Raw genomic sequence first — 43,099 nt, 5'->3', positions numbered from 1 at the left:
CGGGAGGAGCGCGCGGGCCGCGGCCGCTTCGCCGGCGGCGAGGCGGTTGGCGAAGCGGGCGGCGGTGACGAGGTCGGCGGCCATGGCGTCCGGGAGGCCGAGGCGGTCGGCGATCGCCGAGAGTTCGTCGATCGCGCGGTCGGCGGCGGGCACGTCGCCCGCGCGGCGATGCCATTCGGCGAGCACGAAGAGGGTCTCGGCGGCGGCACGACGGTGACCGCGCGCGGTGGCCTGTCGTCGCATCACCTCGATATCGCGGAGCGCGCCGTCCAGATCGCCCGCGCGCATGCGTTCGGCGGTGAGCCGGTCCCGGCAGTCGAACAGATCGTCCTGGCCGCCGAGTTCGCTGCTGACCGCCACGCCCTTTTCGAACACCGCGATGGCGTGGTCGTGCTCGCCGCGCAGCGAGTGGTCGCGGCCGACGGCGAGCAGTGCCATACCGATCCCCCAGCGATCACCGACCTCCTCGAAGCCGCGTAGCGCCGCGGCGCGGTCCTCGGCCCCGGCGCGCCGATCGCCCTGTTCGGTCCACACGTAATCCCGCGCCCAGTGCGCGCAGGCCCGCACCCACGGGTCCGGCGCGGCCAGTGCCCGATCCAGTACGCGGTCGCCGAGGTCGTCGGCGTCCGCCGACGCGGCGAGCAGCGGAACCCAGAGCAGCAGCGCCGGGTGGAAGTCGAGCGCGCCCGCCGCCTCGGCCTCCTCGATCAACGTCCGCACCGGAACGCTTTCCGCGATCGGCACGCCCGCGAGCAACTGGATCAGCCGCAGCGCCGCCCGTTCCCGCTCGGGCAGCGCGTCGTCGAGGCGCAGCACGGCGGCGAGGAAGGTCTCGAACTGGGTGCTCATGCCGCGGATGCCCCAGTACCAGAACAGCGCCCCGACGAAACGCGACGCGCGCACGCCGTCGCCGCCATCGAGCGTGGATCGCAGTGCGGTTACCAGGTTTTCGTGTTCGGCATCGAGAACGGCCATGGCGCGCAGCTGGTCTCGTGAGCGCAACAGCGGCTCGTGCCGCTCCGCCAGCGCCAGGTAGTGCTCGGCGAAACGCTCGGCCAGATCGTCACCGGTCTCCTCCAGCCGGTCGGCCGCGTACGCGCGGATGGTCGCCAGCATGCGATAGCGCGGCTCGGGATCGCCGGAGACCGTGAGGACGGACTTCTCCACCAGCGCGTCGGCCACGTACAGCACGTCCGAGACGGGCAGCGCCTCGTCGGAGCAGATCGCCTCCAGCACATCGAGAGTCGCGCCGCCGGGAAACAGCGAGAGCCTGCGGGCCAGCACCCGTTCCGGCTCGGTGAGCAGGTCCCAGCTCCACGCCACCAGCGCGAGCAGCGTGCGCTGGCGCGGCTGCGCGGTGCGGCTGCCCGAGGTCAGCAGCCGGAAGCGATCGTCGAGCCTGCGCGCGATCTGCTCGACGCTCATCGAACGGAGCTTGGCCGCCGCCAACTCCAGCGCCAGCGGCAGGCCGTCGAGCTGACGGCAGATGTCCACCACCGGCCCGGCTGTTTCGGCATCCAAGGCGAAATCCGGCCGTGCCGCGACGGCTCGATCCAGGAAGAGCCGTACCGCGGCGGAATCGGCGGCAGTGGCGAGTTCGACTGCCTCGCCCGGTAATTCGAGCGGACCGAGCTGGTACAACGTCTCGCCCGCAATGGCGAGCGGCTCCCGGCTGGTCGCGAGCACACGCAGCTGCGGAAGCCTTTCGAGGAGACCGTCGGCCAGTTCCGCGGCGGATTCGATCAGATGCTCGCAGTTGTCGAGCACCAGCACCGCCGGGCCGACATCGAGCAGCTCGGCGATGCGGTCGGAGCCGGTGAGCGGCTGAGTCGGCCGGTTGTCGGACACCCGCAGATCCCAGGAGCCGATCGCGCCGAGCACGGTGTCGGTCAGCTGTTCGGCGGTGCTCACGCCTGCCAGCGGCACGAACCAGACCCGGCCGCGTTCGTAAGCCCGGTGCCGGGTGACGGTTTCGACCGCCAACCGGGTCTTGCCCGCCCCACCGGGGCCGACCAGCGTGACGAGACGTCCCGCCGCGAGCAGCTCCGAGACGCGGGCGAGCTCGCCTTCCCGTCCGACGAAGTTGGTGAGCGGCAACGGAATTCGGCTCACCGTCGGCTCGGGTCGCGCTTCGGGCCGAGCCAGTTCGCCGCGCAGCAGGGCCAGATGGATCTCCCGCAGCTCGGCGGACGGGTCGACGCCGAGTTCGTCGCCCAGCCGCTCGCGAATCTGTTCGTAGACGCCCAGCGCGTCGGATTGGCGGCCCGCGGCGGACAGCGCGCGCATGCGCAGCCCGGCCAGCCGCTCGGCGAGCGGGCGTTCGGCGGCGGCCGCCTCCAGATCGGCGAGCACCTCCGCGTGCCTGCCGAGCCGCAGCTCGACGTCGTAATTGTCCTCGGCGACAGCGGCTTTCAGCTCCTCGAGCCGCGCGACCGCGAGATCCGCGAACGGCGCGTCCCGCACATCGGTGAGCGCGGGGCCCCGCCACAACGCGAGCGCGTCCGCCAGCGTGGCTCCCGCCGCCGCAACCTTGCCCGCCGCCAGGTCGCGCCGCCCCTCGGCGACGGCGGACTCGAAGCGGTGCGCGTCCACGTCCTCGGGGCGCACCGACAGCCGGTAGCCGCCGGGGCCGAGTTCGAGTGTGCCCGCGCCGCGCAACGCCTTGCGCAGCCGGGAAACCAGCGCTTGCAACGCACCGGCCGCCTCGGCGGGGGGCTGCTCGCCCCACAGTCCGTCGACGAGCGCGTCCACCGAGACCGGCCGTCCCGCCTCCAGCGCCAGCCTGGCCAGCAGCATTCGCAGCCGCACACCACCGAGATCGAGAGGCGACCCGTCGTCGGCGAAGGCGGCGATCGGACCGAGCAGAGCAACACGCACGGCGTCCAGCCTGTCAGAAGTGTTTTGCTCGGCGTGTGTGGGGAGTGGGCTCGCGGATGCCGCTGGGGTCCTGGATACGACGAAACCCGGTCCCGCGCAATGCGGAACCGGGTTTCGGGTCGGGGTGTCAGGCGACGATCAGGGCGATGAAGACCAGGATCGAGCCGGTGAAGACGATCACGTGGCGGGCGTTCTGCAGCCACGGCATCACCCAGCGGGGGAAGGCGCCCTCGGCGGCGGCGAGGAAGCGCCGCACGTCGATGCGGGCGAGTTCCGGGTCGCCGGTCTTGGCGAAGGCGTGCTCGACGCCCTTGGCGGCGGTCAGGTTGCTGTAGAGGATGAAGACGTTGGCGAGCAGCACGAGCACCTGGAAGATCCAGTTCAGCGTGTGGCCCCAGGGGGCGCCCGCCAGGTTGAGCCCGGCCATCGCGGTCATCATCAGCGCGAAGGACAGCGGCGCCCAGGTCTCGTGGCCGCCCGCGTCGAACCGCATGCCGTGTTCGGCGAGCACGCTGGGCCGGACACCCTGGCGGTTCAGTTCCGCCTCGGCGGCGGCCGTCGCGGCGGCGCCGTAGCGGTGGCGCACCAGCGGGATGCTCACGAAGGCGGCGGCGATCAGCAGTTGGGCGATGGCGGCGATGGTCAGCATGGCGTTCTCCTCATCCGATTCTTCGGTCCTGCGGGGCGGGGCCCGTGTGGCCCGCGCTCTCGATGAACCAAAGATGTCCTGCCCGCCTGATGGGCCGCCGACATCGCGCTGACAGTCTCTGTCAGTGCAGGTAGCGAGGCATTGACGCGCGATCGGCCATCACTGATGGCAGCCGCCTTCAGTCCGAATCGGCGGGTTTCGTATGCTCGGACTCACCTGCCGCCGAACGAATGGTGACCAAAGATGATCGACTTTTCGATTCCCGCCGAGCTCGCCGCCGAACGCGACCGCGTCCGTCAGTTCGTGATCGACAAGATCGTCCCGTTCGAGCGCGACCCGCGCCTGACCGCGCACGGGCCCACCGACGAACTGCGCCAAGAGCTGGTGGAACTCGCCCGCGCGGAGAAGCTGCTGACCGTGCAGGCCCCCGAGGCGCTCGGCGGGCGCGGCCTCAGCCACGTCGAACAGGCCGTCATCTACGAGGCGGCGGGGTGGTCCACCCTCGGCCCGATCGCGATGAACTGCGCCGCGCCCGACGAGGGCAACATGTTTCTGCTGTCCAAGGTCGCGAACCAGGAGCAGATCGAGCACTACTTGATGCCGGTGATCAACGGACACCAGCGCTCGGTCTTCGCGATGACCGAGCCGGAGGGCGCGGGCTCGGACCCGGCGCAGCTGGCCACCGAGGCCGTCTTCGACGGCGAGAACTTCACGATCAACGGCCGCAAATGGCTGATCACCGGCGCCAACGGCGCCAAGACCTGGATCATCATGGCCCGCCTCGCCGCCAACCCGCACCTGCCCGAGGGCCCCACGCTGTTCCTCACCGACGGCGACCAGCCGGGCATCGTCATCGAGCGCACCATGAACACGATGGACCGCAACTACGTCGCGGGCCACGGCGTCGTCCGCTTCGACAACCTGGTGCTGCCCAAGTCGGCAGTGCTCGGCGAGGCCGGGCAGGCGCTGCGCTACGCCCAGCTGCGGCTGGCTCCGGCCCGGCTCACGCACTGCATGCGCTGGCTCGGCGCGGCCGAAAGGGCCCAGAGCATCGCAATCCAGCACGCCAAGACCCGCACCGCCTTCGGCAAGCCGATCGGCGAACACGAAGGCGTGTCGTTCATGTTGGCGGACAACGAGATCGCGCTGCACCAGTGCCGCCTGACCATCTGGCACGCCTGCTGGCTGATGGACCAGGGCGAGAAGGCACGGCACGAGAGCTCGATCGCGAAGTCCTACGTCTCCGAGGAACTGTTCAAGGTCGCCGACCGCTGCGTGCAAGTGCTCGGCGGCATCGGTATCAGCGACGAGACGGTCGTCGAAATGATCTTCCGCGACATGCGCGCCTTCCGCCTCTACGACGGCCCCACCGAAGTCCACAAGTACGCGATCGGCCGCAAGATCCTGCGCTGACGGTCTCGACCGCTGGGAAGCGAGACAGAAAGGGCAATGAACCCTGCGCGTGCCAGCGCGCCGTCTACACAACTACTAACATCCTGAGACATGAGTTCGGAATTGCTCGTCGATGTCTCCGCGGGCATCGCCGTGCTCACGCTCAACCGGCCCGCCCAGCAGAACGCCTTCACCCCGGCGATGGCAGCGGAGCTCGGTGCAGCATTGCAACGCTGTGACAGCGAGGATGCCATCCGGGCGGTCGTGATCACCGGGACGCCGCCCGCGTTCTGCGCGGGCGCGGATCTGTCGAACCGGATCGGCGAGGTCAGCGCCACCATCGAGCCTGCGCCGTGGCGCGTGCGTAAGCCGGTGATCGCCGCGGTCAACGGGCACGCGGTCGGTATCGGGCTGGCTCTGGCGCTGCAGTGCGATCTGCGGTACATGGCGCACGACGCGGTCTACGGCCTGAACCAGGTGCGCCGCGGTGTGCTCGCCGACGGTTACGTGCACTGGACGCTGCCCCGGTTGGCCGGCATGGCCAATGCCGCCGACATCATGCTGACGGGCCGCACCTTCGACGGCGACGAGGCCAAGGCGATGGGCCTGGCCAACGCGTGCCTGGCGGGCGGCGAGGTGTTGCCGACCGCGCTGTCGGTGGCGCACGACCTGGCCAACGGTTCGGCGCCGCTGCCGGTGGCGCTGTCCAAGCGCCTGCTCTGGGAGGGTCTCGGGATGAGCCCGGCCATGGTCGGTCAGCTGGAGTCGGAGCTCAATGCCCACGTGGGCAAGAGTGTCGACGGCGGTGAGGCGATGGCGGCGTTCCGCGATCGCAGGCAGCCGAACTGGACCGGGAGCATCAGCTCCGAGTGGCCCGCGTGGGACACCAACGCCGACGCCGAGCGACCGATCCTCGACTGAATCAACAGGCGTGGCAACAGTGCTACGCGTTGCCGCCCAGCGTGATCAAGAGGAACGCGGTCGCCATCAGGACCATCAGCACGGTTCCGACGACGCCGAGGATGTAACCGATCAGGACCTGGGCCCGGCCGCCGAGTGCGCCGCCGGACTCCTCGATCTGGTCGAGGGCGCGCTTGCCCAACGCCCACGCCACCGGGCCGAGCGCCCCGCAGCAGAAGATGCTTGCCGCGCCGAGAAACAACACGGCCGTGGCATTCGGATGCTCGACCGTCGCACCGATGGGCTGGTTGGGTATCACCACTCACCGAATTCTACGGGGCTCCGGGGTATCTCCGCGTATTTTGCGGATCGCGCGAGGCACGGGGCGTTTCGCGCCGACCGGGGTACAGCGCGCTCGGCGGTTCGCCAGGCCACCGCTGAATCAGTTGTCGCGTACGGACTTTCGGTCCCGCGGGCGAGCGTCCGCCGTCAGGCGCGCCGCTGACGGGCGATCTCGGCGAGCACCACGCCCGCCGCCACCGACGCGTTCAGCGACTCGACCGGCCCGGCCATCGGGATGCTCAGGATGCTGTCGCAGTTCTCCCTGACCAGGCGCGAAAGTCCCTTGCCCTCGGAGCCGACCACGATGACCGTCGGCGCGGTGCCGTCGAATTCGTCGAGCGTGGTGTCGCCGCCCATGTCCAGGCCGACGATCTGCATGCCCTGGCTGGCCCAATCCTTCAGCGTGCGAGTCAGATTCGTGGCCCGCGCGACCGGGAGCCGGGCCGCGGCGCCCGCGCTGGTCCGCCACGCGACGGCGGTGACGCTGGCGCTGCGCCGCTGCGGGATGAGGACGCCCTGGCCGCCGAACGCCGCGACGGAGCGGACCACCGCGCCGAGGTTGCGTGGATCGGAGATGTTGTCCAGCGCGACGAGCAATGCGGGCTCGGCTGTGCCGCGCACCTGATCGAGCAGATCGTCCGGGTGGGCGTAGCGGTACGGCGGGACCTGCAGCGCGAGGCCCTGGTGCAGCCCGTTGTTGCTCATCCGGTCCAGATCGGTGCGCGGCACCTCGAGGATGGAGATGCCCGCGTCGGCCGCGGTCTGCACGCTCTCGGTGAGCCGGTCGTCGTTCTCGGTGCCGACCGCGACGTACAGCGCGGTGGCCGGGACGCCTGCGCGCAGACATTCGACCACCGGGTTGCGGCCGAGCACCAACTCGGGACCGTCTTCGGTCTTGCGGCCCGCGGGGCGTCCGCCGGCGGCGCGGCCGGTCGGGCGGCCCTTCGCCTCCGCCTTGGCCTTGGCCGCGGCGCGCTTGGCCGCGGGGTGCTTGGTCCGCGCCTCGGCGGGCGGGGTCGCGCCACGCCCCTCGAGTGAGCGCCTGCGCTTGCCGCCGGAACCGACGACCGCGCCCTTCTTGCTACCCGTCTTGCGCACAGCGCCACGGCGCTGCGAATTCCCTGCCATCAGTTCGCCTTTCCGCGCGCGCCGCCCAGCGACCACTCGGGTCCTTGGGGAGTATCGGTCACCTCGACGCCCGCGGCGGCCAAGCGGTCGCGCACGGCGTCGGCGGTGCCCCAGTCCTTGTCGGCGCGGGCCTGCTGGCGGCGATCGAGTTCGGCGCGCACCAGCACGTCGAGCGCCTCCGTCGCCGCGGAGGTGTCCTCCGGGGCGTACCACTTCGGGTCGTACGGGCAGACGCCGAGGATGTTCAGCATGGCCCGCACCTGCCCTGCCAGCTCCCGCGCGGTGTCGACCGCGCCGCCCTCCAGCGCCTTGTTGCCCTCGTGCACCACGCGGTGCACCTCGGCAAGTGCGCGCGGCACGGCCAGGTTGTCGTCCATCGCCTCGGCGAACGCGTCGGTCCATTTGCCGACCGGGATCTCGCCTGCCCGCTCGGCGACCCGGTGGATGAACGCCTCGATGCGCTGGTAGGAGGCCGCGGCGTCGTACAACGCCTTGTCCGAGTACTCCAGCATCGATCCGTAGTGCGCGCTGCCCAGGTAGAACCGAAGTTCCACGGCGCGAACCTTTTTCAGCACGTTCGGCACCGAAAGCACGTTGCCGAGCGACTTGGACATCTTCTCGCCGCCCATGGTCACCCAGCCGTTGTGCAACCAATACTGCGCGAATCCGTCACCGGCGGCCTTGGACTGGGCGATCTCGTTCTCGTGGTGCGGGAACACCAGATCCATACCGCCGCAATGGATGTCGAATTCCGAACCGAGGTAGAACTCGGCCATCGCCGAGCACTCCAGGTGCCAGCCGGGGCGGCCGGGCCCCCACGGCGACGGCCAGCTCGGCTCGCCGGGCTTGGCCGCCTTCCACAGCGTGAAATCGCGCGGGTCGCGCTTGCCCGCGCCCGCGCTCTCGCCCTGGTGCACGTCGTCGAGCTTGTGGCCGGACAGCTTGCCGTAGTCCGGGTAGCTCTGCACGTCGAAGTAGACGTTGCCCTCGGAGGCGTAGGCGTGCCCGCGGTCGATGAGCCGCCGCATCAGGTCGGCCATCTGGGTGATGTGGCCGGTGGCCCGCGGCTCCGCGGACGGCGGCTGCACGCCGAGCGCCTCGTAGGCGCGGTCGAAGGCGCGCTCGTAGGTGGCCGCCCACTCCCACCACGGGCGGCCCGCCTCGGCGGCCTTGTTCAGAATCTTGTCGTCGATGTCGGTGACGTTGCGGATGAAGTACACGTCGTAGTCGTGCGCCTGCAACCAGCGGCGCAGCACGTCGAACGCGACGCCGCTGCGCACGTGACCGATATGGGGTTCCCCCTGGACGGTGGCGCCACAGAGGTACACCGAAGCGCGGCCGGGAACCAGCGGCGCGAAATCGCGCATGGTTCGGCGTTCGGTGTCAAAGAGGCGCAGGGTCACGGCAGTCGATCCTAGTCGGCGCCGTCGGACGACGTCCGTCCAGGCCACGGTGAAGGCGGAGGTATGCCCGGCCGGTCGGAGCAGGGCGTTCGCGCCCCGGCTCGACCGATGGCCGCTTCGATGCTAAGCGCCCGAGCGGTTGTGCGCTATCCGCGAGCTTGCAGCAACGCGGTGGCGATCGACGCCACCCCTTCCCCGCGACCCGTGAGACCGAGTCCGTCGGTGGTGGTTCCCGATACCGAAACCGGCGCGCCCAGCAGCTCGCCGAGCACCTTCTGCGCCTCCGCACGGCGCGGCCCGATCTTCGGACGATTGCCGATGACCTGCACCGCGGCGTTGACGATGTCGAATCCGGCCTCGTCGAGCAACCTGCGGACCTCGGTCAGCATCGCGGCGCCGGAGACGTCCTTCCACTCGGGGCGACCGGTGCCGAACACCGCGCCCACGTCGCCGAGCCCAGCCGCGGAGAGCAGCGCGTCGCAGAGGGCGTGCGCGGCGACGTCGCCGTCGGAGTGGCCCGCGCAGCCGTCGTCGCCATCGAACAGCAGACCCGCCATCCAGCACGGACGACCGGGTTCGATGGGGTGCACGTCGCTGCCGATACCAACTCGCATGGTCACGACGGTCTCACACGCTCCGCGCCGCGTTGCACACCGTATTGGCGAGCATGAGATCCAGCGGGGTGGTGATCTTGAAGGCCATCGGATCGCCGGGAACGGTGCGCACCTCGGCGCCGAAACGCTCGACCAGTCCCGCGTCGTCGGTGGCGAGCACGTCGGTCTCGTAGGCGGCTTCGAGGAGATCGGCGGCGAAACCCTGCGGGGTCTGGATCGCCCGCAGCGCGGCGCGATCGGGGGTGCCCGTCACCACGCCATCCGAGTCGACGGACTTGACGGTGTCGACGACCGGAAGGGCGGGCACCACCGCTCGATGACCCGCCCGCAACTCGGCGGCGACCCGTGCGATCAACTCCGGCGGAGTGAGCGCGCGGGCGGCGTCGTGCACCAGGAAATAGCCCGCGTCCGGCGCGGCGGCGATCCCCGCGCGCACCGAATCGGTGCGCTCGGCGCCGCCGACGACCACCCGCACCGCGTCGGAGGGCGGCAGCAGGGCGACTGCGCTCTCGACCAGTTCGGCGGGGACCATCACGATGATGCGGTCGACCGCCCCGGAGGCCAGCAGGCCGTCCACGGCCAGCCGGACCATGGGTGTACCGCCGACCGTGACGAACGCCTTGGGCATGTTCTCACCCAAACGGACGCCGCGGCCGGCGGCAGGAACCAAGGCAACGACAGGACTGTCGCTGTCAGAGTTGTTCACGGTCAGGAAGCCGCTGCAAGAACCTCATCGAGCAGCGTCTCGGCCTTGCCGTCATCGGTTCCCTCGGCCAGCGCGAGTTCACCGACCAGGATCTGGCGGGCCTTGGCCAGCATCCGCTTCTCACCGGCGGACAGCCCACGATCCTGTTCCCGACGCCACAGGTCGCGAACGACCTCGGCCACCTTGTTCACATCGCCGGAGGCGAGCTTCTCCAGGTTGGCCTTGTAGCGACGGGACCAGTTGGTCGGCTCCTCGGTGTGCGGCGCGCGCAGCACCTGAAAGACCCGGTCGAGACCTTCCTGGCCCACGACATCGCGCACGCCGACATATTCGGCGTTTTCCGCGGGTACGCGAACAGTCAGATCGCCTTGGGCGACCTTCAGGACCAGATACTCTTTTTGCTCACCCTTGATGGTGCGAGTCTCGATTGCTTCGATCAGCGCCGCTCCGTGGTGGGGGTAAACGACGGTGTCTCCGACCTTAAAAATCATGTGTCCCGTGCCCCTTTCGATGTTCACAGTTTAACATGCGACTCGGTAACGGCGCGATCAACTGTGCAGGTCAGGGCCACAACGAGCAGACCGAGGGGGTTGACAGAACCCGGGCGGTGTGCATTACGTTGTGCCAGAACGAGTTATCCGTCGGCGCTATCTCGGCCGTGTCCCGCCGAGCGCCCCGGCACTCGGCCCGCAACCGCACCCCCGGGCCACCGAACCGTTATGCAACGGATGCCGACCGTCGGCGGTGTCGCGAACCCGAGATCCGGCCCCATCGACAAGTCCCCTGGGTCGACTACTACGCTGCCTAGTTACTACTCTCCGTAGCGGAGTGATCCCGGTCGACATGGAGGACAACCCGTGACTGCCCTGAAAGCTGTGACCGCCTCGTCGGTGGCGCGGAAGCCCCGTCTCGTGGTGACTGTTGCCGCACTCGCCGCGGGCGCCGCGCTCGCGCTGTCCGGCTGCAGCGCGGGTCAGGTCTCCCAGACCGCGAACCAGGCGCCTGCCATCAACGGCAACAACGCCGACGTCGAGGACATCTCGCTGCGCAACGTGCACATCGTCTACCCGGGCGAGGGCTACACCAACGTCAAGGGCGGCAAGGCGCTGATCGCGCTGTCCATCGTGAACAACAGCGAGACCGTCGCCGACGAGCTCACCAGCGTCACCACCGACCTCGGCCAGGTGAAGATCACCCCGCCGTCGGGCGCGTCCGCGGTGAAGCTGGCGCCGCAGCAGACCGTCGTCGCGGCGGCCGCCGAGCCGAGCGCCAAGACCTCGACCGACTCGCACGGCAACGACAGCCACGGCTCGGACTCCCACGGCACGCAGTCGACCGAGCAGAAGACCGCCGATCCGGCGGCCAAGCCCGCCACCATCGAGATCACCGGTCTGACCAAGGACATCACCCCCGGCCTGACCTACACCGTCTCGTTCAACTTCAAGGAGAACGGCACCGTCCAGGTCCAGGTGCCGGTGGACGCGGGCACCGAGGCCGAGCGCCACGAGTCCGACAAGTCGGGCCCGGCCGCAGGCGGCGGCCACGGCGGCGGCCACTGAGCCGTCCGCCCGTCGCGGACCGAGAACGAAGGCTGTCGCACCCGGTGCGGCAGCCTTTTCCTTACCCCGCCACGTCCGGCGGGTTCTGTCGGGCCCGGTACGTAAGGTGCGCCTGTGGCAAAGATTAAGCCGATCTTCCGGTGCTCCGCCTGCTCGCACGAGGTGGCGAAGTGGGTGGGCAAGTGCCCGGACTGCGGAGCGTGGGGCACGGTGGACGAGGCGGCCGTTTCGCCCGCGTCGGCCGCGGCGCCCGGTAGGCGCGCGATGCTGCCGAGCACCGCGGCGGCTCCGATCTCCACGATCGATTCGAAGGTCACCAAGGCCAGGCCGACCGGTGTCGGCGAGCTGGACCGGGTGCTCGGCGACGGCGTGGTCGCGGGCTCTGTGGTGCTGCTGTCCGGCGAGCCCGGCGTCGGCAAGTCGACGCTGCTGCTCGAGGTCGCGCACCGATGGGCGAAGCAGCGCGACGAGAAGGCGCTCTATGTGACCGCCGAGGAGTCCGCGGGGCAGGTACGGCTGCGCGCGGACCGCACCGGCGCGGTGCACGAGCGGGTCTACCTCGCCGCGGAGTCGGATCTGTCGATCGTGCTCGGACACGTCGAGCAGGTACGGCCGACGCTGCTCGTGGTCGACTCGGTGCAGACCATGCTCGCGCCGGATGTGGACGGCGTGATCGGGGGCGTCACCCAGGTGCGCGCGGTGACGGCGGCGCTCACCTCGCTGGCCAAGGCGACCGGGATCGCCGTGCTGCTGGTCGGCCATGTCACCAAGGACGGCAATGTGGCGGGCCCGCGCACCCTCGAACACCTGGTGGACGTGGTGCTGCAGTTCGAGGGCGACAAGAACTCCACGCTGCGCATGGTGCGCGGCATCAAGAACCGCTTCGGCAGCGCCGACGAGGTGGGCTGTTTCGAGTTGCACGAGGACGGCATCGCGGGCGTCGACGACCCGTCCGGGCTGTTCCTGCACCATCGCACCGATTCGGTGCCGGGCACCGCGGTCACCGTCGCGATGGACGGCAAGCGGCCGCTGGTCGGCGAGGTGCAGGGTCTGACGGTGAAGACCGAGATTCCCGCGCCGCGCCGCGCCGTCAGCGGGCTGGACTACAACCGGGTCGCCATGGTGCTCGCGGTGCTGCAAAGCAGGGGCCGGGTCTTCCTCGGCAAGCACGACGTCTACGCGGCGACCGTCGGCGGCATGCGGCTCGTCGAGCCCGCCGCCGATCTGGCCATCGCGCTGGCCATCGCCAGCGCCGAATCCGACACGGCGCTGCCGCCGGGCTGGGTGATACTCGGCGAGGTCGGCCTGGCAGGCGAGGTACGCAAGGTGACCGGCCTGGCACGTAGGCTGGCCGAGGCGCAGCGGCTCGGCTTCACCACCGCGCTGGTGCCGCCGGGGCTGGATCGAGTGAAGGGTGGGGGCATGAAGATTCACGAGGTGACCGACGTCGGCTCGGCGCTGCGGATCAGCGGCCTACGTGCGCGGCGGACGGCGCGGGCCGAGGCGGCCGAGTGATTCCAGGGCGGTGGGCGGCGTATCTGCTCGGCAGACCGGCCCCCTCCGCGCCCCGTACTCCGATCGCGGCTCCCGCGAACCGGCTCCCCGAGGTCGTCACGCGGCTGGCTCCAGGAACTCCGCTGCGGGACGGACTGGAACGCATCCAGCGCGGCCGCACCGGCGGCCTGATCGTGCTCGGCTACGACGAAGGCGTCGAGCGCCTCTGCGACGGCGGATTCGAGCTGGACGTCGAATTCGCGCCGACCCGGTTGCGCGAGCTGTCGAAGATGGACGGCGCGGTGGTGCTCTCCACCGACGGCTCCCGCATCCTGCGCGCCAACGTGCACCTGGTGCCCGATCCGAATCTGCCGAGCGCGGAATCCGGCACCCGGCACCGAGCCGCGGAGCGGACCGCCGCCCAGACCGGTCACCCGGTGGTGGCGGTGAGCAAGTCGATGCGCACCATGACGTTGTACGTCGACGACATCCGTCACCTGGTCGAGCCCTCGGCCACGATCCTGGCCAGGGCGAATCAGGCGCTCGGCACGCTGGAGCGCTACAAGGCCCGGTTGGATCAGGTGTGCGAGCAGCTCTCCGAGAGCGAGATCGAGGACGTCGTCACCCTGCGCGACGCGTTGACGGCGGCCCAGCGCTTGGAAATGGTGCGCCGCCTCGCCGAGGAGATCGAACAGAACGTGCTGGAACTCGGCGCCGACGGTCGCCAGCTCGCGCTGCAACTGGAGGATCTGGTCGGCGACAACGCCTGGCTGCGCGAGCTGCTCATCCGCGATTACCTGGCGGACGAGCCGGTCGCTTCGGCCGGGGTGGACCGCGCGCTGGCGGGCCTGGACCTGCTCACCGACGCCGAACTGCTCGACCTCACCAATCTGGCCGCGCCGCTTGGCTATCCGAGCACCATCGAAGCGCTGGACCTGCCGATGCGTCCGCGCGGGTACCGGGTGCTCACCCGAATTCCCCGGCTGCGCTTCACCCACATCGAATCGCTGGTCGACTCGTTCGGCTCGCTACAAGGGCTGCTCGTGGCGACCGCGAGCGATCTGGAGTCCATCGACGGGATCGGGGTGCCGAGGGCACGCCAGATCCGCGAGGGGCTGACCCGTCTCGCCGAAGCGGACATGGACGATTCGTTTGCCAGGGACCGGTGAAGCCGCTCAGGCGATGTTGAACGGCTCGGCCGCGCTGCGCACCGAACCCAGTTGCGCGACAACCGAATACGCCCCCGGCGGAACCGGGACGCGCTCGCCCGCGCAATTCGGCTGCGAGGTGGAGCCGGACCAGGTGACCTGGAACGCGGCCTGTTCACCGCGATTCATGTTGCGCACGTCGGCCTGACCGTCCGGGTAGCAGTCGGTGCTCGACCACAGCCTGCGGCTGCCGTCGAGGGTGTAGACCGAGATCTGCTGCAGCCCGGATCCGACGTCGCGGGAACAGGTCACCGAGGAGATGTTGGTGATCACGATGCCGAACACCGGCTGCTCGCCCGCCTTGTAGGTGGGCTGCTCGACGGTCACCTTCACCGCGAGCGACTGATCGGGGCACTGCCCCGCCGCCGGAGTCGCACCCGCGCTCGGCGCCGGACCAGCCGAAGATTTCAGCGCGTCCGCGCTCGTGGAGGACTTGGCCGGATCGGCCGGCTTCTTCACCGACGAGGTCGAACTCGACGCGGCCGCCTTGGCCTCACCGGGCGAGTCGCCACCGCGGACGGCCATCACCACGAGCCAGATCACCAGCGCGAGCGCCACGACCAGGATACCGATGGCGAAAACGCGACGACGCCAGTAGATCTCCGGAGGCAGCGGTCCAGTCGGTTCCAGCACGATTCAAACTTACGGGCAGCACCGGGCGCGGTGTCTCAGGACCTCGGCGTGTCGGAAGGGACGACACCGGGGTGCCGGGTGTATCGCACCCGGCACGCTGGGAAAACCTCGCGCGAAACCGGTTCAGACGACCTCGCCGATGTTGCCGACGACACGATGCAACTGGACCTTACCTTCGGCCAGTTTGTAAGTGACGCTGGCGATGGCGAGCTCACCGGTCGCGACCCGCTGGGAAATGATCATCGACCGCTGCATCAGCAGCCTGCTCGTCTCGACGACGTGCCTTGCCTCGATCTCGTCCACTTCCGAGAGACCCTCGCGGCGGCCGATCAGGACGGAGGGCGTCACCTTCTCCACGACGCTGCGGATGAACCCGCCGGGGACCTCGCCGCCGTCGAGCGCGTCGATGGTGGCCTTCACCGCGCCGCAGCTGTCGTGTCCGAGCACCACGATCAGCGGAACGTTCAGCACGTGCACGCCGTACTCGATCGAGCCGAGCACCGAGCTGTCGACCACGTGGCCCGCGGTGCGCACCACGAACATGTCGCCGAGACCCTGATCGAAGATCAACTCCGCAGCCACGCGCGAATCGCCGCAGCCGAACAAGATCGCCGAGGGATGCTGACCGCCGACGAGCTTCGCCCGGTCGGCGGCTCCTTGACTAGGATGCAACAGCGTGCCGTTGACGAAACGCTCGTTGCCCTCGCGGAGGGACTTCCAGGCGCTGATCGGGTTTGAATCAGACATACCGACCATTGTGCACAACGCTTTCGCTACCAGCGAGTCAGTTTCGTTACGGGTCGGCAAATATCGACTGTCCGCCGAGCGGCGGAGACGGTGAGGGCAATGCGTATCGGCACAGGTCGGGCCACACCGGACCGGCAACAATTCGGCAATCGCGGCATCGACCCCGATGCGCTGTTGGACTGGTACGCCGAGACCGCCCGCGACCTGCCGTGGCGACGTCCCGGCGTCACCGCGTGGCAGATCCTGATGAGTGAGATCATGCTGCAGCAGACGCCGGTGGTGCGGGTCGAGCCGATCTGGCTGGAGTGGGTGGCGCGCTGGCCGGTGCCCTCGGCGATGGCCGCGTCCTCCCAGGCCGAGGTGCTGCGTGCCTGGGGCAAGCTCGGCTATCCGCGGCGCGCGCTGCGGCTGCACGAGTGCGCACGGGTGCTCGCCGCCGAACACGGCGACGCGGTCCCCGCCGACGTGGACGTGCTGCTCGGGCTGCCCGGCATCGGCGCCTACACCGCGCGGGCGGTCGCCTGCTTCGCCTACGGCCAGCGCGTACCGGTGGTGGACACCAACGTGCGCCGGGTGGTCGCGCGCGCCGTGCACGGCCGCGCCGAGGCCGGTAACCCCGCCGCCCGCGACCTGGCCGAGACCGAGGCCCTGCTGCCCGCGAAAATCGACCGCGCGGCAAGGTTTTCCGCGGCGCTGATGGAGCTCGGCGCGACCGTGTGCACCGCACGCACACCCGACTGCGCGCGCTGTCCGCTGCCCGCTTGCGAGTGGGTGACCGCGGGCCGTCCGGTGTCGGAGGTGGTGCGCCGCACCCAGAAGTACGAGGGCACCGACCGCCAGGCCCGCGGCCGCCTGCTCGACGTGCTGCGCGCCGCGACCGGCCCGGTCGAACGGGTGCGCCTCGACCTGGCCTGGACCCGCGATCCCGGTCAGCGCGACCGGGCGCTGGACTCGCTGCTGATCGACGGGTTGATCGAGCAGACGGCCGACGGGCTGTTCGCGCTCGCCGGCGAGGGTGATCGCTGACACGAGTCGGGCATTCGCGCGAAGTCCGTCGCGGAGGTGCGCGTCAGCCGAGGACCCGGCGCAGGAAGCGCTCGACCTCGGCGCGGTAGCGCGCCGGCTGATCGTCGTGCACCAAATGCCCCGCGTCCGGGATCAGCACGTACTCCGCGTTCGGATTGGTCGCGGCCATCTCCCGCATCTGCCCGGCCGGGGTGATGGTGTGCTCGCCCTCGATGAGCAGCACCGGGACGCGTACCGCCCGCCACTGTTCCCAGAAATGGCGGGTGCCCCATTCTTCGGAGATGTCGCGAAATGTCGCGACGGAGCCGTGCAGCCGGTAGCCGTCCGGGCCGTGCACGAAGGAGTTCAGGAAGTAGCGACCGGCGACCGGCCCGAAATACTGGAGCACCGAATCGGCGTCCGGGAACGGCTGCGGCCACGCCTCGATCATCGCGGCCCAGTCGGCGGCGGTGCGCCCCGTGAAATCCGGGGCGATGTCCTCGATCACCAGCGCGCGCACCCGCTCCGGATACTGCGCGGCGAAGACCCAGCCGTGCAGCGCCCCCATCGAATGGCCGACCACCACCATCGGCTCGGTGAGCCGCGCGGTGGCTTCGGCGAGATCGGCGACGAACGCCTCGGTGGTCAGTTCCTGCGGCGCGGGACGGCCGTGGCCCGCCGCGTCGAAGGTGTAGACGTGCCCGTGGGCGCGCAGCCAGTCCAGCTGGTCACCCCAGGTGCGCGCGCTGCCCATCAAACCGTGCAGCAGCAGGATCGGCACGCCTGCTCCGCCTTCGTCGTACCACATCGGCTCGATTGTGCCCCCGAGCTCGCGCAGGCGCGCGACCACCCGTGCACGGGCGACGTATTGTCGAGTCATGGCTGTCGTGAAGATCAACGCGATCGAGGTCCCCGAAGGCGCAGGGCCGGAGCTGGAGAAGCGGTTCGCGCACCGCGCGCATGCCGTGGAGGGCTCGCCCGGCTTCCTCGGCTTCCAGCTGCTTCGCCCGATCGCCGGCGAGAATCGTTACTTCGTGGTAACCCAATGGGATTCCGAGGAATCCTTCGCCGCGTGGCGGGACGGTCCCGCGCGCGCCGCGCATGCGGGCAGCGGTGACAAGAAGCCGGTCTCCACCGGCGCTTCGCTGCTCGAATTCGAGGTCGTCCTGGACGTCGCGGCCAAGCCCGCGTCCTGAAATAGCGGGTAACGACTCGCCCACACCGTGGTCAACAGACGTCGACTGTGTTGACGACGGGCGCACGGTGGTGTCACAGTTCGAAGTGACCAAGCGAGGGTGATGCGGTAATTCCGGTGTGATTCCGGAGCGGTCGCGCCACTGTGTTCCAAGCATCGAGTCCGACCTCCGCCGAGCAGGCGGAGGCAGGCAAGGTGCCGGAAAGCCAGACACCGGCACCCATCGCGCAACCCATCTCACGGGACGCGACAACGCCCTGCCGGGCGAGAAACTCCGGCAGGGACGTCTCCCTAGGAGGACTCGAATGGCCATTGCGCATTCACCGAGCCAGGCGACCGATTCGCTGGCGACTGTGCTCGTCACGGTAGGTGTCGTTCTTCTCGCGCTGCTCACGCTCTACCTGGTCGGCTTCGATCAGGGTGCCATCTCGCGCAGCGGGATGTTCATGCATGAGCTCATGCACGACGGACGTCACTTGCTGGGTGTTCCGTGCCACTGATCGGAACCCTGAAGACCCTACTGTTGCGCGGCCTGCTTGCCGGTCTGATCGCCGGCCTGCTGGCCGCCACGGTGGGCTATTTCGTCGGCGAACCCAAGGTCGACGCCGCCATCGCCATCGAAGAGGCGAACGCGGCGACCGAGGAATCGCACCACGCTCCCGAAGAGCCCGCCACGGGCCACTCCCACGGCGAGGAAGAGGAGCCGCTGGTCAGCAGGCCCGGACAGAAGTTCGGTCAGTTCCTGGCCCTCGGCCTCAGCGGTCTCGCCTTCGGCGCGATCTTCGCCTCGGTCGCGCACTTCGCGCGGCGCTACACCGACCTGTCCGGTCCGAAACTGGCGATCGGGCTCGGCATCGGAGGCTGGGCCGCGATCGTCGCGGTGCCGTTCTTCAAGTACCCGGCCAACCCGCCCGCGGTGGGTGATCCGGAGACCATCAACGATCGCACCCTGCTGTGGGTGGCCTCGGTGCTGCTCGGCCTCGCGGCCGTCGGTGCAGGGGTGTACGTGTACAAGCTGCTGCGCGGGCAGCTGGACACGGTCCGGCTGATTGCCGGTGTCGCGGTGTTCGTGCTGATCACCACGCTGGGCTATGTGCTGCTGCCCGGCGTCGACGAGGTGACGGCCGACTTCCCGCCGAGTCTGCTGTGGCAGTTCCGGGTCGCGTCGCTGGCCGTCTCCGCCACGCTGTGGGCGGCACTCGGTCTCGGTTTCGCCGCGCTCACCGAGTTCGCGGCACGGACCAGTACCCCGGTACGGGGCGAGGTCGCTACCGCGGGCTGATCCGCGTCCAGAAGATCAGGGGCAGTGTCGGTCTCATGACCGGCACTGTCCTTTTTCGTTCTCCCGTGTCGCCGCGTTCGGTGGCGCTGGCCGCCGCGGGTTTCGTCGTCGCCCTGCTCGCCGGGATCGGCGAGGCGCTGGCGCGAGCGGCGATGACGCTCGATCGGTCCGAGGCCGACGTGCCGGACCTAGCCGCAGGCTTGGCCGTGCGCTGCGCGATCTACCTGGTGGTGTTCGCCGTCGTGGTGCGGATGACGCGCGGCGACCGGATGGCTCGGCTCGCGCTCGCACTCGGCCTCGGCATCCTCGGGCTGGCCTCGCTGCTCGTCGAACCGCTGACGGCCCTCGCGACCGAAGGATTCGACCTGTCCGTCACCCCGAGCTCGCTCACCCTGGGGATCCTGCGCGCGATCCACGTGCTCGCGGTGCTCGTCGCGATTCCCGCCATGTACACACCCGACGCCCGCACGTACTTCGCCCGCGGCGCGACCGCATGACTCCCCGCACCCGCTCGACGCGAGGGGTGCGAGAAATCAAACGGTCACGCCAGTGCGGCATCCAGGCTGATGGTGTCGACACCGGCCAGTGCCTTGGACACCGGGCAACCCGCCTTGGCGGCCTCGGCGGCGGCGAGGAATCCGTCGGCGTCCAAGCCGGACACACGGCCGCGGACGGTCAGCTTGATCCCGTTGATGCGGAAGCCGCCCGCCGGGTCGGGGCCGAGGGTGACGTCGGCGGTCACGTCCAAGCTCTCGGGGGTGCCGCCCGCGTTGCCGATCTGCGCCGAGAGCGCCATGGCGTAGCAGGAGGAGTGCGCGGCCGCGATCAGTTCCTCGGGGCTGGTGGTGCCGTCGGCTTCCTCCGCGGAACGCTTCGGGAACGAGACGTCGTACTTGCCGACGCCCGAACTGGTCAGCTCGACCTGACCGGATCCGTCCTGGAGACCACCGGTCCATGCGGTGCGCGCGGTACGTGTTGGCATCATTGTCCTTTCACGAAGTGAGCCGAACTCGTGCGGGCTCGAACCTACCCGCACACCCGAAGCCGCGGACACCGCTTCGGCGGGAGAGCCTCGTCAGCCGGCCGCGCCGAGCTTTTTGTCGAGTTGCTCGAGCACCTGCGGCCACGCCTCGCGGTGCCGTTCTCTTGCCGCCTCGCTCGCAAACCCGGCGTGGCGCAGGCGAAGCCGGATGCCGCGCGGCTGCTTGAGGAACTGCACGCTCACCACGGTCTCGGCGCCCTCGGTGCCGCCCTCGCCGGTGACCCAGGTCAGCTCGATGAGACGCTCCGGCTCCAGCCGCAGGAACCGGCCGTAGTGCGGATTGCGCTTGCCCTCGAATTCGGTCTCGAAGAAGAACGGCTCGTTCACCGCGGGCCGCATCCGCACCGAGTCCGGGGCGGCGAACCAGATGTCGAACCCCTGCGTCCATGCGGCGTAAAGCAGGCTGGGCGAGGCCTTCATCACCCGCTCCACGGTGAGCTCGTAGGGCCGTGCGGACAGATCCGGGGGGCGAACTGACTGGTCGACCATCATCGGACCATACCCGCGCCACCCGCGACCCCACAGCATTTGCCTCACCAGATCTACGGCGGTCACTCGGGATTGGTCATTCTGGCCAGCACGAGGCCGCCGATGATCAAAGCGAGCGCGAGCACCCGGCCCGCGTTGAGCGGATCCCGGTGCACCACGACGCCGAGGCCGATCGCGCCCACCGCGCCGATGCCGGTGAACACGGCGTAGGCGGTGCCGACGGGCAACGTCTGCATGGCCCTGGACAGCAGGTACACCGCGAGGCTGCCCAGCGCGAAGCACACGAGGGTGGGCAGCGGACGGGTGAAGTTCTCGGTCGGTTTGATGCTCTGCGACCAGACGATCTCGACCAGACCTGCGAGACCCAGTACCAGCCAGTTCATTTCGGTGCTCCAGTCATTCGAGGCACGGCGCCCGGATCAGTACCGCGCCGCGAGCGAGCGGGCTGTTTCGACGGCCTTCGCGTAGGAGTCGTCGTGTTCGGCTCGGCGGTCGGCCAGCGCAGGGTCCTGGCGCGAGTTGGCCAGTTCGGCATGCACGAAAACCGTGTCGGTGACGGCGAAGTGGCCCGCGAAGAAATCGCGCAGATAGCGCTCCTGGTAGTCGAAGGCTGCCTTGGGCGCGCCGGGCGTATAGCTGCCACCCCGCGCCGAGACGACCACGAAACGGCGGTGGCCCAACGACATTCGCGGAAAGGTGAGCTGGTCCAGCCAGGCCTTCAGCACGGCGGGAATCGAGTAGTTGTACATCGGGGTGCCGATCAGGATCACATCGGCGGCCAGCACCTCGTCCAAGAGCGGGCGCAGGACGTCGAGCGCCTCGGCCTGCGCCGGAGTCTGCACCAGTGCGCCGAGTTCGGCGGGGTCGAAGCCGCCGCACGCGAGCACCGCGTCGCACAGCTCGGTCCACGCCTCGCCGATGAACGGCACGGGGTGCGTCGCGAGATCCCGGTACCGGTACCCGCCGTCCGGGTTTTCGGTGCGCCAGGCCGCGGCGAACTCCGCGCTCAGCTCCCGGCTGATGGAGCGCCGCCGGGCGCTCGCGTCCAGGTGCAACAAGGTGCTCATGGGGTCAACCTTTCGATCAATCGGACACATCGTCCGGTTACCACGCTAGCCATCAACCGGACATACTGTCCACTTATTCCGAATTCGGCTAGAGTCGCTGTCATGGATGCCCGCTCGGACCTGCTCACCGGCGCCCCGCTCGACCACCCGCCGAGCGAACGCGCGGACGCAGCCCGCAACCGCGCCAAGATCCTCGCGGCCGCGGCGGAACTCTTCGCCGGGCGCGATCCCCGCGCGGTGACCATGGACGACATCGCCAAGGCCGCGGGCGTCGGCCGCGGCACGCTGTACCGCCGCTATCCAGACACGAACTCGATCGCCGTCGCACTCCTCGACGAACACGAACGAGCCCTCCAAGAGCGCCTGCTGCACGGCGAGCCACCACTCGGGCCCGGCGCACCCCCCGCCGACCGCCTCGCCGCCTTCTACGAGGCGATGGTCGAGCTCCTCGACGACCACGCCCACCTGGCCCTCGGCGCGGAAACCGGCGGCGCGCGCTTCACCACCGGCGCGTACGGATTCTGGTACGCCCACGTCCGGGCACTGCTGCTGGCAGCGGACACCCACGAACCGGACGCGCTGGTGGATTCACTGCTGGCCCCGCTGGCAGCGGAGGTCTACACCGCGCAACGCGAACGCGGGCTCACCCCGTCGGCCATCGCCCAAGGCCTAGCGCGCATCGCCCACGCCCTTCTCGGCGAATCCCAATAGGCCCCCGCGCGGGCTTATCCGCACACACCGTTCACACGTCCCACAGAGCCGGTGCCTATGTGAGGCATCAGCCACCTTTGTGGCGTTGCCACCACGGCCTTGGCGCCGACGCACCCGCCTCGCAGACCTTGGAAGGCTGCGCGGCATCAAGCCCTCTGCGACGACTACCAGCGCGGCACCTCACACACCTTTCGTACGCCTCGCAAACCTGGCGCCTACGTGAGCCGTCAAACCCTTTGCGGCGTAACCACCGCGGCCTTCGCATACCTTTCCTACGCCTCGTAGACGTTGTAGAGGCTGCGAGGCGTGCAGAACCTCTGCGACGACTACCAGCGCGGCACCTCACACACCTTTCGTACGCCTCGCAAGCCCGGTGCCTATGTGAGGCGTCAACCGACTTTGTGGCGTCACCAGCGCGGCACTTCGCATACCTTTCATACGCCTCGCAGACGTTGCAGGGCCTGCGAGGCGTGCAGAACCTCTGCGAAGCAGCGGGGCACGGTCAGGTCAAGTCGCGGTGGTGGATGAGGGCGAGGGTGGTTGCGGAGAAGAGGGCTGCGTAGAGCGCGAGCAGGGTCAGGGATTCGGTGCGCGAGAGGATATCGAGGACGCCGGGGGTGGCTGGGCCGTCCACCGTGCGCATTGCGCCGGCCAGCGAGCCGGCGGCGGTTCCGGGTAGGCGGTTGGTGAGGGCTTCGATCGGGGCGAAGATCGCGGCCGTCGCGCGCAGCAGGTTTTCCACCACGAGCACCCAGACCAGGCCGAGGCCGACGGCGAGGGCGGGGCCGCGGGCAAGTGCTCCGATCAGGGCGCCCGCGAGTGTCCACATGCCGAGAATGGCTGTGCCGGTGAGGAGTCCGTCGAAGATGTGGGACGGGCTCGGCAGTACGAGGGATTGTGACTCGGTGCTCGCGATCAGGGCGGCCACTGCGGTGTCCACCGCGAACGCCACGCAGACCAGTGCGACGACCACCAGCGCGAGACCGATCAGCATGCCGCCGACCGCCGCTACCCGCGAAGGCCCCTGGGTGAACACGGTTTTCCAGGTACCCCAGCCGTATCCGCTGCCGACGGCGAGCGCGCCGAGGATCAGCATGAGCGCGCCACCGAACATCGCCATCCCCTGGGTGAACACCTCCGGCACCGCAGCGGGCAACATCTGTTGCAGAAGAACTTCTTTCGGCAGTCCGTCGGACATGGCACTCTGCTCGCCCGAGGTGTACGCGAGATAGTTGAACACGTAGGAGAACGTGAGGTTCAACAGAATCCACGTCCCCAGCACGATCCAGAACGCGGGCCATCCACGCAACCGCAACAGTTCCGCGCGAGTGCTCGCCATCAGGCCGATCATCGCATCGCTCCTTCGGTGATCTCGAAGAACACTTCCTCCAGGGACTTCTCGTCGACGCGAAGCTCGAGCAACTCGGCTCCGGCGTCGACAACAGCGCGGGCGACCACCGGCGCAGCATTCGCGTCGACCTCGATGCGAATACCGACTCTTCCTCGCCGCGCCAATTCGCCACTACGTAGCGGCAATTCGGCAATGCGCAGCGGCGATTCGCTACCGCGCAGCACCGATTCGCCACCGCGCGGCGGCGACACCTCTGTAATGCGCAGCCCCACCTCCGCCCCGAGTGCAGCGCGCACCGCCGCGATGGCCACCCCCACCGGCTCCGCGCGCAGCAACAGTGAAGCGGCGCCGCGTAATTCGGCCACCGTGGACTCGGTGATGAGCCTGCCGCCGGAGATGACGCCGACGCGGTCGCAGATCTCCTGGACTTCGGTCAGCAGGTGGCTGGACAGCAGGACGGTGTGCCCGTCGGCGGTCAATTCGGTGATCAGCTCCCGCATTTCGGCCATGCCCGCGGGATCGAGGCCGTTGGTCGGCTCGTCCAGGATCAGCAGGTCGGGGTGGCCGAGCAGGGCCGCGCCGACACCCAGGCGCTGCTTCATGCCGAGGGAGTAGGTGCGGAACTTGTCGTCCGCGCGGTCGGCGAGACCGACCCGGTCCAGCGCGTCCGACACTTCGGCCCGGCCAAGCCCGCGATATGTCGCGAGAACCCGCAGGTTGTCGCGGCCGGAGAGGTACGGATAGAAGCCGGGGCCCTCGATCAGCGCCCCGATCCGGCGCTGCACCGAGGGGTCGCCGGGCGCGCCGCCGAGCACGGTCGCCGTGCCCGCGCTCGGCCGGATGAGCCCGGCCAGCATGCGCAGCGTGGTGGTCTTGCCCGCGCCGTTCGGGCCGAGGAATCCGTAGATCTCCCCGGCGGCGACCCGCATGCCGACGTCGTCGACGGCCGTGTGCTCTCCGTAGCGTTTGGTCAGCCCCGAGGTGACCACGATGGAATTCGTCATGTCCCGAGAATCCCGCGCTGAGCTGGGGCGGCACATCCGTCGCGCGGCGATGTCCTGCGTACGTATCGCGACCGAATTGGCCCGCCGCCACCGCTCGAGCCCCGAACGTAGGCGTGGAATACGTGTGGTGACGGACGCCGATCGGCGGTCGGCCGCTTAGGCTGCAAGGGTGAGTGCGCCAGGCATAGCGAATCGTGGCTCGGTCGTATGGGACTGGGGCCTCGCGATCATCGTCGCGATAGTCCAGGTGGCCGGGAGTCGCGGCGCCAATATGCACCAGACCGGCACGGAGTCGCTGGATGTGCTCGGCTATCTGCTGCTGCTCGCCGGGCCGGTGGCGTTGCTCTTCCGACGCACCCAGCCGCTGCCGGTGCTGGTGATCACGCTCGCCGCGTGCGGGATCTATCTGGCCCTCGGCTACGGATACGGTCCGATCTTCGTGTCACTGGTGATCGCGTTCCTCACCGCAGCGACGATCGGATCCCGTTGGTGGACATACCCGCTCGCGCCGATCGGCTATGCGACCTTCGTCTGGCCGCTGCCCGCGCTGCTCGGCAGGTCGGTGAACGGCTGGCAGATCTTCGGGACCATGGCCTGGCTGACCGTGCTCGTCGGCGCGGCCGAGGGGCTGCGTCTGCGCAAGGTCATGATGGAGGCCCGCAGGCAGCGCGTGGAGGCCGCCCGCCGCGACGAACAGGCGCAGCGTGAACGTCGCGCCACCGAAGAGCGGCTGGCCATCGCCAGGGAGTTGCACGACGTGCTGGCCCACAGCCTTTCGCTGATCAACGTGCAGTCCTCGGTGGCGCTGGAACTCTTCGACAAGAAGCCGCAGCAGGCGCGGACCGCGCTTGCCGCGATCAAGGCGGCGAGCAAGGAATCGCTCGCCGAGGTGCACACGCTGCTGCAGACCATCCGCACCGGCGCGACCCTGGACGATCCCGAACCCGAAGCGGTCACGCGGAATTCGACCGAGGCGCCCCGTCCCGCACGCGGCCGCCGCGGCGTCCGGCGCGTCGCTTCCGGCGAACGGCGGGAATCGAATACGAACTCCGGCACACTGCCGCGCAACGCCGTGTCGGCCAGAAAACAGGAGGCGCCACGCGCGCCCGCGCCCAGCATCGAGGATCTGGACACGCTGCTGCAGCGGGCTCGGGACGCCGGGCTCTCGGTCGAGACCCGCGTCATCGGCGAACCGCAGAAGCTGCCCAGCGTGATCGACGTGGCCGCAGCCCGGATCATCCAGGAATCCCTGACCAACGTGGTGCGCCACGCGCCCGGCGCGAAGGCCACGGTCACCGTCCGCTACGCGGCCGGTTCGGTCGATCTCACCATCGACAACACCCGTCCCACCGCGCCGGTGATCCGTTCCGGTTCGAGCGGCGGCAACGGCATCATCGGCATGCGCGAGCGGACGCACGCCCTCGGCGGGGCGCTCACCGCGGGACCGCGCCCCAGCGGCGGCTTCCGCGTCGCGGCCCGGCTGCCCAACCAGACCGCGCCCGTACCGCGCCCAGCGCCCCGGCCCGCCGAACCCGCTCCCGCGAAGAACGGCGCGTCCGGGGTGCTCGCGGACGAGACAACAGACCCGGAGGTGCGCAACGGTTCCGCCGCAGCATCCTCCAGAGTCTCGGACACCTCGCCCTCCAGCAAGGCCACGAAGCCGAATCCGCACAACGAGACCGCCTCCGGAAGCTCCGATACCTCGTCCTCCAGCGGGGCGATCGAGCCGAAAATTCACAACGGGACCGCGTCCGCCGCAGCCGCGGATCCGAACGTCCGCAAGGACTCGGCGCACCCCGTCCCAGGCGACGCGGACGCCACCGCCGGGCCGCAAACACACAGCGGCTCCACCCCCACCGCTGCCGAAGACTCGCATACCGCGATCGACGAACGGAAAGTTCGCAACGGCTCCGCCGCCGCGTCCGCGGGGGATTCGGACACCTCGGCCTCCAGCAAGACGACCGAGCCGAAAACTCACAACGCGGAGGGCTCCACGCACCCGGTCCCCAGCGACGCAGACTCCGCCGGACCGCACACGCGCAACGGCTCGACGTCCACCGCTGCCGGAGGCTCGAATACCGCGATCGACGAACGGAAGGTTTCCAACGGCTCCGCGGCAGCGTCCGCCGGGGACTCGGATACCTCGGCCTCCGGCAAGACGACCGGGCCGCAAACACACAACGAGACCGCCTCCGTCTCAACCGCGGACTCGAACGTCCAGGGCGCCGCGCACCCCTTACCATGCGACGCGGACGCCACCGCCGGGCTACAAACGCACAGCGGCTCCAACACCGGCGCTGCCGGAGACTCGCACACCGCGATCGACGAACGGATTCGCAACGGCTTCGCCGCAGCGTCCGCGCAGGACTCGGACGCCTCGCCCTCCAGCAAGACGACCGAGCCGAAAGCTCACGCGGAGGGCTCCGCGCACCCGGTCCCCAGCGACGCAGACTCCGCCGGACCGCACACGCGCAGCGGCTCCACGCCCGCCGCTGCCGGAGGCTCGAATGCCGCGATCGGCGACCGGCAAGTTCACAACGGCTCCGCGGCAGCGTCCGTAGGGGACTCGGACACCTCGGCCTCCAGCAGGACGACCGGGCCGCAAAGGCACAACGAGACCGCGTCCGTCGCAACCGCGGACTCGAACGTCCACAAGGGCTCCGCGCATTCCGTCCCTGGCGACGCGGGCGCCACCGCGCGGCCGGAAACGCACAGCGGCTCTACGCCCGCCGCCGCTGGAGACTCCGACAATGCAATCGGCGACCGGCAAGTTCGCAACAGCTCCACGCCTGCCGCGGCCGGAGACTCGGACACCGCGATCCGCGACCGGCAAGTTCGCAACGACTCCACCGCTCCGGGCGAAGCCGCCCCGGCCGCCGACTCGAATCCACACAGCTCCGCCCCTTCCGGCGAATCGGACACCGCGGAGATGTGATGGACGAGCGCGCCGCGAACACGACGAGCATTCGGGTGCTGGTCGCCGACGATCAGGCGCTGGTGCGCGGTGGGTTCGTCGCGCTGCTGAACGCGCAGGACGGCATCGAGGTGGTCGGCGAGGCCGGCAACGGTGAGCAGGCGGTGCGCATGACACGGGCGCTGCACCCGGACGTGGTGCTGATGGATATCCGCATGCCGGTGCTCGACGGGCTGTGCGCGACCAGGATGATCGCCGAGGATCCCCAGCTGGCCGAGGTCCGGGTGGTCGTGCTGACCACCTTCGAGCTGGACGAGTACGTCTTCGAGGCGATGCGTTCCGGCGCGACCGGCTTCCTCGTCAAACACACCGAACCCGCCGATCTGGTGCGCGCCGTGCGCGTGGTGGCCGCCGGGGACGCCCTGCTCTCCCCCGGCGTCACCCGCCGCCTGATCGCCGAGTTCTCCGCGCATGCCAAACAACCGCCGCCCGCGGCGCTGAACGAACTCACCGACCGCGAGCGCGAGGTGATGACCCTGGTCGCCGAGGGCCTCACCAACGCCGAGATCGGTGAACGCCTCTTCATGAGCCCCGCCACCGCCCGCACCCACGTCAGCCGCATCCTCACCAAACTGAACGCCCGCGACCGCACCCAACTGGTCGTCCTCGCCTACGAATCCGGCCTGGTCCGCCCCGGCTGGCAGTGAATATTCAGCAATCGATGAGCGGCGGCTTTCGGCAAACTGCCAGTTGCTCGGGGTTGCCGGGGGCGCGCATACGTCGGGAGACGTAGCCGGATCGGGGACGCGCGGCCGATGTTTCGGCAGTGTCACGGCGCGCACGCTCGGGGCATGACTCTTTTCACGCATTACGACGACGGCGGGCATCCGTGGTCGTTATTTACTGTTTCCGGCGCCATTCCGGCATCGGTGCGCTGCGCGACGCTTTCGCGCGCGGTGAGATCACCGAGGCACAGAATCGGGAACAGTTCGCCGTGCTCCGCGAGACCGGACGCTGAGGGGACGCGATGAAGTTCGGCATGATCGTCACGCCGCGTACGGGTACGCAGTGGGTCGACGCGGTGCGGGCGGCCGAAAACCAGGGTTACCGAACGATTCTGCTGCCCGACACGATGTACGCGCCCTCGCCGCTGCCGATGCTCGCGGCGGCCGCGGCGGTCACCGGCACGGTGCGGCTGCGGCCCAACGTGCTGGCGGCCCCGCTGCGGCACAGTGCCGCGTTGGTGCGGGAAGTGGCCGCGCTGCAGCTGCTTTCGGGCGGACGCTTCGAACTCGGCATCGGCGCGGGCCGTCCGGATGCCGCCGCCGAGGCCGAACGGCTCGGCATGCCTTGGGGTTCCGCGCGACAGCGTCGCGAACAGCTGCTCGAGACAGTCGCCGCGGTACACGCGGCCGTCGACCCCGCCCCGGAGATCGTCATGGCGGCCAGCGGTCCGCACATGCTCGCCACCGCGGCCGAGATCGCCGACCGCATCCTGCTCGCGGCCCCACCCGGCGCCACAGAAGCGAAATGGGCCGACATGGTGCGCATCGTGCGCGACAACACCGACCGCGACGTCCGCTTCACCCACCAGCTCGTCGGCATCGGCGAGCGGCTGCCCTTCTGGCTCGGAAAACACCTGGGACTCACCGCCGACGGACTGCGCGACACCGGCGCGGCGGCCTTGCTGCCCGAAGATCCGACCGCAGCCGCCGATCTGCTCGAATACCGAAGGGAGAAGTACGGAATCGACGAACTCGTGGTCCCCGACGAACTGGCCTCAGCCTTCGCACCGATCCTGCGCCGCTGGGCCCCATCGGTGGCTGATCGATGAGGGCGCTCCACTACAGGCTCGCGCCTACCGACAGCTGCGGCCGGATTCGGTGTCATCGGATGATGCCCGCGTTGTGGGAACGGCGCTCGGCGGCCTGATCGGCTTGGTCCGAAGCCAAGCCCGCCCGTCTCCCGGCGAGACCTGTCGGTCGAGTCGATTACATTCCGTCTCGATCACCAAGGAAGACAATCGGATCGGAATTCGGCGGTCGCCGAATTCCGTGGGAACGGGGAAAGCAATGGGAGTGATCCTGTCGTTCACCAAGGTCACGAGCGAGCGGCTGAGCCACCTGATCGCGGCGGGTCCGCAAGCGCAGGAAGAACTCTGGCAGCTCGAGCGGGCCGACGACGATCCCAGCGGCTATCTCGACAAGGCGTGGGACGGGCTGCGCTATCTGCTCGAGGAGGCCGAGACCGGGGTGGATCTGTGCGACAGCGGCGTGCCCCTCGACAGCGAGGAGTACTACGGATGGCCCGCCGACCTCGTCGGCAGCACGGCCGAACGGCTGCGGGACACGCCGTTCACCGCGCTCGCCGCGCACTACGATCCCGCCGCCATGGACGCGGCGAACGTCTACCCGGGCATCTGGACCAGGGACGGCGACGCGGCACTCGGCTATCTGCGCATCCACTACGCGACTCTCGCCGCCTTCTTCGCCGACGCCGCGAAATCCGGCTCCGCGGCGGTCATGCACTTCGGCTGAGCAGGGCACAAAAAGGCCCGCCCCCAACGGCATCCGTTGGGGGCGGGCCTTCTCGTTGCGGCTTACTCGCCGGACGCGGCCTCGGTCGCGGTACCCTCACCCGCGCCGGTCAGCACGACCTCGGGCTTCTCCTCGACGGGCGTCTTGGTCAGCTTCGCCTTGCCGGTGAAGGTGAACTTGGCGTCCTCGCCGGAGCCCTCGCCGTCCCAGCCCTCGACGTCGACCAGGATGGTCTGGCCCGGGCCGATCTCGCCGAAGAGGATCTTCTCCGACAGCTGGTCCTCGATCTCGCGCTGGATGGTGCGGCGCAGCGGCCGGGCACCGAGCACGGGGTCGAAGCCACGCTTGGCGAGCAGGCTCTTGCCCTTCTCCGTGAGCTCGATCGCCATGTCCTTGTTCTTCAGCTGCGTGGCGACGCGGCCGATCATCAGGTCCACCATCATGACGATCTGGTCGGTGGTGAGCTGGTGGAAGACGATCACGTCGTCGATGCGGTTGAGGAACTCGGGGCGGAAGTGCTTCTTCAGCTCGTCGTTGACCTTGAGCTTCATCCGCTCGTAGTTCGAACCCTCGCTGTTGGACTGCGTGAAGCCCAGTCCGACGGCCTTCGAGATGTCCGAAGTGCCGAGGTTCGAGGTGAAGATCAGCACCGTGTTCTTGAAGTCCACGGTCCGGCCCTGGCCGTCGGTGAGGCGGCCGTCCTCCAGGACCTGCAACAGGGTGTTGTAGATCTCCTGGTGGGCCTTCTCGATCTCGTCGAACAGCACGACCGAGAACGGCTTGCGGCGCACCTTCTCGGTGAGCTGGCCGCCCTCCTCGTAGCCGACGTAGCCCGGAGGGGCACCGAACAGACGCGAGGCGGTGAAGCGGTCGTGGAACTCGCCCATGTCGATCTGGATGAGCGCGTCGTCGTCGCCGAACAGGAAGTTCGCCAGCGCCTTGGACAGCTCGGTCTTACCGACACCGGACGGACCGGCGAAGATGAACGAGCCGGACGGACGCTTCGGATCCTTCAGGCCGGCGCGGGTGCGGCGGATCGCCTTGGAGACGGCCTTGACCGCGTCCTCCTGGCCGATGATCCTCTTGTGCAGCTCGTCCTCCATGCGGAGCAGACGGGTGGTCTCCTCCTCGGTGAGCTTGAACACCGGGATACCGGTCCAGTTGGCCAGCACCTCCGCGATCTGCTCGTCGTCGACCTCGGCCACGACATCCAGATCACCGGAACGCCACTGCTTCTCGCGCTCGGCGCGCTTGGCGACGAGCTGCTTCTCCTTGTCGCGCAGCCGCGCGGCCTTCTCGAAGTCCTGCGCGTCGATCGCGGACTCCTTCTCCCGGCGCGCGTCCGCGATCTTGTCGTCGAACTCGCGAAGGTCCGGCGGAGCGGTCATCCGGCGGATGCGCATCCGGGCACCCGCCTCGTCGATCAGGTCGATCGCCTTGTCCGGCAGGAACCGGTCGTTGATGTAGCGGTCGGCCAGCGTCGCGGCGGCCACCAGCGCACCGTCGGTGATGGACACCCGGTGGTGCGCCTCGTAGCGGTCGCGCAGACCCTTGAGGATGTTGATGGTGTGCTCGACGGTCGGCTCGCCCACCTGGACCGGCTGGAACCGGCGCTCCAGGGCGGCGTCCTTCTCGATGTACTTGCGGTACTCGTCGAGGGTGGTGGCACCGATGGTCTGCAGCTCGCCGCGGGCCAGCTTAGGCTTCAGGATCGAGGCCGCGTCGATGGCGCCCTCGGCCGCGCCCGCACCGACCAGCGTGTGCAGCTCATCGATGAACAGGATGATGTCGCCGCGGGTGTTGATCTCCTTGAGCACCTTCTTCAGGCGCTCTTCGAAGTCACCGCGGTAGCGGCTGCCCGCGACCAGGGAACCCAGGTCGAGGGTGTAGAGCTGCTTGTCCTTGAGGGTCTCGGGCACCTCGCCGTTGACGATGGCCTGCGCGAGACCCTCGACGACGGCGGTCTTGCCGACGCCGGGCTCGCCGATCAGCACCGGGTTGTTCTTGGTGCGGCGGCTGAGCACCTGCATGACGCGCTCGATCTCCTTCGAGCGGCCGATGACCGGGTCGAGCTTGCCTTCGAGCGCGGCCTGGGTCAGGTTGCGACCGAACTGGTCGAGCACCAGCGAAGTGGACGGGGTCCCGGCCTCGCCGCGCGAGCCGGACTCCACCGGCTCCTTGCCCTGGTACCCGGACAGCAGCTGGATGACCTGCTGGCGCACCCGGTTGAGGTCGGCGCCGAGCTTGACGAGCACCTGCGCCGCCACGCCCTCACCCTCGCGGATGAGACCGAGCAGGATGTGTTCGGTGCCGATGTAGTTGTGGCCGAGCTGCAGCGCCTCGCGCAGGCTCAGCTCCAGCACCTTCTTCGCGCGCGGGGTGAACGGGATGTGACCGGACGGGGCCTGCTGACCCTGGCCGATGATCTCCTCCACCTGGCTGCGCACACCCTCCAGCGAAATACCAAGGGACTCCAGCGACTTCGCCGCGACCCCCTCGCCCTCGTGGATGAGGCCAAGCAGGATGTGCTCGGTGCCGATGTAGTTGTGGTTGAGCATCCGGGCCTCTTCTTGGGCCAGGACAACGACACGCCTCGCGCGGTCGGTGAACCTCTCGAACATCGCTCCCTCACTCTCCTGCTCAGACCTTCAATGGCGTCCGACGCTTCAGTGCTGTGTTCAACCCTGCGGTCGTCAGCCTGCCATGAAGCCCGGGGCTTGCGGCCCCCGCCTCCACTCTAGTTGGCGGGGGTTCGCACCGCCTCCAGTCCACCCTATTGGGGACCAGCGACAGCACGGTCATTCACTCATAACGTGAGCGTTGCGGGTTTCGTTTCCGATCCGGTTTTGCCAACAGCGAACAGTCCCCGACCCGACGGTGTCACCCGGATCCGGGCCCGCCATCACTCCATGAACGCCCTTGCCAGTGCAAACGACCGAATCCCTCCCCGTGTTCCCGAGAATCCTGCGCCGACCGAAAGACGGACGCACGCCGACAGCACTGCCGGACCGAGCCGCTCCTTGCACCGCGCGCAACGCGAGCAAATGCGGAGGTGCACACAATGAGCGCGCTGGACGAAGCCTGCCCTCGCACGGCCGAGCGGAGGTGAAGGTGCGCACGACAGATGCTGGCGAGCACCATTCGACTCAATCCGCGCAGGGCCGAAACCGACACGACCGACACTGCGCGACAATGTCCGATCTCCAACCACGCACGGCAGAGCAAACGCGCAGGTCCGATTCGGTGCGCAGCACCGACGCGGCCGCACATCCTCCGCCCGAAACCCGGACGGCCGTTTCTATGCGAACGACCAACACTGCCTATCGAAACCCGGCCTCGACCGCGCGCGGCCGAATCGACGGCGGACGGAATCCGCCTTCATGCCGCACACGGCCAGAGCGAAGGTCCTAGCCCGTGAACGGTGGCACGTACTCGCACGGCACCTGCCGCGGGTGGGCCGGGTCCAGCGCGTTCAGGACGAATCCCGCCGCGCGCGGGCTGCCCGCGATGCCCGCGTGCTCGGAGTAGTCCTGGGCGCAGCCGTCCTGGACCACGACATTTTTGGCATTCGGCGCGGGAACCAGACCGGCCGTGTACGGGACGACGGACTGGTCGAGCCGGGTGGCGATGTTCGTGTAGACGACGTCCGGGTGGTAGACGCCGTCGGCGTTCATCAATTTCAGGAAGGGCGAACCCGCGATGACCTGGGTGCAGGCCTGGCACCACCAGCCGCCTGCCGCCAGGTCGAAGGCCGCGCTCGCGCCGAGGCGGGCGGCGAAGGCGGCGGCGTCGCTGAGGCCCGCCGCGTTGCTCCCGAGCCAGGGCGGTGCGAGGCCGATCAATTTGTCGACCTTGCTCGCGCCGCCGAGCCGCTTGACGTAGTAGTTGGCGATGAAATTGCCCTGCGAGTGGCCGATGATGTCCACCTGCTTGGCGCCGGTCGCGGCGAGCACGCGGTCGACGAAGGCCGCCAACTGCGGCGCGCTCTGCTCCATCGGACGCAAACCGCCGATCGCGGATATCGGCCACGGCAGGGCGGGGGCGCCGTAGGTCAGCGCGTAGACGCAGTAGCCCTCGTTGGCGAGCAGCGGCGCGTACACACCCCAATTGGTCTGCGCGCCACCGCCGGTGCCGTGCGCGAGGACCACCGGATTGGGGTGCCGGGCGCTCGGGCGGCAGGACCAGTTGTTCGAGCCCGGCAGCGAACCGCCCGGGCGGGCGAGCTCGGCCGGGACGCCGGAGAACAAGTCGTAGACGACCGGATATCGCTCGGCGTTTGCCGAACCGGCCGCGCCGACCCACAGCGCGACCAACATGAAGACGACCACGAACGAAAATGGAACACGCCGCATGGAGCCTCCAATTCTGGAAGTTGCTCCAGAAGAAGCTACCGACGGCGTGTCCCAGTAGCGCCTATACCGGCGGGTAACTTACGCAGCCCCCGCTCAGCGGCTCGAATCAGCCGAGTCGGCGCGGCGCGGCGTACGGCGCGCCGAATCCGCCCGGCGCGGCGAACGCGGTCGCCTCCTGGGCGGCGCCCGTACCTGCGGCTACGCTCTTGCCCTGCTGGACGCCCGCCGCGAACAGCGCGCCGCACAGCACCAGGAAGGCCAGGGTGTGCACAACCGCGCGAATCACGTTGTAGCGCACCCACGCGGACTCGTAGTCGGCGCGCACCGCGGCCAGGTCGGCGATCTGCCCCGGATCGCCCGCGGCGGCCAGCTGGTCGTTGAGCGGGACGTTGAAGCCCGCGGTCACCGCGAAGGCGATCACGTTGAGCGCCACGGCGATTGCGATCCACACCAGGGTCGCGCGGTGCTCCTTGCTCAGGTGCAGCACGGCGGCGAGGATGCCGAACGCGACGGTGCCCATGAAGGCGATCATGAACCAGGGATTGATGATGACCACGTTGATCTTCTGCATCACGTCGATGATGGTCCGATCGTCGCTGCGGTTCAGCGCGGGCATCACCGAGATGGCGTAGGCGTAGAACACACCCGCGGTCAGACCCGTTGCCAACACAGCCGCCACCAGCGCAGCGATTCTCAGCGCGAACATTCGATTTCTCCTGCCTCACAGTCCGGTCCGAATCTTCGGTCCGGCAACGAGGACTAGTCAACCGCGAACGGGCCCGCTCCTCCATGGTCGAGACGCTCGCCTGTTTAAGCGGGCGTCCACGAGCGCGGTGCGGTTCAGAGATCCCGGTCCGAGATGATGCCGCTCTGCATGGCCAGCGCCGCCAGACGCACCCGCTTCTGGTTCTGCGGCAGGCTCTCCACGCCGAACTTGGCGAACAGCGCGCGCAGGTGGGTCTTGATGGCGTCGACGCTCAGGAACAGTTCCTCGGCGATCTGCTGATTGGAGGCCGGGGTCGCGAAGCCCGCGCCGTTCTTGTACGGACGGCACAGCGCGACGAGCACCGCGCGCTGCGTCTCGGTGAGCGAACGGAGCGTGGGAATCGCGCCGGTGGAGGTGCGGGTGGCATCGTCGGCGACGGCGCCGAAATCGTGGAAGGAGACCAGCGAGGTGCCGACTCGGATCCGGTCGCCGGCCATCAGGCGGCGTCTGCCGACCAAGCGCTCCCCGTTGACGAAGGTGCCATTGCGGGAAAGACCGTCGTCGACGATCGTCCAATGCGCGCCCAAGTATTCGATCGATGCGTGCAGCCGGGACACCTCCGCGTCCCAGCGCAGCGCCAGATCGGCCTGCGGTGAGCGGCCGATGGTGACGCGTTGCTGCTCCGGGCTCAACAACAACTCCTGCTGGCGGCCCGAGTCATCGGTGAATCGCAACAATGATCCGACGAATCCAGTCACTGTGCCGATACCTCATCTCTCCATACCGCCAGTGACGACCTTCGCACGTTTCCATGGTGCCGCGTCGGGGTACCACGAGCAAGATCGAGTCGCACCGGTGGTCCATCGGGTGGCGTAGCCGGACGAAGTCCGTCTCCTTCTCACGCACGGCCGAAGCGAAGGCGGAGGTACGCCTTATATCGAAGAACTATCACAAACGATGCTGCCGCCCGGGCGTCGCACGATTCGCCCAGGCGGCAGCGGTTAAATGAACTAGCCCTTCGCGGCCTTGTTGTACGCGTCGGTGATGTCGGCGGAGATACGACCGCGGGCGGAGACCTTGTGGCCATTCCGGCGCGCCCACTCGCGAATTGCCGCACTTTGTTCCCGGTCGATCGAGACCCGGCTCTTCGGGGCCGCGGCAGCACCCGCGGCGGCCTTCACGCGGCGACGGCCGCTCACCCGGCGCGCACTGGAAACCCACTGCTCCAGCCCGTCCCGCAGCTTCGCGGCATTTGCCGACGACAGGTCGATCTCGTACGACACACCGTCGATCGCAAACTCGATGGTCTCGTCCGCGATGGACTCACCGTCGACATCGTCGATCAGGCTAACGGTGACCTTCTTTGCCATGAGATGAACGTCCTCTCGAAATCGTGCGACCCGCATACTAGGCCGATTACCCGAGGCAAGAATACCTCGAATTCAGAAAATTCCAAGACGAGACTTCGGCTATCGAAACGAACCCGACTCTGTTTGATTTGCGCGTTCGCCAGTCGCTGCCTGGGTTACGCTCCGGCGTCGCCTCCACGCCGGTCGCGCACACCTCACCGAGTGACCGGACGCACAATTGGGAACAGTATCGTTTCGCGGATTCCCAATCCCGTCAGTGCCATCAACAACCGATCGATTCCCATACCGGTTCCGGTTGTCGGCGGCATGCCGTGCTCCATCGCGGCCAGGAAGTCCTCGTCCAGCGCCATTGCCTCGTCGTCACCCTGCGCGGCCAGCCGCGCCTGATCCACGAACCGCTCGCGCTGGATCACCGGATCCACCAACTCCGAATAGCCGGTGGCCAACTCGAAGCCGCGGACATACAGATCCCACTTCTCGGTAACTCCGGGCTTGCTGCGGTGCTGACGGGTCAGCGGCGAGGTCTCGACGGGGAAGTCGCGCACGAATGTCGGCGCATAGAGCTTGTCGCCGTACTCGTGCTCCCACAGTTCTTCGACCAGTTTGCCGTGACCGTAGCCCTTGCCCTCCGGAATTTCCAGTCCAACCCGATCGGCGAGTGCCAGCAATTCCTCGACCGATGTTTCCGGGGTGACCCGGACACCGAGCGCATCGGACAGCGAAGGGTACATCTCGACGGTTGCCCACTCGCCCCGAAGATCGTATTCGGTACCGTCCGCGAGGGTCACCACCTGGGTGCCAAAAGCCTCTTGCGCGACTTCCTGCACCAATTCCCGGATCATCTTCGCAGAGTCGTCGTAGGTGCCGTAAGCCTCATACGTTTCCAACATTGCGAACTCGGGCGAATGGGTGGAGTCGGCGCCTTCGTTGCGGAAGTTCCGGTTGACCTCGAAGACCTTCTCCAAACCGCCGACCACGCAGCGCTTGAGGAACAGTTCCGGCGCAATGCGCAGGTAGAGGTCCATATCGAGGGCATTGGAACGGGTGATGAACGGCCGGGCCGCCGCGCCGCCGTGCAGCGTTTGCAGCATCGGCGTCTCCACCTCGAGGAAGCCGCGGCGTTCCAGCGCGGCCCTCAGCGCGCGCACCACCGTGACTCTGGTGCGTGCCATTTCCCTGGCCTCGGGACGCACGATCAGGTCGACGTAGCGCTGCCGGACCCTGGACTCCTCGTTCATCTCCTTGTGCGCCACCGGCAGCGGCCGCAGCGCCTTCGCGGACATGGACCAGGAATCGGCCATGACGCTCAATTCGCCCGTGCGCGAGGCGATGACCTCACCGTGCACGAAAACGAAGTCACCGAGGTCGACATCGGCCTTCCAGGCCGCGAGCGCGTCCGCCCCGACGCCGTTCAGGCTGATCATGGCCTGCAGCTTGGTGCCGTCGCCCTCCTGCAGGGTGGCGAAGCACAGCTTGCCGGTATTGCGCAGGAAAATGACGCGCCCCACCACGCCGGCCTGCTGACCGGTCTGGGTGTCGGCGGGCAGATCGGGAAAGGCGGCCCGAATTTCGGACAGCGAGTGCGTACGGGGGACGACCACCGGATACGCCTCGACGCCCCCCGCGAGCAGCCGCTCACGCTTCTCCCTGCGAATTCGCATCTGCTCCGGGACGTCGTCTGCTTCCGGGGCGGGTCGGCTGGATTGCGCCGCAGGAACCGAACCCACGGAGCGACCGGGCGGGGGCGTGTTCGGGGTGCTCACATCCGACAACCCTAGCGTGCACCGGAAATCGTTTTGCGGGCCGCCCGGGCTCCGCCCGATAGTAACGAATCGGCATCGGTTTCCAACGCGCACCCCGGTCGAGTTTCAGCGGGCCGCTTTCGGAACGAAAGCCGCCGGAAAACCGAAACCGATTGCGCTACCTACTATTTCGAGATAGAAGGATCTCGCACCGAATTACAGCGAGGCGAGCGCGGTGACCTCGCGGGCGAAGTGCGGCGCCCGGCTGGCAATGGTGAGCAGGCCTGCCGCCTTGAGCGCCTGGTAACCGCCGATCAGATCGGTGGCCCGGTGCAGCCCGAGTTGTTGCAGCGAGGCGGCGGCCAGGCTGGAGGTGTAACCCTCGGAGCACACCACGATCCATTCCACCTCGTGATTCGCGGCCAGCGCCAAACGCGCCGAGCTCGTCGGATCGAGCCGCCATTCCAGGACATTCCGCTCGATCACCAGGGCGCCGGGTAGCGTGCCCTCCCGATCGCGCTGCGCCTGCGGACGGATGTCCACCAGAATGGCGCCCCTGGCGAGCGCAGCGGGCAATTCGAACGCATAGATCCTGTCGAGCTGAGCGCGCGCGTCGTCGAGCATCTGATCGATGGTCAAGCGGGCCATCACATATCACCTTCGGGCTGGTCGGTGAGAACGGTTCGGGTGCGCCGCAGGGTGCCGTGGCCGGTCACCTCGTAGTAGGACATGGCGGTCAGCGGCGGGGAATAGGCGTGCACGCTCAGGGTCGGGTCGAGCGGGCCCGCGGATTCGGCGGCGGCCGGTGCGCGCATCACGTCGTGCACCCAGCCGATGGGGAAGGAAGCCTGATCGCCCGCGGTCAGCGTGCGCCTGCGCAATTCCGTGCCATTCCAGCGGAATTCCGAGAGCGCGCCGCTGAGCACGGTGAGCGCGCCCAGCGATCCGGCGTGATCGTGCAGTTCGGTGGACTTGCCCGGCGTCCAGCTGATCAGCCAGACGTCGACCTCGTCGTCGGAGAGCAGCCGGGTCGCCCAGCGCTCGTCGACGGGCCAGACGCCGCCCTCGGGCAGCAAGTGGTCGTACCGGCCCGCGAGCACGTCCTCGGCGCCCTCGTCGGTCAGCCGCAGCAGATCGGCGGGGCGCAGCCGGGTCGGGAGCGCGGGCGCGACGGCACGATCCACCGGCGGCCGGGCCGACAGGCTGTCACGTGCGGAACTGAGGGAAAGAACAGAGGAACGCATGAGCGAATCTCCAGGAGGTGGGGATCGGTCGAGGGACTCGAAGTCGGCCTCGATCGGTCGAGGCCGGAATCAGCCTCGACAACACTCCTGGGTGGTCACGCGGAAATACACGTCGGCGAGTCTAGCAGCGGTCTTCGCGGGAGCAACAGCCCCACCCGGGGTGATCCACGCCCCACCCGGGCCGCCGGTCAGAATTTGCGGCGCTGCTGGTTGCGTTCGTAGACCAGGCGAAGGCCGGTCAGGGTCAGATGCGGCTCGTGGTGGTCGATGGTCTCCGATTCCGGCACGATCAGCGGCGCGCTGATGCCGGTGGCGACCACGGCCACGTCGGTACCCGCGAAGGCGTCGAGTTCGTCGCGGATGCGGTCGATCAGGCCGTCCACCAGCCCGGCGAATCCGAACACCGCGCCGGACTGAATGGCCTCCACGGTGTTCTTGCCGACCACCGAACGCGGGCGCGCCAACTCGACGCGGCGCAGCGCGGCCCGCTCGATCAGCGCCTCACTGGAGATGGCGACGCCCGGCGCGATGACACCACCGAGGAACTCGCCCTTCGCCGAGACCAGGTCCACCGTGGTCGCGGTGCCGAAATCGACCACGATCGCCGCCGAGCCGAAACGCTGCTGGGCGGCGAGCGCGTTCACGATCCGGTCCGCGCCGATCTCCTTCGGGTTGTCGACCAGGAGCGGAATTCCCGTCCGCACACCGGGTTCCACCACTACGTGCGGCACGTGCGGCCAGTACCGCTCCAGCATGGCGCGCAGTTCGTGCAGCACCGGCGGCACCGTCGACAGGGCCGCGACGCCTGTCACCTCGTCCAGCTGCGCGCCGACCAGCCCGCGCACCTGCATGGCGAACTCGTCGGCGGTCAGCAGCGGATTGGTGTGCATCCGCCAGTGCCGCACCAGCTTGGCGTGCGAACCGCTGCCGGAGAACAGGCCTAGCTCGATACTGGTGTTGCGGACGTCGATGGTCAGCAGCATTGCTCCCCCGACTTTCGAATAGGCGCCGTCAGGCGAAGGTGAGCGAACGCGGTGAAGTGAGGCCGGAACCCTCAGGGGCGTGCGCCGGATCGGAGCCGAGCTCGACCGGGCGGTTGCGCTCGTCGACGAAGACGACCTTGGGGTCGTACTCGGCGATCTCCTGTTCGTTCATCATCCCGTAGGCGATGAGGATGACCAGGTCACCGGGATGGACCAGGTGCGCGGCGGCGCCGTTGATGCCGATCACGCCCGAACCGCGCTCACCCGCGATCACGTAGGTCTCCAGGCGGGCGCCGTTGTCGATGTCGACGATGCAGACCTGCTCGCCCTCGAGCAGATCGGCGGCGTCCATCAGATCCTGGTCCACCGTCACCGACCCGACGTAGTGCAGATCGGCGTGGGTCACGGTGGCACGGTGGATCTTGGACTTCATCATGGTGCGCAACATCTTCGTCGTCGCCTTTCTAGAAAGCTGCCGGTTCCGGCTGGGATTCGAGATTGGGGTGGCCGTCGATCGAGGCGCCGAGGGTGACGGCGATGTTGTCGATCAGCCGGGTGGCGCCGACCTTGGCGGCCACGAGCAACCGGGCGTTGCCGGAGGCCGGGGCCGGGCCGAGGGTCGAAGAACGCACTTCGAGGTAGTCGATGTCGACGCCGGGCGCGGCCTCGAGCACGGCGCGGGCGGCGGTGAGTACGCCCTCGGCGCCCAGACCGGCCGCGTGCCTGCCCGCCGACAGCGCCGCGGAGAGGGCGAGCGCGGCCTCGCGCTGCGCCGGATCGAGGTAGCGGTTGCGCGAGGAGAGCGCGAGACCGTCCTGCTCGCGCACGGTCGGCACCGCGACGATCTTCACGTCGAAGTTCAGGTCGCGCACCATCTGCCGGATGAGCGTGAGCTGCTGGTAGTCCTTCTCGCCGAAGAACGCCTCGCTGGGCCGCGCGATCTGCAGCAGCTTGGCCACCACGGTGAGCATGCCCGCGAAATGGGTCGGGCGGCTCGCGCCCTCCAGCTCCGCGCCGAGCGGGCCGGGATGCACCGTGGTGCGCGGACCGTCGGGGTACATGTCGGACGCGCTCGGGGCGAACACCAGGTCGACGCCCTCGGCGCGCAACAGCTCCACGTCGGCGTCGAGCGTGCGCGGGTACTTGTCCAGGTCCTCGTTCGCGGCGAACTGCAGCGGGTTGACGAAGACGGAGACGATCACCACCTGATTGGTCCGCTTCGCGCGGCGCACGATCTCCAGGTGTCCCTCGTGCAGCGCGCCCATGGTGGGTACCAGGCCGACGGAACGGCCGACACCGCGCAGCGCCTTCGCCACCGCGGCCAGCGTGTTCGGGTCGTGGTGCACGGTGAGTTCGCCGGGCCGGTAGGCGCCGCGCAATTTCGGATCCATCAACGACGTCCTTCCAGAAGTTCGATCAGTGCGGGATTGGTCTTGGCTCGTTCGGCGGTGCGCAGCGACATGGCGCGATACCCGGCGGCGAGCCGCTCGTCGGTGGCCTCGAGCGCCGCGAGATGCGTCGCGACCGCCTCCGCGTCACCGCGCGCTACGGGGCCGGTGAGGGCGGATTGGCCGCGGCGCAGCGCGTTGTCCAGCGCGGCCGACGCGAGCGGCGCGAGCAGGCGCTCGGCGAGCCCGTTGGGCTGGTCGTTCACGAGCTGCTGACCGAGCAGACCCGGACCGGACAGCGCCGCGCGCAACGCCTCCACCGCGTCGAGCACCACGGTCACCAGATGATTGCTGCCGTGCGCGAGCGCCGCGTGATACAGCGCCCGGTTCTCCTCGGACACGCGCACCGGCTCGCCGCCCATCTCGATCACCAGCGATTGCGCGATCGCATAGCCGATGTCGTCGGCGGCGGTGATGCCGAAGCAGGCGTTCGCCAGCCTGCTGACGTCCTCGTCGTGGCCGGTGAAAGTCATCGCGGGATGGATCGCCAGCGGCAGCGCGCCGATCTCGGTCAGCGGTGCGAGCACGCCGACGCCGTTCGCGCCCGACGTGTGCGCCACGATGGTCCCCCGCCGGACCACGCCCGCGGACGCCAGACCACGCGCAAGCCCGGCCAGCTCGGTATCGGGCACCGCGAGCAGCAACAGCTCGCTGCGGGCGGCGACCTCCTCGACCGGCAGGATCTCGGACTCGGGCAGCCGAAGCCGAGCACGATGCTTGGAGGCATCGGAAATGGCGGCGACGCCGAACACCACGTGCCCGGCGCGCTCGAGCGCGACGCCGAGCGCGGAACCCACGCGTCCCGCCGAGACGATTCCCACCGTCAGGCGTGCGGGCGCAGGGTCGAAGCCCGAAGTCGCGTTGTCAGAAGTCACGCTTCTCGAGGTCAACACTGTCCTCTCGATGTCGTTCCAGTCCCGCAGTGCGGGTACCAGACGTTACGGACCGAGGATATCGGCCCGAAGTTTGCCGATGCCATGGCCCCGGGACGTGATTTCGCGAACA

The 43,099-nt window shown here is 68.8% G+C and carries 45 protein-coding genes and 1 riboswitch; of the genes, 16 read left to right on the top strand and 29 right to left on the bottom strand.

Annotated elements, in window-relative coordinates; genetic code table 11:
- Positions 1–2,877 (bottom strand): AfsR/SARP family transcriptional regulator (locus NL1_RS27230; RefSeq protein WP_067845025.1); only part of this gene is annotated, 2,877 nt, incomplete at its 3' end.
- A 127-nt stretch (positions 2,878–3,004) separates the two neighbouring features.
- Complete coding sequence (locus NL1_RS27225) at positions 3,005–3,526, bottom strand: hypothetical protein (RefSeq protein WP_067845023.1); 522 nt, start codon at positions 3,524–3,526, stop codon at positions 3,005–3,007.
- 243 nt (positions 3,527–3,769) lie between these two features.
- Between NL1_RS27225 and NL1_RS27220 the strand changes: the two genes are divergently transcribed.
- The gene (locus NL1_RS27220; RefSeq protein ID WP_067845021.1) at positions 3,770–4,939 is read left to right on the top strand and encodes an acyl-CoA dehydrogenase family protein; all 1,170 of its coding nucleotides are present in this window, start codon (positions 3,770–3,772) and stop codon (positions 4,937–4,939) included.
- 90 nt (positions 4,940–5,029) lie between these two features.
- Positions 5,030–5,839: an enoyl-CoA hydratase/isomerase family protein gene (locus NL1_RS27215; protein ID WP_067845019.1), complete on the top strand. Its 810-nt coding sequence runs from the start codon at positions 5,030–5,032 to the stop codon at positions 5,837–5,839.
- A gap of 22 nt (positions 5,840–5,861) precedes the next feature.
- On the opposite strand, the gene NL1_RS27210 is transcribed toward NL1_RS27215, so the two are convergent.
- The 6 genes from NL1_RS27210 to carD form a co-directional block, all read right to left on the bottom strand.
- Positions 5,862–6,140 carry a DUF4190 domain-containing protein gene (locus tag NL1_RS27210; protein ID WP_067845017.1) on the bottom strand — a complete coding sequence of 93 codons (279 nt, stop codon included), beginning with the start codon at positions 6,138–6,140 and terminating at the stop codon, positions 5,862–5,864.
- A gap of 167 nt (positions 6,141–6,307) precedes the next feature.
- Positions 6,308–7,288, bottom strand: coding sequence for a 23S rRNA (guanosine(2251)-2'-O)-methyltransferase RlmB (gene rlmB, locus NL1_RS27205; RefSeq protein WP_067845041.1), 981 nt, complete (start codon positions 7,286–7,288; stop codon positions 6,308–6,310).
- Positions 7,288–8,691, bottom strand: a complete 1,404-nt coding sequence (cysS, locus tag NL1_RS27200; protein WP_067845015.1) for a cysteine--tRNA ligase — start codon at positions 8,689–8,691, stop codon at positions 7,288–7,290. Before cysS ends, rlmB begins: the two co-directional genes overlap by 1 nt.
- A gap of 146 nt (positions 8,692–8,837) precedes the next feature.
- Positions 8,838–9,305 (bottom strand): 2-C-methyl-D-erythritol 2,4-cyclodiphosphate synthase, encoded by a 468-nt coding sequence (ispF, locus tag NL1_RS27195; RefSeq protein WP_067845039.1) that lies wholly within the window; start codon positions 9,303–9,305, stop codon positions 8,838–8,840.
- A 13-nt stretch (positions 9,306–9,318) separates the two neighbouring features.
- Entirely contained in the window at positions 9,319–10,011 is a 693-nt protein-coding gene (gene ispD / locus NL1_RS27190; protein WP_067845013.1) for a 2-C-methyl-D-erythritol 4-phosphate cytidylyltransferase, read from the bottom strand.
- A gap of 2 nt (positions 10,012–10,013) precedes the next feature.
- Entirely contained in the window at positions 10,014–10,502 is a 489-nt protein-coding gene (gene carD, locus NL1_RS27185) for an RNA polymerase-binding transcription factor CarD (RefSeq protein WP_011206964.1), read from the bottom strand.
- 366 nt (positions 10,503–10,868) lie between these two features.
- Between carD and NL1_RS27180 the strand changes: the two genes are divergently transcribed.
- The 3 genes from NL1_RS27180 to disA all read left to right on the top strand — a co-directional run bounded on the left by NL1_RS27180 (position 10,869) and on the right by disA (position 14,233).
- Positions 10,869–11,570 (top strand): copper chaperone PCu(A)C domain-containing protein, encoded by a 702-nt coding sequence (locus tag NL1_RS27180; RefSeq protein WP_067845011.1) that lies wholly within the window; start codon positions 10,869–10,871, stop codon positions 11,568–11,570.
- Between the two features lie 114 nt (positions 11,571–11,684).
- A complete protein-coding gene (gene radA / locus NL1_RS27175; RefSeq protein ID WP_067845009.1) occupies positions 11,685–13,085 on the top strand; it encodes a DNA repair protein RadA in 1,401 nt (466 codons plus the stop codon).
- 62 nt (positions 13,086–13,147) lie between these two features.
- Positions 13,148–14,233 (top strand): DNA integrity scanning diadenylate cyclase DisA, encoded by a 1,086-nt coding sequence (gene disA / locus NL1_RS27170; RefSeq protein ID WP_067845037.1) that lies wholly within the window; start codon positions 13,148–13,150, stop codon positions 14,231–14,233.
- Between the two features lie 6 nt (positions 14,234–14,239).
- Here disA and NL1_RS27165 read toward each other — a convergent pair whose 3' ends face one another.
- Both NL1_RS27165 and NL1_RS27160 read right to left on the bottom strand, forming a co-directional pair.
- Entirely contained in the window at positions 14,240–14,905 is a 666-nt protein-coding gene (locus NL1_RS27165) for a hypothetical protein (RefSeq protein ID WP_067845007.1), read from the bottom strand.
- Between the two features lie 123 nt (positions 14,906–15,028).
- The gene (locus tag NL1_RS27160) at positions 15,029–15,652 is read right to left on the bottom strand and encodes a carbonic anhydrase (protein WP_067845035.1); all 624 of its coding nucleotides are present in this window, start codon (positions 15,650–15,652) and stop codon (positions 15,029–15,031) included.
- 99 nt (positions 15,653–15,751) lie between these two features.
- Here NL1_RS27160 and NL1_RS27155 point away from each other — a divergent pair, with 99 nt between their 5' ends.
- A complete protein-coding gene (locus NL1_RS27155; RefSeq protein WP_067845004.1) occupies positions 15,752–16,678 on the top strand; it encodes an HhH-GPD family protein in 927 nt (308 codons plus the stop codon).
- A gap of 43 nt (positions 16,679–16,721) precedes the next feature.
- Here NL1_RS27155 and NL1_RS27150 read toward each other — a convergent pair whose 3' ends face one another.
- Entirely contained in the window at positions 16,722–17,465 is a 744-nt protein-coding gene (locus tag NL1_RS27150; RefSeq protein ID WP_067845033.1) for an alpha/beta fold hydrolase, read from the bottom strand.
- Positions 17,466–17,535: 70 nt separating this feature from the next.
- On the opposite strand from NL1_RS27150, the gene NL1_RS27145 reads away from it, so the two are divergent.
- The 4 genes from NL1_RS27145 to NL1_RS27130 all read left to right on the top strand — a co-directional run bounded on the left by NL1_RS27145 (position 17,536) and on the right by NL1_RS27130 (position 19,631).
- Positions 17,536–17,853, top strand: a complete 318-nt coding sequence (locus tag NL1_RS27145) for an antibiotic biosynthesis monooxygenase family protein (protein WP_067845003.1) — start codon at positions 17,536–17,538, stop codon at positions 17,851–17,853.
- A 52-nt stretch (positions 17,854–17,905) separates the two neighbouring features.
- Positions 17,906–18,088: riboswitch (cobalamin riboswitch) on the top strand.
- Between the two features lie 69 nt (positions 18,089–18,157).
- Complete coding sequence (locus NL1_RS27140; protein WP_067790036.1) at positions 18,158–18,352, top strand: CbtB domain-containing protein; 195 nt, start codon at positions 18,158–18,160, stop codon at positions 18,350–18,352.
- Complete coding sequence (locus NL1_RS27135) at positions 18,343–19,134, top strand: CbtA family protein (protein ID WP_067845001.1); 792 nt, start codon at positions 18,343–18,345, stop codon at positions 19,132–19,134. Before NL1_RS27140 ends, NL1_RS27135 begins: the two co-directional genes overlap by 10 nt.
- 35 nt (positions 19,135–19,169) lie before the next feature.
- A complete protein-coding gene (locus NL1_RS27130; RefSeq protein ID WP_156095069.1) occupies positions 19,170–19,631 on the top strand; it encodes a hypothetical protein in 462 nt (153 codons plus the stop codon).
- A gap of 44 nt (positions 19,632–19,675) precedes the next feature.
- Here the strand turns inward: NL1_RS27130 and NL1_RS27125 are convergent, their stop codons facing one another.
- The 4 genes from NL1_RS27125 to NL1_RS27110 form a co-directional block, all read right to left on the bottom strand.
- Entirely contained in the window at positions 19,676–20,116 is a 441-nt protein-coding gene (locus NL1_RS27125; protein WP_067845031.1) for an OsmC family peroxiredoxin, read from the bottom strand.
- Positions 20,117–20,209: 93 nt separating this feature from the next.
- Positions 20,210–20,665, bottom strand: coding sequence for an SRPBCC family protein (locus NL1_RS27120; RefSeq protein ID WP_084510982.1), 456 nt, complete (start codon positions 20,663–20,665; stop codon positions 20,210–20,212).
- Between the two features lie 62 nt (positions 20,666–20,727).
- On the bottom strand, positions 20,728–21,048 hold the full coding sequence (locus NL1_RS27115) for a DMT family transporter (protein WP_067844997.1): 321 nt from the start codon (positions 21,046–21,048) through the stop codon (positions 20,728–20,730).
- 36 nt (positions 21,049–21,084) lie between these two features.
- Positions 21,085–21,732, bottom strand: a complete 648-nt coding sequence (locus tag NL1_RS27110) for an FMN-dependent NADH-azoreductase (protein ID WP_067844995.1) — start codon at positions 21,730–21,732, stop codon at positions 21,085–21,087.
- A gap of 102 nt (positions 21,733–21,834) precedes the next feature.
- On the opposite strand from NL1_RS27110, the gene NL1_RS27105 reads away from it, so the two are divergent.
- The gene (locus NL1_RS27105; RefSeq protein WP_067844988.1) at positions 21,835–22,443 is read left to right on the top strand and encodes a TetR/AcrR family transcriptional regulator; all 609 of its coding nucleotides are present in this window, start codon (positions 21,835–21,837) and stop codon (positions 22,441–22,443) included.
- A 502-nt stretch (positions 22,444–22,945) separates the two neighbouring features.
- Here NL1_RS27105 and NL1_RS27100 read toward each other — a convergent pair.
- Together NL1_RS27100 and NL1_RS27095 are read right to left on the bottom strand one after the other, a co-directional pair.
- Complete coding sequence (locus NL1_RS27100) at positions 22,946–23,794, bottom strand: ABC transporter permease (RefSeq protein WP_067844986.1); 849 nt, start codon at positions 23,792–23,794, stop codon at positions 22,946–22,948.
- Positions 23,791–24,798 carry an ABC transporter ATP-binding protein gene (locus tag NL1_RS27095; protein WP_067844984.1) on the bottom strand — a complete coding sequence of 336 codons (1,008 nt, stop codon included), beginning with the start codon at positions 24,796–24,798 and terminating at the stop codon, positions 23,791–23,793. The genes NL1_RS27100 and NL1_RS27095 overlap by 4 nt, the downstream gene beginning before the upstream one ends.
- A 169-nt stretch (positions 24,799–24,967) precedes the next feature.
- Here NL1_RS27095 and NL1_RS37865 point away from each other — a divergent pair, with 169 nt between their 5' ends.
- The 5 genes from NL1_RS37865 (at position 24,968) to NL1_RS27075 (ending at position 30,249) form a co-directional block, all read left to right on the top strand.
- Positions 24,968–27,733, top strand: a complete 2,766-nt coding sequence (locus NL1_RS37865) for a histidine kinase (protein ID WP_245673552.1) — start codon at positions 24,968–24,970, stop codon at positions 27,731–27,733.
- Positions 27,733–28,419: a response regulator gene (locus NL1_RS27085; protein WP_067844980.1), complete on the top strand. Its 687-nt coding sequence runs from the start codon at positions 27,733–27,735 to the stop codon at positions 28,417–28,419. Before NL1_RS37865 ends, NL1_RS27085 begins: the two co-directional genes overlap by 1 nt.
- Before the next feature lie 182 nt (positions 28,420–28,601).
- Positions 28,602–28,730, top strand: a complete 129-nt coding sequence (locus tag NL1_RS39955) for a hypothetical protein (RefSeq protein ID WP_281180866.1) — start codon at positions 28,602–28,604, stop codon at positions 28,728–28,730.
- A gap of 9 nt (positions 28,731–28,739) precedes the next feature.
- Entirely contained in the window at positions 28,740–29,546 is an 807-nt protein-coding gene (locus NL1_RS27080; RefSeq protein WP_067844978.1) for an LLM class flavin-dependent oxidoreductase, read from the top strand.
- A 238-nt stretch (positions 29,547–29,784) separates the two neighbouring features.
- Positions 29,785–30,249 carry a YfbM family protein gene (locus tag NL1_RS27075; RefSeq protein WP_067844976.1) on the top strand — a complete coding sequence of 155 codons (465 nt, stop codon included), beginning with the start codon at positions 29,785–29,787 and terminating at the stop codon, positions 30,247–30,249.
- Positions 30,250–30,311: 62 nt separating this feature from the next.
- Here the strand turns inward: NL1_RS27075 and NL1_RS27070 are convergent, their stop codons facing one another.
- The 12 genes from NL1_RS27070 to NL1_RS27015 form a co-directional block, all read right to left on the bottom strand.
- Positions 30,312–32,870 (bottom strand): ATP-dependent Clp protease ATP-binding subunit, encoded by a 2,559-nt coding sequence (locus NL1_RS27070; protein WP_067844974.1) that lies wholly within the window; start codon positions 32,868–32,870, stop codon positions 30,312–30,314.
- 786 nt (positions 32,871–33,656) lie between these two features.
- A complete protein-coding gene (locus NL1_RS27065) occupies positions 33,657–34,601 on the bottom strand; it encodes an esterase/lipase family protein (protein ID WP_067844972.1) in 945 nt (314 codons plus the stop codon).
- 106 nt (positions 34,602–34,707) lie between these two features.
- Positions 34,708–35,307 carry an anthrone oxygenase family protein gene (locus tag NL1_RS27060; protein ID WP_067844968.1) on the bottom strand — a complete coding sequence of 200 codons (600 nt, stop codon included), beginning with the start codon at positions 35,305–35,307 and terminating at the stop codon, positions 34,708–34,710.
- A gap of 134 nt (positions 35,308–35,441) precedes the next feature.
- Positions 35,442–36,065 (bottom strand): FHA domain-containing protein, encoded by a 624-nt coding sequence (locus NL1_RS27055; protein WP_067844966.1) that lies wholly within the window; start codon positions 36,063–36,065, stop codon positions 35,442–35,444.
- Positions 36,066–36,317: 252 nt separating this feature from the next.
- Entirely contained in the window at positions 36,318–36,677 is a 360-nt protein-coding gene (locus tag NL1_RS27050; protein ID WP_067844964.1) for a histone-like nucleoid-structuring protein Lsr2, read from the bottom strand.
- Between the two features lie 194 nt (positions 36,678–36,871).
- Positions 36,872–38,338: a lysine--tRNA ligase gene (gene lysS, locus NL1_RS27045; protein ID WP_067844962.1), complete on the bottom strand. Its 1,467-nt coding sequence runs from the start codon at positions 38,336–38,338 to the stop codon at positions 36,872–36,874.
- A gap of 297 nt (positions 38,339–38,635) precedes the next feature.
- Positions 38,636–39,058 carry a rhodanese-like domain-containing protein gene (locus NL1_RS27040; RefSeq protein ID WP_067845027.1) on the bottom strand — a complete coding sequence of 141 codons (423 nt, stop codon included), beginning with the start codon at positions 39,056–39,058 and terminating at the stop codon, positions 38,636–38,638.
- An 8-nt stretch (positions 39,059–39,066) separates the two neighbouring features.
- Positions 39,067–39,663: a cysteine dioxygenase gene (locus NL1_RS27035; RefSeq protein WP_169813608.1), complete on the bottom strand. Its 597-nt coding sequence runs from the start codon at positions 39,661–39,663 to the stop codon at positions 39,067–39,069.
- 188 nt (positions 39,664–39,851) lie between these two features.
- Positions 39,852–40,646, bottom strand: coding sequence for a type III pantothenate kinase (locus NL1_RS27030; RefSeq protein WP_067844958.1), 795 nt, complete (start codon positions 40,644–40,646; stop codon positions 39,852–39,854).
- A gap of 28 nt (positions 40,647–40,674) precedes the next feature.
- Positions 40,675–41,094, bottom strand: a complete 420-nt coding sequence (gene panD / locus NL1_RS27025; protein ID WP_067844957.1) for an aspartate 1-decarboxylase — start codon at positions 41,092–41,094, stop codon at positions 40,675–40,677.
- Positions 41,095–41,110: 16 nt separating this feature from the next.
- Entirely contained in the window at positions 41,111–42,037 is a 927-nt protein-coding gene (panC, locus tag NL1_RS27020; RefSeq protein WP_067844956.1) for a pantoate--beta-alanine ligase, read from the bottom strand.
- Entirely contained in the window at positions 42,037–42,969 is a 933-nt protein-coding gene (locus NL1_RS27015; RefSeq protein WP_067844954.1) for a Rossmann-like and DUF2520 domain-containing protein, read from the bottom strand. Before NL1_RS27015 ends, panC begins: the two co-directional genes overlap by 1 nt.
- Positions 42,970–43,099: the final 130 nt, after the last annotated feature.

It is taken from the genome of Nocardia lijiangensis NBRC 108240, assembly GCF_001613045.1.
Lineage (GTDB): Bacteria > Actinomycetota > Actinomycetes > Mycobacteriales > Mycobacteriaceae > Nocardia > Nocardia lijiangensis.
The sequence above is the reverse complement of the archived record's forward strand: the minus strand, read 5'-3'. Positions and strand labels throughout refer to the sequence as shown.

Bases quoted from the DNA above. Each gene is read 5' to 3' on its own strand.
- NL1_RS27225 (WP_067845023.1), bottom strand. From the start codon at position 3,526: ATGCTGACCATCGCCGCCATCGCCCAACTGCTGATCGCCGCCGCCTTC.
- NL1_RS27220 (WP_067845021.1), top strand. From the start codon at position 3,770: ATGATCGACTTTTCGATTCCCGCCGAGCTCGCCGCCGAACGCGACCGC.
- NL1_RS27215 (WP_067845019.1), top strand. From the start codon at position 5,030: ATGAGTTCGGAATTGCTCGTCGATGTCTCCGCGGGCATCGCCGTGCTC.
- rlmB (WP_067845041.1), bottom strand. From the start codon at position 7,288: ATGGCAGGGAATTCGCAGCGCCGTGGCGCTGTGCGCAAGACGGGTAGC.
- ispF (WP_067845039.1), bottom strand. From the start codon at position 9,305: ATGCGAGTTGGTATCGGCAGCGACGTGCACCCCATCGAACCCGGTCGT.
- carD (WP_011206964.1), bottom strand. From the start codon at position 10,502: ATGATTTTTAAGGTCGGAGACACCGTCGTTTACCCCCACCACGGAGCG.
- NL1_RS27160 (WP_067845035.1), bottom strand. From the start codon at position 15,652: ATGTCTGATTCAAACCCGATCAGCGCCTGGAAGTCCCTCCGCGAGGGC.
- NL1_RS27155 (WP_067845004.1), top strand. From the start codon at position 15,752: ATGCGTATCGGCACAGGTCGGGCCACACCGGACCGGCAACAATTCGGC.
- NL1_RS27150 (WP_067845033.1), bottom strand. From the start codon at position 17,465: ATGTGGTACGACGAAGGCGGAGCAGGCGTGCCGATCCTGCTGCTGCAC.
- NL1_RS27145 (WP_067845003.1), top strand. From the start codon at position 17,536: ATGGCTGTCGTGAAGATCAACGCGATCGAGGTCCCCGAAGGCGCAGGG.
- NL1_RS27140 (WP_067790036.1), top strand. From the start codon at position 18,158: ATGGCCATTGCGCATTCACCGAGCCAGGCGACCGATTCGCTGGCGACT.
- NL1_RS27130 (WP_156095069.1), top strand. From the start codon at position 19,170: ATGACCGGCACTGTCCTTTTTCGTTCTCCCGTGTCGCCGCGTTCGGTG.
- NL1_RS27125 (WP_067845031.1), bottom strand. From the start codon at position 20,116: ATGCCAACACGTACCGCGCGCACCGCATGGACCGGTGGTCTCCAGGAC.
- NL1_RS27120 (WP_084510982.1), bottom strand. From the start codon at position 20,665: ATGGTCGACCAGTCAGTTCGCCCCCCGGATCTGTCCGCACGGCCCTAC.
- NL1_RS27115 (WP_067844997.1), bottom strand. From the start codon at position 21,048: ATGAACTGGCTGGTACTGGGTCTCGCAGGTCTGGTCGAGATCGTCTGG.
- NL1_RS27110 (WP_067844995.1), bottom strand. From the start codon at position 21,732: ATGAGCACCTTGTTGCACCTGGACGCGAGCGCCCGGCGGCGCTCCATC.
- NL1_RS27105 (WP_067844988.1), top strand. From the start codon at position 21,835: ATGGATGCCCGCTCGGACCTGCTCACCGGCGCCCCGCTCGACCACCCG.
- NL1_RS27100 (WP_067844986.1), bottom strand. From the start codon at position 23,794: ATGATCGGCCTGATGGCGAGCACTCGCGCGGAACTGTTGCGGTTGCGT.
- NL1_RS27095 (WP_067844984.1), bottom strand. From the start codon at position 24,798: ATGACGAATTCCATCGTGGTCACCTCGGGGCTGACCAAACGCTACGGA.
- NL1_RS27085 (WP_067844980.1), top strand. From the start codon at position 27,733: ATGGACGAGCGCGCCGCGAACACGACGAGCATTCGGGTGCTGGTCGCC.
- NL1_RS27080 (WP_067844978.1), top strand. From the start codon at position 28,740: ATGAAGTTCGGCATGATCGTCACGCCGCGTACGGGTACGCAGTGGGTC.
- NL1_RS27075 (WP_067844976.1), top strand. From the start codon at position 29,785: ATGGGAGTGATCCTGTCGTTCACCAAGGTCACGAGCGAGCGGCTGAGC.
- NL1_RS27070 (WP_067844974.1), bottom strand. From the start codon at position 32,870: ATGTTCGAGAGGTTCACCGACCGCGCGAGGCGTGTCGTTGTCCTGGCC.
- NL1_RS27065 (WP_067844972.1), bottom strand. From the start codon at position 34,601: ATGCGGCGTGTTCCATTTTCGTTCGTGGTCGTCTTCATGTTGGTCGCG.
- NL1_RS27060 (WP_067844968.1), bottom strand. From the start codon at position 35,307: ATGTTCGCGCTGAGAATCGCTGCGCTGGTGGCGGCTGTGTTGGCAACG.
- NL1_RS27050 (WP_067844964.1), bottom strand. From the start codon at position 36,677: ATGGCAAAGAAGGTCACCGTTAGCCTGATCGACGATGTCGACGGTGAG.
- lysS (WP_067844962.1), bottom strand. From the start codon at position 38,338: ATGCGAATTCGCAGGGAGAAGCGTGAGCGGCTGCTCGCGGGGGGCGTC.
- NL1_RS27035 (WP_169813608.1), bottom strand. From the start codon at position 39,663: ATGCGTTCCTCTGTTCTTTCCCTCAGTTCCGCACGTGACAGCCTGTCG.
- NL1_RS27030 (WP_067844958.1), bottom strand. From the start codon at position 40,646: ATGCTGCTGACCATCGACGTCCGCAACACCAGTATCGAGCTAGGCCTG.
- panD (WP_067844957.1), bottom strand. From the start codon at position 41,094: ATGTTGCGCACCATGATGAAGTCCAAGATCCACCGTGCCACCGTGACC.
- panC (WP_067844956.1), bottom strand. From the start codon at position 42,037: ATGGATCCGAAATTGCGCGGCGCCTACCGGCCCGGCGAACTCACCGTG.